Raw genomic sequence first — 57,671 nt, forward strand, 5'->3', positions numbered from 1 at the left:
GCGGGACGGCGGACGCAGCGTCTGGGAAGTAGCGGTCATCAATGGATCCCCTGGGGAAGGCGCCGGCCGCGATGCCGGCAATGGGCATGAATTCCAATACGCCGGCTTCTTGAACGTTCCGCAGCGCAACATGAATCAGCTAGGCGGCCGGTTGCTGACATTCAAGCGGGAGAGACGCGAAGCGACAATAGGCCTGCGCGTTAATGCCGACGGCCGTGACGCAAAAGTCACAACAATCGGAGCAGGGATTCTACGGAGTAGAGCGTAAGTCCGGCAAGGCCGCCGATCAGCGAGCCGTTGAAACGGATGTATTGCAGGTCGCGCCCGATGTTGATTTCGATCAGCGAAATCAACTGCGCCATGTCCCACGCCTTGACCTGATCGGAGATGAAGGTCGAGACGCCGCTCTTCTGGTCGGCGACGAAGCTGCGCAACACCGTCACGAGGCCCTTGTTGATCTCGCCGCGCAGCTCGGCATCGCCGGCGAGCGCCTCGCCCGCGGAAACGAACATGCCGGCGAGATGATGCTGCAGCACCTGCGTCTCGCCGCTCGCGCTGCGCTCGATGAACGAGCGCGTGTTGGCCCAGACGGTGCGCGCGAGATCGGCGAGCTCGGGCCGCGCCAGCAGGTCGCGCTTCAAGCCGTCGATGCGATCGATATAGGCCTTGTCGGTACCGAGCCTGTCGACGAAGCCCAGCACCATGCGGTCGAATTCGCCGCGGAACGGATGCTTGGGATCGCTGCGCACCTCGTTGAAGAAAGCCGTCGCCGACGACACGATCTTGTTCACCAGAAACTTGTCGGCACGGTAGAGATTGAGCAAGGTCGGCAGCTCCGCGCGCACCTTTTCGCGGATCATCGCCATCGTCTCTTTCTGGTTCAGCGTCTCGTGCATCACGCGCAGAAGATCGTCGAACAGGATCTGGTGGCGCCCCTCCGCAACGAAGCCGCGTAGCGTGCCGGCCGCGAGCGGCGCGAGGTCGATCCCCTGAAGCTGCGAGGACATGCGGCGGATGATAAAGGTCATCAGGCCGGAGCTTTCCGTCGCGGAGACCGCCTCCGGCAGCAGACGCAGCGCGAAGCGCGCAAGGTCATCGCTGCGCTTGCGGTCGCGCAGCCAGTCGGCGACGAAGGAGCCGAAGTCGATCTCGTTCAGTTTGGCCTCGACGGGACCGGCTTCGAGAAAATGCACCTGGATGAACTCGCCGAGCTTGTCGGCGATGCGGGCCTGGTTGCTCTGGATGATCGCGGTGTGCGGGATCGGCAGGCCGAGCGGCCGCTTGAACAGCGCGACCACCGCATACCAGTCAGCGAGCCCGCCGATCGTCGCGGCCTCCGCGAAGGCCGCAATGAAGCCGAACACGGGATGCACGGGCAGCAGCCATTTCGCGACGGCGAACAGCAGAAGCGTCGAGGCCAGCACCAGCGTCGCGAGCGCCTTGACGCGGCGCAGCTCGGCCGCACGCTCGGCGTCGCCGGGGGTGTCGAAGGAGAAATTGCTTGAAAGAGTCATCACTGCATCACCCTACTCCGTCATTGCGAGCGAAGCGAAGCAATCCAGAGTCTTTCCACGGAGGCAGACTGGATTGCTTCGCTTCGCTCGCAATGACGGCGGCCAGTGACGGCAGCGCAAAAACAAAAGGCCCGCCGAAGCGGGCCTCAAAATTTCAGTTTGGACTCAGGGCACCAGATCAGGCGGTCTTGTTGTAGACCTTGGCGAAGTTGTCCTGAGCGGACTTCGCACCGTTGGCAGCGAGCTTGCCGAAATAGTCGGCGGTCGCCTTGGCGCGCGAGACGAACACTTCGCCGCGAGCGCGGAGCAGGCTCGACTGGATCTCGACGGCTTCGCTGACCGACTTGGCGGACGCGAGCTTGTCGATGCCCGAGAAGAACGCCTCGGCGTCCTCGTAGATCGCCTGCTGAATGTTGCGGCTGATCTTGCCGGCTTCAGTGACGGACTCGGTCACCGCGTTCTCGACGGCGGCGGTCACGCGCTCGGAGCCAGCGAACACCTCGGCAGCACGGTCCTTGGCGGTGTTGGCAGTCTTCTTGACGAATTCGCGGGCAGCCTCGGGAACTTCCAGGTTCTGGATGTTCTTGAAAGCGTCTTTGAAGCCCTCGAAAGCGGTGTTGGTTTCGGTGGTCATTGGGGTTCTCTCCATCCTCATTGGGTTGAGCTATGGGCTCACCCCGTCCGCATTGGCCCGGGGCACGACCTATATGGCACGGTTAATTGTGCGTCGCAATATGTGTGCTGCACTGCGATATCACGAAATCGTGAACAGCCTTAATGGGAGGCATCCTGATGCCTCCCTAGCCAGCCGGGTTCCGCAGCAAGCCGAGGCGGCGTTCAATGCTGGACGGCGCTTTCTAGTGCTGGACGGCGCCTGGCACCCCATAGGCCTCCATCTGGGCCTGGACCTGCGCGATGTTGTGGCCGAGCACGACGATGTCGTGGGTCTTGCCGTCGATATCCCGGACATGGTCGCGCAGCAGCGCCTCGGCCTTGAAGCCGAGGCTCTCGAACAGCGCGATCGCCGCCTGCTGATCCACCGTCATCTGGACCGAGAGCTTTTCGAGGCCGGCACCGAGCGCGAGGGCAAAGGTCTCCTGCGACAGCGCCCGCCCCACCCCCTTCCCGCGCACATCGAGCGAGACCACCATCCGGATCTCGCCGACATGGGGCGACCAGGAATGCGGATCGCGCACCAGCGTGCCACAGCCGACGACCCTGGCGTCCCTCACGGCAAGGAGGCTCTGAATCGCCCCGCGCTCGATCTCCTTGACCCAGGCCGACAGCACCTTCGGCTCGCTGATGTTGCGCGGCAGGAACAGCAGATCGTGGGTCGGCAGGCCCTTGCCGAAGGCGAGCACCGCGGCTTCGTCCGCAGGCGACATCAGGCGGATCTCGATGTCGCCGGCGTCGGTCTTGACGTGACGCGGATAGGAACGCTGCTCGCTCATGTCGATCTCTTCCCCAGCCAGGAATCCAGTTTCGGCCACAGCCGCTTTACCGCATTGGCACCGGCGACCAGCGAGACGTGACCGCCCTTCAGCATCACCTCTTCCTTGTCCTCCGAGCCGATCTTCGTGATCAGGTGTTTTGCGGCGTCATAGGGCACGATGTGATCGTGCTCGGCGACCGCATGCAGGATCGGCACCTTGATGTCCTCGAGCTTCGCCGCCCGGCCGCCGACCGACATGGCGTCGTTGAACAGCTTGTTGCCCCACATCAGGTCCTTGGTGATGGTGCGGAAATATTCGCCCGCGAGCGGCAGCGTGTCGGTCGCCCAGCGGTCGAACATCCGGTACGACTTCACGAACTCGTCGTTCCAGATGTTCTCCCAGAGCTGGATCTGGCTCACGGTACGCGAAGCCGGGCGCAGCATCTCGAACGAGGACAGGATCATCTCCGGCGGCACGTTGCCGACACTGTCGACCAGGCGGTCGACGTCGAAATAGCGGCGGTCGGAGAAATTCGAGAACAGCTTCATTTCGCGAAAATCGATCGGCGTGGTGAAGCAGATCAGATTCTTCATCGGCCCGTCCTTGTGGATCGAGCCGTAGAGCAGCGACAGCACGCCGCCGAAGCAATAGCCGATGATGGAGACATCCTGCTCGCCGGAATCGGCCTGCACGCGGCGGACGCAATCCGGGATGAAGTCGAGGACGTAATCCTCCATCCGCAGGCTCTTCTCCTCAGGTCGCGGCGCGCTCCAGTCGAGCATGTAGACGTCGTAGCCGCGCCTCAGCAGGAACTCGATGAAACTCTGGCCGGGCACGAGGTCGAGGATGTAGCCGCGGTTAGTGGTCGCCATCACGATCAGCACCGGCACGCGGTAGATCTCGTCCGACATCGGCCGGTAGTGATAGAGGCTCATGGTGCCGCGCGAATGCAGCACGTCCTTCGGCGTCGAGCCGAGCGTGGGTCCGGAGGTCGAGAAATATTCGACGCCCTTGATGCTGCGCTGGATGGCGCGCTGCACCTCGGACTGGATGCGCTCCGGGATAGATGCGAAATCAAGTCCCGTCGCCGCGTTCATTTCTGCTCTCCGTTCTCGGAGGGCGGACGCTTCGTCCGCGGCGGCTTTGGCGCCCCATCGATGCCCTGCGAGATGCCGGAACTCGCCGCCATCTGGCTCAGCATCGATTTCATCTCACCGATCTGGGCTTCGATGGACTGCAGCCGCTCCGCAAGGCCCGTCACCTGCTCGCGGCTCGGCAGGTTCATCGTGACGAGGTATTTCTCCATGAGCTCGCCGAGCTGCTTCTGAGCACCTGCAGCAACTCCGCCCGCACGGTTCATCGCCTGAGAAAATTCGGGCGAAGACATGGCCTGGTTGGCGAAGGAGTTGAACCCCTTCTCCATCTCACCCACCATCTTCTGCCACATGGCGACCGGGTCATTGGTCTTGTCGGTCATCGGCGTCCTCCTGGTACCCGAGAGCTTGGACGCCCTTCTTTTTTCGCCATACGACACCGTTGCGAGGAAGCGGTCAACCGGCAGGTCATCAGGTGCGGCGCACACGGCTTCTTTGCCGCGTGAAACCGTGCGATACAGCATCAGCCAGCAGAGAGGGAACGCATCCGTGACCGCCCATCAGCCGCCCCAGACCATCCGCGCCAACGGCATCGACATCTGCTACGAGATCTTCGGCAACGACAATGCCGAGCCGCTGCTGCTGATCATGGGGCTCGGCGCGCAGATGATCCATTGGGACGATGCGTTCTGCGAGCAGCTCGCCGTGCACGGCTTTCGCGTAATCCGCTTCGACAATCGCGACATCGGCAAGTCAAGCCATCTCAGCGGCGGCAAGCGCCTGACGCCGCTCGAGCTGCTGAAGCTGCGCTTCCTCAAAATTCCCGTGGCCGCGCCCTACAAGCTGATCGACATGGCCAGGGACACGATCGGGCTGATGGATGCGCTCAGCATCAAGTCGGCGCATCTCGTCGGTGCGTCCATGGGTGGCATGATCGCGCAGGAGGCGACGCTGTCGTTTCCCGAGCGCGTGCGCTCGCTGACCTCGATCATGTCGACCACGGGCAATCCGCGCGTGCCGCCGCCGACGCGCGAGGCCGCCGCGATGCTGATGGCGCCGCCGCCGCAGGGTAAGGAAGAGTTCGTCGTTCGCTTCGGCGAGACATGGAAGCTCTTGCGCGGCGGATCGTTTCCGGAAGAGGAGGCGCTCGATCTCGACCGTGCCGAGCGCGTGTTCGCACGCGGGCTCAATCCGGCCGGCGTCGGCCGGCAGCTCCGCGCCGTGCTGGCCTCCGGCAGCCGCAAGGAACGGCTGCGGGGCGTGAAAACGCCGACGCTGGTGATCCACGGCACCGTCGATCCACTGGTCCGTCCCGAAGGCGGCAAGGACACGGCAGAGTCGATCCCCGGCGCAAAGCTGCTGATGATCGAGGGCATGGGCCACGCGCTGCCGATGCGCTTCTGGCCCGACATCATCCGCGCCATCGACAAGCACGCGCATGGCGCGGCGGCGCTAGCGGCGTAGAGCGGCCCTCAAGCCTTCTTTGCGATCCAGATTACGTGACGCGCGCCGCCGCCTCTGCCGGTGGCGCGGACGGCGACCTCGTTGACGTCCAAGCCGGCAGTGCGAAGACGCTTCGTGAAGGCGGGATTGGGTCCCGACGACCAGACCGCGAGCACGCCGCTGGGCCGCAGCGCCGTCTTTGCCGCTTTCAACCCGTTCGCATTGTAGAGCGCGTCATTGCCCTTCCGGGTCAGCCCTTCGGGCCCGTTGTCGACGTCGAGCAGAATGGCGTCGAAGGCAGCGCTCTTCGCCCGGATGACTTCGCCGACGTCGATCTCGCGGATGTTGACACGTGGATCATCGAGGCTGTCGCCAAAAACTTCCGCCATCGGACCGCGCGCCCAGGTGACGACCGCCGGCACCAGCTCGGAGACCACGATCTTCGCCTTGGCGCCCAGCACGGTGAGCGCCGCGCGCAAGGTAAAACCCATGCCGAGGCCGCCGATGAGGACGACGGGTTTTGCGAGCGTCTCGATCTGCTTCGCCGCGAGCGTCGCGAGCGCGGCTTCGGAACCCGACAGGCGATTGTTCATCAGCTCGTTGGTGCCGAGCTTGATCGAAAACTCCTTGCCCCGCCGCATCAGGCGGAGCTCTTCGTCGGAGCCGGGGATCTTGGCGGTGTCGAGTTTTTCCCAGGGAATCATGGGGGAGCTTTAGCACGATTACTTCGTAGCCCGGATGGAGCGAAGCGCAATCCGGGGGTGTTTCTCCTGTGAGAGACTGTCCCGGATTTCGCTGCGCTCCATCCGGGCTACGGCAGGGGCCTGGGCTATCCTCCCGCCCAGACATCCAGCACATACCGGTTCTTCGCGCCCATTTCCTCGATCCAGCGGGCGCCCGTGGCGGCATCGCTGCCGCTCTTCTCGCGATGGATCGCGACCAGCGCTGCCTTCACGTCAGGCTCCATCTTGCCGCCGTCGCCGCAGACATAGATGATCGCGCCCTGCTCGATCAGCGGCCAGACCTTGTCCTTCTGCGCGGCGAGCACGTGCTGGACATAGGTCTTGGGTCCGTCCGCGCGCGAGAACGCGGTGAACAGCTCCGTGACGCCGCTTGCGGCCAGCGCCTTCAGCTCATCCGCGTAGAGGAAATCCTGGTCGGGATGGCGGCAGCCGAAGAACAGCATCGCCGGGCCGAGCGCAGCGCCTTTCGCCTTGCGCGCGGCGCGCTCCTGGAGGAAGCCGCGGAACGGCGCCAGGCCCGTGCCCGGGCCGATCATGATGATCGGCACCGATGGATCATCGGGAAGACGGAAGCCGGCCTTGGTCTCGCGCACCGTGGCGTAGATCGCATCGCCCGAACGCCGGTTGGCGAGATAGTTCGAACAGATGCCTTTGTAGGTGCCACGCCCCGACGCCGCCGGACCTTCGACCACACCGACCGTGACGCTGCAGCGCGCCGGATCGACCGACGGCGAGGACGAGATCGAGTAATAGCGCGGCGCCAGCAGCGAGAGCATTTCCAGGTAGACGTGGAACGGCAATTCGCAGGCTGGATATTCAAGCAGCAGGTCAAACACCGATTTGCGCCTGGCCAGAATCTCGCTGCGATAGCGTTCGAGCGGCTCAGCCTCCTCACCGACGAAGGCCAGCAGCTTCGGCTTGGTGACCGGGCAGCGGGTGTGCTCGGCCATGGTCTGGATCTGCTTGCGCGTCGCCACCTGCTGCAGTTCGACGAACTCGCTGAGGAGGCGTCCGACCGATACCGCATTGCCGACCGGCAATTGCGCGCGGCGGCCCTCGGCGACCTGAAGCCTGATCTGGTCGGCCGGCAGGAAGCCGAAACGGCGGGCAACCGAATCCACCAGCGTCGGATCGTTGCGCGGAACCACGCTCAGATGATCGCCGACGCGGTAGGTGACGTTGGCCGGCAGTTGCACCTCGATATGGCGCGTCGAGCGCTCCGACGGGTTGGCACCGGACTTGTTCTGCAGCTCGTCATTGACCAGCACCTTCATCGCCACAGCGCCGCCCTGCGCGACGATGGTGTTGACGGCGGTCACCGCCACCGGCTCGATCGCATAGAGCGGATCGTCCTCCGCGGTGCGGGTGAAATTCCAGTCGATGCCGAATTCCTTGGTCGCGACCTGGGCCGCCGCCGGGAACCACTTCTGGAACTGGCCGTCGAGATCGCTGCGCGCATCGCCCTCGCCACGCGGATAGACCGCGCGTGCGCCGTGCTTCGACAATTGCTCGTCGATGAAGCGCGGCACCGACTGATAGGTCGCTGCCCAGTCGCTGTTGCCGCAGCCGAACACGGCGTAGCGCACCTTGGCAAAGGTATCCTTCGGCAGATCGTCGCCGAGCCATTTGACGAATTGCGTCGCATTGTCGGGCGGCGCGCCGTTATAGGAGGCGCAGATGATCAGGACGCCGCCCTCCTGCGGCAGCCTGCCGACATATTCGTCGAGCGTTCCAAGGTGCACGGCAAAGCCATTGATCTCCGCGAGGTCGGCCATGCGGGTCGCGAGCTCCTCGGCGGTGCCAAGATTGGAGCCGTAAAGCACCAGCATCGGCGTGTTGTGGCCGGGCCGCGTGGTCGGCTGACGCGGCGCCCTCGGCGCCGCAACCGCAACCGCGATGGGCCCGCCATAGGCACCGCGCTCGCGATCGGCGCGCGGCCGCACCTTGATCTTGAAGCCCTCCGGCTTCATCGTCAGCGTTTCCTTCAGGTGCATCTGGTAGCGCTGGTGATCGATCAGCTTGAGGCGCTGCAGGATCATGCCGAGCGCGAGTGCGGCCTCGTGCATGGCAAAGCCGCGGCCGATGCAGGCGCGCTGGCCGTTGCCGAACGGCTTCCAGGCATTGATCGGCCGCTTTGCTTCAGCCTCCTTGCTGAAATTCTCGGGATCGAAGGCATCGGGGTTCGGCCCCCAGACGCTGGGGTCGCGATGCAGCGCCGTCACCAGAATGGTGGTGAACGTGCCCTTCCGGAGCTTGTACTTGCCGCCGCCGATGGTCTCGTCGTTGAGCGGCGAGATGCCGTAGGCAGGCGCCGGCGGCCACAGCCGCAGTGCCTCCTTCAGGATCTGCGTGATGTAGGTGAGCTGCGTCACCTGCTGGTAGGTCGGCTTGGCATTGACGTCGGGACCGAAGACGCGGTCGACCTCGTCATAGGCCTTCCTGAGAATGTCCGGATGCTTGAGCAGGGCATAGAGCGTGTAGGACAACAGGCCGCTGGTGGTCTCGTGGCCGGCGATCAGGAAGGTGTTGATCTGGTAGCGGATGTTGACGTCGTCGAGCTGTTCGCCGGTCGAGCGGTCGACACCGGTCATCATCGCGGCGAGCATGTCCTTCTTGTCGTCGATCCCTTCCGAACTCTTGCGGCGTTCGGCGATGATCTCGTCGACCATCTTGTTCATGAAGGCGACGTCTTCCGCCAGGGTCTTTCGCCGCTTCTGCATCCAGAGCTGCTCCAACGGCAGGCCCCGCGTCATCATGATGGTTTCGAGCGAGCGCACCAGCGACTCGACGAAGGGATGGTAGTCGCGCCGGTAGAACGAATTGAACCGGTACTCGAAACCGCACAGGCCGATCGTATCAAGCGTCAGCGCGGTCATGTCGTGGACGACGTCGATCTCGTCGTCGGCGTTGAGCCGCTCCCATTTCTGGACGAGCTGCTCGGCGATGTCGACCATGCTCGGGTGATAGGACTGCATGGCGCGGTTGCCGAACGGCTGCAGCAGGATGTTGTGCGCCTTGCTCCAGTTCGGCTCCCTGGTGTCGGCCGTGAACAGGCCGTCGCCGCCGACCGCACGCACGCGCCGCAGCGCGCCGCGCACCGTCTTGTCGAAGCGCTTCTCGTCGGAAAGCTCGTCGACGAGATCGTGGCCGGAGACGACAACGATCGGCGAGCCCATCATGTCGAGCCAGAAGATCGGACCCAGCTCCTTCGCGAGCCGCGTCAGGTGCTGCACGGGCGCGGCCGAGTCCAGCGACAGCATGTTGCCGACCACCGGCTTGGTCGGCGGATGCGGAATCGGATCCAGACGGTTCTTGGTTGACATTGAAAGTGCTTCCCCCCTGATCGCGTCATTCCGGGGCGATGCGCAGCATCGAACCCGGAATCTCGAGATTCCGGGTTCGCCCTTCGGGCGCCCCGGAATGACGTCTCATTTACATCGACGACCGGGTTGTTACCCAAACCGCCTTCTACGCCATTCGATCAGCTTGGCGCTGACCTCTTCCGGCTTCTCCTGCTGTGTCCAATGGCCGCTGTCCTTCACCAGGTACTTCTCGAGATCGGACACCAGCGTCTCCATGCCATCCGCCGCCGACGGCGGCAGCACGGCGTCGTTCTCGGCCATGATCATCAATGAGGGAACGCTGATGTGATGGTCCAGCCCCTTCGAACGCTCCCAGTTGCGGGTGAAATTGCGATACCAGTTGATGCCGCCGGTGAAGCCGGTTGTCGTGAAAGTGTCGACGAACACCTTCTTCTCCTCCGCCGACAGGATCGGCGTGCGCGGATCATGCCTGGAATCGTAGTTCGCAATCATCTGCGGAAACGCCAGGTTGATGCGGGGCGAGGCACCAATGCCCGCGATCGGCTGTTCCTCCGGCGCACCGGGAGGGCGCGCGGCCGGCTTGCGCATGAAGGCATCGAAGGTCTCTTCGACGCGGCTGCCGAAGATCCTGTCCGGCTCGCGCGCGGGGTCCTGGAACTGGACGATATACATCTGGTCGCCGAAGCGTTGGCGGAACAGCGCGATCGGATCCATCGGTGCGCGATCCCAATGCGGGGTGTTGACGCCGACGACACCGGCGACACGCGTCGGATGCCGCAGCGGCATCTGCCAGACGACGAAACCGCCCCAGTCGTGGCCGACGAAAATCGCCTTGTCGATGTTGAGATGATCGAGCAGTCCGACGAGATCGCCGGTCAGATGCTCCATGTCATAGGCTTCGACCGGCTCTGGCCGGTCGGTCGCACCGTAGCCGCGCTGATCGGGCGCGATCACGCGGATACCGGCCTCGCTCAGCGCCTTGATCTGGTGGCGCCAGGAGAAGGCGAGTTCGGGCCAGCCGTGACACAGCACGACCGGCGGTTTGTCCGTGACCGGGCCCGCCTCGTAATAGCCCATGCGGATTCCGTTCGTCTGCGCGAAGTTGAGCGGCGGCATTTCAATCATCATACGGTTCCTGACAAATTTCCTATTCCGCCGCGCCCTTGATGTCCGCTGCCGGCGGCGCGTAGGCCGCCTCGAGTGCAGCGAACTCCCCCGGCAGCATGTCGCACATCACCTGCACATGCGGGATGATGTTGGCGCCGACGATGAAGCCGAAATCGAGCTGGTCGCGATAGCTCTGCACGGTGATGTTGAGCGCCTGCCCGTGCGTCGAGATCGACACCGGGAAGATGTGCAGCAGCTCGGCGCCCGCCGCATAAAGCGTCTGCCGCGGCCCCGGCACGTTGGACACCGTGATGTTCGCCGCCGGCGGCAGCACGTCCGACAAATTGGAGCGGCTGTAGAGCAGCGCCAGGATCTGCACCATGATCGGCGCGCCCAGCATCGAGATGTTGGAGACCTGGGGCATCAAGGCGCGCAGCGGATGCGACATCTCCTTGGACTTGGTCGATTGTGCGATAATCGCTTCCAGCCGCGCCTTGGGATCGTCGATATTGGTCGCGATCGCGCAGATCATGCCGAACACCTGGTTGTTGGCCTCGGTGTTGCCCTCCTCGCGGAGCGAGATCGGCACCGCCGCGGTCAGCGATTTCGCCGGCAGCGTGCCGTATTGCTGGAGGTAGCGCCGGACCACGCCGGAGGCGAGCGCCAGCACGACGTCGTTGAGCTTGCCGCCGGCGAGCTTCGCCAGCGCCTTGGAGCGCGACAGCGAGATCGACACGCCGGCAAAGCTGCGTTCCGACGAGATCGTCTTGTTGAGCATGGTCGGCGGCGACACCATGCTGGCGAGGCTCTCGCGCGACTTCGGATCGGAGACCTTGCCCAGCACCTCGGAGACGCTCTTGACCATGGTCGGGATATTGCCGGCGAAGCGCACCGCGCTTTCGATCTGGTACATCGCGTTGTCGAACAGGATCGAGCCGATGTCGCTCTTGCCGGTGCGCGGCAGTTGCAGGTTCTTCGCCGCCGCCGATGCATCGAGCGGCTGGCTGAACAGCTGCTGATAGGAATCCAGCAGGTTCGCCGCGATGTCGCGCGGCTCCTGGCCGGGCTTCGACCCGCCGGACGGCGGATCGACCTGCCGCGGGATCGGCGAGATGTCGTAGATCATGTTGGTCAGCGCAGCACCGGCGCCGCCGTCGATCGCGGCATGGTGCATCTTGGAATAGAGCCCGACTTCGTTGTCCTTCATGCCTTCGAAGACATAGAACTCCCAGAGCGGGCGCGCGCGGTTCAACAGCTTGGCGTGCATCCAGCCGACGATGCGTTCGAGCGTGGCGCGGTCGCGCGGCTGCGGCAGGCTGGCGCGGAAGATGTGACGGTCGATGTCGAACTGGTCGTCCTCGACCCAGGAGGGATGATCGATATCGAGCGGCGCCTTCTCCAGCCGCGCTTTAAGGATAGGCGCGATGTGCAGGCGCGAGACGATCATCGCCTTGAAGTCTTCGAAGAAGTCGCCCTTGTAGTCGTCGGGCAGGCGAAAGATGGCCATGCTGCCGACATGCATCGGCATTTCCGGCGTTTCCAGATACAAAAACGATGCGTCCAGCGACGACAGCTTCTTACCGTCAGCCATAGTTCCCTCCCGAGGATTTGACGGGCACCTTGGCGGCGCTTCTCGTCAGGCCGATACTGCCTGTTCCGGCGGGGCATATGCAATGGCAAACGGCCCTGCCCGGTCGAACGGCCAGAACTCCCCTTCCGGCTGGGCGAGGCGGTCCGCCACCGCCCACAGCGCGGCAGGGTTAACGCCGAGCCCGATATGGCTCGCCAGATGCACCTCGATGTTCTCGGCGCGGTCGGAGGGACGGAGCAGACAGGTCCGCCAGTTCACGACACCGTCGGCGCGCGAATAGATCGACGTCGCCGGAACCGGCAGATCGCCGGCAATCGCCTCGCGCAGCTCCGAGAGATCCTCGACCCGCTCGCCGGACAGCGCTTCGTAAAGCCGTGTGGCATTGGTCGCCCGCACGTCATTGGCAAACGGACTGCCGAGCGTGACGACATAACGGACCATGTCCGGCGCCTGCAGCGCAAGGTCGCGCGCATAGACACCGCCAAGACTCCAACCGACCAGGCTGACCTTGCGCCCGCTCGCGGCATGGATCTCGGCAAGGCGCGCGCGCAAGGCCTCCCGCATCCGCCCGAAACCGCCGAGATTACGGCCCATCCGCCAGGCCTGCGCCTCATAGCCGAGCTCGCTGAGATAGCGTCGCATCGGCACCATCGAGAGATCGCTGGCGAGAAAGCCCGGCAGCGCCAGCACCGGATGGCCGTCGCCCCTCGGCGCGCGCATCAGGAGCGGCGACAGCATCAGGCTGGCGTTGAATTCGAACAGGCCGCGGGCTTCGGCCAGCAGCAGGCCGAGGCTCGGCGGACGAAGCCGGCGCGTATCCCGCGGCCCGTCCGGCCCGGGCGCCATTATTTCTTCTTGTCGCTACTGCGCGGGCTGCCGAGACCGGCCATGGTGACGAACATGTCCTGAAACCGCTCGGCGATCTTGGGATCGAAGGTGAACCAGCTCTGGAGCAGCGATTCCGGCGAAACCTTCTCGATGTTGCTCAGGATCTGCTGCTGCAGCTTGTCCATCACCGCCGTCTGCATCGGCGCCACGTCGGGCAGACCGAAGAACTGGCGGGCTTCAAGGGGGGTGCAGTCGATTTCGATATTAACTTTCATGTCCCCTCCGGATGAGATTCGAGCGGCCTGTCGGAGTATCGCCGCGACCCGGTGTGCAACGCAAGCGACCTGAGGCGGGTGACCGGCGCCGGCTTCCGCAATCGGCAGGTATAGTCAATCAAATCGCTTTCGTCACAAAAGCGCTTCGCATGACGCCCGCACGGGCCGTCGCAGCCGTGGCCCCGGGGATTTCACCGGTCGAAAGTCGAATATCGGCCGCGGACCTTCGCCCTCAAATTGCCGGTCAGCATTGCTGCACAGCGGTGCAACTTGGCGCGTTCCTTGCTGGAATGGCGCTTGCACGGGTCGAGAACTCTGGGCAACATGGATCGATCAGCCCCGCCGAACAATCAAAAACGACGGCGCGGGCGAGTGGAGAGGGTCAAGAATGTCAGTCGGACGAAGTCTGTTTGCGGCGACGCTCGCCGGTGCGCTTGCGTTGGCGGTCTCGCCGGCGTCGAGCCAGACGCTGCGCTACGCGAACCAGGGTGAGCTGAAATCGCTCGACCCCTACACGCTGAACGAATCGACCACCAGCGCGCATCTCGGCCACGTCTATGAGGGCCTGGTCGCCCGCGACAAAGACCTGAAAATCATCCCGGGGCTCGCCGAGAGCTGGGAGACGCCGGAGCCGACGCGCTGGCGCTTTCACCTGCGCAAGGGCGTGAAATTCCACAATGGCGACCCCTTCACCGCCGATGACGTGGTGTTCTCAGCCGAGCGCGTGCGGGCGAAAGGTTCGAATTTCCAGAGCCGCGTTCCAGCCGACGCCAAGGTGGTCAAGATCGACGATTACACCGTCGATTTCGTCCTGTCCTCGCCCAATCCCATCCTGACGGCGCTGTGGGCGACCTGGTACATCATGGACAAGAAATGGGCAGAGGCGAACGATGCGGTGGCACCGACACCGGCTGCCGCCACGACCCCGAGCTACGCCTCGCTCCATGAAAACGGCACCGGCCCCTTCACGATCGAGAGCCATCAGCCGGGCGTGAAGACCGTCTTCAAGGCTAATCCGAACTGGTGGCGCAAGCCGGAACATAATCTGAAGGAGATCGTCTTCACACCGATCGCAAACCCGGCCACGCGTGTCGCCGCACTGCTGTCGGGCGAGGTCGATGTGATCGAGCCGGTTCCGATCCAGGACATCGAGCGCGTCAAAGCGAGTCCCAACGCCACCGTGCTGACGGGACCTGAGCTCCGCACCATCTTCGTCGGTATGGATCAGGCGCGCGACGAGCTCCTGTACTCCAACATCAAGGGCAAGAACCCGTTCAAGGACATCCGCGTCCGCGAAGCCGTCTACCGGGCAATCGACGTCGACCTGATCAAGAATCGCGTCATGCGCGGGCTCTCCACGCCATCCGCATTGATGGTCGCACCAGAGATCTTTTCGGCAAAGGACTTCACCCGGCCGAAGTTCGATCCCGACGCCGCCAAGAAACTTCTGGTGGACGCCGGCTATGCGGACGGTTTCGAGGTGACGATGGACTGCCCGAACGACCGCTACGTCAATGACGCAGCGATCTGCCAGGCAATCGTCGGTATGCTCGCCCGTATCGGCATCAAGGTGGAGCTGCTGGCGCAGCCCAAGGCCCTGTACTTCGCCAAGGTGCTGAAGCCCGGCGGCTACAAGACCTCGCTGTTCATGCTGGGCTGGACCCCGGATACGCTCGACTCCCAGAACGTGCTCCACGACATCATGGGCTGCCGGGACGATCCCAAGGATCCCAACCGCGGCGAAGCCAATCTCGCAGGCTATTGCAACAAGCAGTTCGACGAGCTCGCCGACAAGGTTCTCCTCGAGTCCGATGCGGCCAAGCGCGATCTCCTGATCAAGCAGGCTTTCGAGGTCTCGATGAAGGACTGGGCCTATGTCCCGCTGCACCAGCAGGCGCTCGCCTGGGGCGTTTCGAAAAAGGTGAAACTGACCCAGCGCGCGGACAACCAGGTGCTGCTCTACTGGGCGACCAAACAGGACGAGTAGGTGTCGACAAGTTGTGGAGTCCCGGAAGCCATCGCTTTCAAGATCTGGCTTCCGGGACTTGCTGTTTCGGGTTAACGCGATGATGCGTGCTGCTGAAGAGATGTGAAAGGAACAGATGCTCGCTTTCACACTGCGCCGGGCCATCCAGGCCATCGGCGTCATGATCGCCGTCGGGATCATTTCGTTCTCGATGTTCCGCTTTGCCGGCGATCCCGTGAACCAGATGGTCGGGATGGATACGTCGGGCTCCGAGCGCGCCGCGATCCGCAAGTCCCTCGGCCTCGACGATCCCGTGATCGTGCAGTTCGGCCGCTATATCGGCAATGCTGCCCAGTTCAAGTTCGGCGTGTCCTACCAGTTCCGCTTGCCGGTCACCAACCTGCTGATGGAGCGGATGCCCGCGACGCTGGAACTCGCGATCTGCGCCACCATCTTCGCAATGGTCAGCGGCATCCTGATGGGGGTCTATTCGGCGCTTCGCCGCGACAGCTGGCTCGCACATGTCTTCCAGGCCGTCTCGCTGATCGGCATCTCGCTGCCGACCTTCCTGATCGGCGTTCTCATGATCTACCTGTTCTCGGTGACGCTCGGCTGGCTGCCCTCGTTCGGCCGCGGCGACGTCGTGCATATCGGCTGGTGGACGACGGGCCTTCTGACGTTGTCCGGCCTAAAGGCGCTGATCATGCCTGCGATCACGCTCGGCCTGTTCCAGATGACCTTGATCATGCGGCTGGTCCGCGCCGAAATGCTCGAGGTCATGCGCACCGACTACATCCGCTTCGCGCGTGCACGCGGCCTGACCACGCGCGCCATCCATTTCGGTCACGCGCTGCGCAACACGCTGGTTCCTGTGATCACCGTCGCCGGCCTGCAATTTGGCTCGGTCATTGCTTTCGCGATCATCACCGAGACCGTGTTTCAGTGGCCGGGCATGGGGCTCCTGTTCGTGCAGGCCGTTCAGAACGTCGATATCCCGATCATGGCGGCCTACCTGATGATGGTCTCCCTGATCTTCGTCACCATCAATCTCGTGGTTGATATCCTCTACACCATCGTCGATCCGCGACTGCGATCGACGGTCAGCCGGGCGCATTGAGATGAGCGAGGCCGTCGTTCCGCACAGTGCCGAGAAGCGCGCCGCCACCGCACCCGGCTGGTTCAGGCGCGCGCTCGACAGCGACCTGTTCTACTCGTTCCGCCGCTCCAAGGTCACCATGATCGCGGCGGGTGTGACGCTGCTGTTCTTCCTGGTCGCGATCTTTGCCTCGGTGCTGTCGGTGCAAAATCCGTTCGATCCGGCGCAGCTCCAGCTGATGAATTCGCGCATCTCGCCGCTCTGGACCGCCGACGGCCAGAGTCCGTTCCTGCTTGGTACCGACGAGCAGGGCCGCGACGTGCTGTCCGCGATTCTCTACGGGCTGCGCATCTCGCTTCTGGTCGGCGTGCTCGGCGTGGTCCTCTCCGGCGCGCTCGGCATCCTGCTCGGGCTGACGGCCGGCTATTTCGGCGGCGCCGTCGACGGCCTGATCATGCGCATCGCCGACGTGCAGCTTTCCTTCCCGGCCATCCTGATCGCGCTGCTGGTCAACGGCATCGCCAAATCGGTCTTCGGCAACAAGCTCGACGAGATGAGCATGCTGGCGGTCCTGGTCTTCGCGATCGGCCTGAGTTTCTGGGTCCAGTATGCGCGCACGGTGCGCGGCTCGGTCCTGGTCGAGAAGAACAAGGATTATGTCGCAGCCGCGCAGTTGATCGGCCTGCCCGCCCCCGTGATCATGCTGCGCCACGTGCTGCCGAACACCACGGGGCCGATCCTCGTAATCGCCACCATCAACCTCGCGCTCGCCATCATCACCGAGGCAACCCTGTCGTTCCTCGGCTCGGGCATGCCCGAGACCATGCCGTCGCTCGGCACGCTGATCCGCATCGGCAACGGTTATCTGTTCGCTGGCGAATGGTGGATCGTCGCATTCCCCGGCATCGCACTTGCCGCGCTGATCCTGTCCATCAACCTGCTGGGCGACTGGCTGCGTGACGCGCTCAACCCGAAACTTCGATGAGTATGCGTCGCCCATGACCGAACCCGTTCTTTCCGTCCGCAACCTCCAGGTCGAGTTCGCCTCCCGCCGCGGCACGCTGCGCGCCATCGACGGCGTCTCCTTCGACATCGCCAAGGGCGAGGTGCTGGGCGTGGTCGGCGAATCCGGCGCCGGCAAGTCCGTCACCGGGCTCTCGGTGATCGGCCTGATCGATCCGCCGGGGCGTATCGCCGGCGGCGAGATTCGCCTTGCCGGCCTGCGCATCGACAATCTGCCGCCGGAGGAGATGCGCCGCATCCGCGGCAAGCGCATCGGCATGATCTTCCAGGATCCCCTCACCTCGCTCAATCCGCTGTACAAGGTCGGCGACCAGATCGTGGAGACGATCCGGACCCACCTGAACCTGTCCGAGACGGCCGCGCGCCGCCGCGCCATCGACCTGCTCGCCGAGGTCGGCATTCCCGCACCGGAAAAACGCATCGACGGCTACCCACACGAATTCTCCGGCGGCATGCGCCAGCGCGTCGTCATTGCGCTCGCGATCTGCGCCGAGCCGGAGCTGATCATCGCGGACGAGCCGACCACCGCGCTCGACGTCTCGGTGCAGGCGCAGATCATCTCGCTGATCAAGCGACTCGGGCGCGACCACGGCACCGCCGTGATGCTGGTGACTCACGATATGGGCGTGATCGCCGAGACCTCCGACCGCGTCGCGGTGATGTATGCCGGCCGCGTCGCCGAGATCGGCCCGGTGCAAGACGTCGTCAGGAACCCGCTGCACCCCTACGCCAAGGGCCTGATGGGTGCGATTCCGACGCTTGCCGGCGACGACAAGCGCCTCGTGCAGATTCCCGGCTCGATGCCGCGGCTGTCGGCGATCCCGCGCGGCTGCTCGTTCAATCCGCGCTGCGCGTCCGCCTTCGACCGCTGCCGGGTCGAGCGGCCGGAGCCGCTGTCGCGCGGCACGCAGTCTGTCGCCTGCCATCTCTACGACACCGTGCCGACGGAGAGCGCGGCATGAGCACGCCCTTCGTCCAGGCCACAAACCTGCGCCGCGTCTTCGACGTCTCGAAACCCTGGCTCAACCGCGTGCTGGAGGGCGGACAGCTCGAATATCTCAAGGCTGTCGATCACGTCACCTTCGACATCAAGAAGGGCGAGACTTTTGCGCTGGTCGGCGAGTCCGGCTCGGGCAAGACCACCGTAGCGCGGATGGTAGTGGGCCTGCTGCCGCCGAGCTCGGGCGACGTGCTGATCGACGGCGTCTCGATGACCGACCCGCGGCAGGCTCCCGCCCGGCGCAAGCTGCGCCGCCGCATCCAGATGATCTTCCAGGATCCCTATGCGAGCCTGAACCCGCGCTTCCGCGTCGATGCCATCATCTCCGAGCCGATCCGCGCCTTCGACCTGATCCAGGGCGAGCGCGACATCCAGGCCCGCGTCGGCGAGCTGCTCAGCCTGGTCGGCTTGCATCCCGACGACCGGTTTAAATTCCCGCACGAGTTCTCCGGCGGCCAGCGCCAGCGTATCGCGATCGCTCGGGCGCTCGCCTCCGACGCCGAGTTCATCGTCTGCGACGAGCCGACCTCCGCGCTCGACGTCTCCGTGCAGGCGCAGATCCTCAACCTGATGCGGGACCTCCAGGACAAGTTCGGCCTGACCTACATGTTCATCAGCCACAACCTCGCCGTGGTCCGTCACATGGCGAGCCGCGTCGGTGTGATGTATCTCGGCCGTATCGTCGAGATCGCGGAGGGGCGCGAGCTGTTTGCACGCCCGCGCATGCCCTACACCAAGATGCTGCTGGGTGCCGTGCCTGACCTCGCCATGAGCGGCCGCCAGCGCATTCCGGTGAAGGGCGAGATCCCAAACCCGATCAATCCGCCCCCCGGCTGCGCCTTCAACCCGCGCTGCCCGCTGGCGTTCGATCTCTGCCGCAAGGAGACCCCGGAACTGATCGACGGGGTTGCCTGCCACGCGGTGAACACCGCGCCGGTCCCAGCGTGACGCGCGCGTGCCATGCGGCCTGCGCATTTGGCATCCCAGCATCGGCTGTGATCAATTGCGCGCCGCAAATGAGGTAGTCCATGGCCAGTAACGTCAATCCCGATCCCTTCACCACGCGCCCCGAAATCGAGGGCACGTTCGGTGTCGTCGCCACCACGCACTGGATCGCGACCGCCGTCGGCATGGCCATTCTGGAAAAGGGCGGCAACGCCTTCGATGCCGGTGTCGCCACCGCCTTCACGCTCCAGGTGGTCGAGCCGCATCTGAACGGCCCCGGCGGCGACGTGCCGATCATCGTCCACGACGTCAAGCGCGGCCGCACCGAGGTGATCTGCGGCCAGGGCCCGGCCCCGGCGCGCGCCACCATCGCGCATTACAAGAGCGAAGGCCTCGACATGGTGCCCGGCACCGGCCTGCTCGCAGCCTGTGTTCCCGGCACTTTCGAATCGTGGATGATGCTGCTGCGCGACTACGGCACGATGCGCGTGCGCGACGTGCTGGAGCCCGCGATCTCCTATGCACGCGACGGCTACCCGCTGGTCGAGCGCGCCTGCGCCACGATCCAGACCGTCGAGCAATTGTTCCGCAAGCACTGGCCGACCTCGGCCGCGGTCTATCTTCCGAACGGCGAAGTGCCCAAGCCCGGCACGATGTTCACCAACAAGACGCTGGCGGCGACCTACACCCGGATCCTGAACGAGGCCGAGAGCGGCGGCGGAGGCCGCGACGCCGAGATCGAGCGTGCGCGGAAATCCTGGTCGCAGGGCTTCGTTGCCGAAGCCATCGACAAGTTCTGCCGGACGCAAGAGGTCATGGATGTCAGCGGCTCGCCGCATCGCGGCGTGCTCGCGGCCGATGACATGGCGCGCTGGCAGCCGACGGTCGAGGCGCCGCTCACCTACGACTACGGCCGCTACACCGTCTGCAAGGCGGGCGTCTGGAGCCAGGGTCCGGTGACGCTGCAGCAACTCGCGCTGTTGAAGGGCTTTGCGCTCGACGGGCTCGACCCGACCGGGCCGGAGTTCATCCATCTCCAGATAGAATGCGCAAAGCTCGCCTTCGCCGACCGCGAGAAGTTCTACGGCGATCCGAAATTCAGCGAGATCCCGATCGGGACGCTGCTGTCGGATGCCTATAATGACGAGCGTCGCAAGCTGATCTCGGAGAAGGCGTCGCTCGACTTCATACCCGGCTCGATCGAAGGCTTTGGCGGCGTGGTCAAGCTGCGCCGCGCGGAAGGACAGCGGGAGGCGGTCGGCGCGCTCGGCGCTGGCGAGCCGACAGTGGGACGCTTCGGTGAAGTGCGTGGCGACACCGTGCATTTCGACATCATCGACAAGGCCGGCAACATGGTGTCCTCGACGCCGTCGGGCGGCTGGCTGCAATCCTCGCCGATCATTCCGGAGCTCGGCTTCTGCCTCGGCAGCCGCGCCCAGATGTTCTGGCTGGAGGAAGACCACCCCGGAGCACTCGCGCCGGGCAAGCGGCCGCGTACCACGCTGTCGCCGACCATGGCGCTGCGCGACGGCGAGCCGTATCTCGCCTGGGGCTCGCCCGGCGGCGATCAGCAGGACCAGTGGATCACGCAGTTCTTCCTGCGCCACGTCCATTGCAATCTCAATCTCCAGGAAGCCATCGACGCGCCGGCCTGGCACTCCGAGCATTTCCCGATCTCGTTCTGGCCGCGCACTGCTCGGCCGGGCGTGCTCGTGGTCGAGAACCGCGTGCCGAAGGCGACGATCGAGAATCTGCGCGAACGCGGACACATCGTCGAAGTCGGGCCCGACTGGTCCGAAGGCCGCCTCACCGCGGCCTCGCGGGTCGGCGTGCGCCGGCGCGCGGCCGCCAATCCGCGCGGCATGCAGGGCTACGCCGTAGGACGCTGAAGGCAGCACATGACCTGGTCGATCATCGCGCGAGACCCAGCCACCGGCCAGTTCGGCATCGCGGTTGCGACCCGTTTCTTCGCCGTCGGCGCGCGCGTGCCCTATATCGCGGCCGGCCTCGGCGCCATCGCAACCCAGGCCTTCGTCAATCCCTATTACGGCATCGACGGCGTCAAGCTGCTGCGCGAGGGCCTGAACTCCCACGATGTTCTCGCCACCCTGCTCGCGACCGACGACGGCCGCGAGAGCCGGCAGATCCACATCATGGACGCCAGCGGCGAGATCGCCGCGCATACCGGGCGCGACTGCATCGACTGGTGCGGCCACATCGCCGGCAGCGGCTTTTCGATCGCCGGCAACATGCTCGCAGGCGCCGACGTGCTCGACGAGACCGCAAAGACCTACATCGCCAACGACAGCCTGCCCTTTCCGCGCCGCCTGCTCGCGGCGATGCGCGCGGGCGAAGCCGCCGGCGGCGACAAGCGTGGCAAGCAATCCGCCGCGCTGCTGATCCACGGCGAGGAAGAATGGCCGGCGCTGGACATCCGTGCCGACGATCATCCCGACCCGCTCGGCGAGCTCGAACGGCTCGAGCGCGTCAGCCAGGAACTCTGGGTTCACTTCCGCCCCTCCATGCCGACGCGGCAGAACCCGGCCGGCAATACCGATCGCAGCGTCATCGAGGCCACCATCGCCGCGGCACGGGCAAGACAGGCATGAGCGCGAGTCCTCTCATCGAGATCAAGGACCTGCGCATCCGCTTCCACGGCGACGACGGCCGCATCACCCACGCGGTCGACAGCGTCGATCTCAGCGTCGCCAATGGCGCCACGCTCGGCCTCGTCGGCGAGTCCGGCTGCGGCAAGAGCGTGACCTCGCTGGCCATCATGGGCCTCCTGCCGAAGCAGAGCGCGGAAATATCCGGCGCGATCCGCTTCGACGGCTTCGACCTGCTGCAGACGCCCGACCAGACCCTGCGGGACCTGCGCGGCAACCGGCTCGCGATGATCTTCCAGGAGCCGATGACCTCGCTCAATCCGAGCTTCACCATCGGCGACCAGATCATCGAGACCATTTTGCGTCATCGCGGCGGCTCCCGCCGCAGCGCGCGCGAGCGGGCGATCGAACTCCTGCGTCGCGTCCACATCCCCTCGCCCGAACGACGCATCGACGAATATCCGCACAAGCTCTCCGGCGGCATGCGCCAGCGCGTCATGATCGCGATGGCGCTGGCCTGCGATCCGCGGCTGCTGATCGCGGACGAGCCGACCACCGCACTCGACGTCACCCTGCAGGCGCAGATTCTGGAGCTGATGCGGGAATTGAAGGCGGCGAGCGGCGCCGCGATCATCCTGATCACCCACGACCTCGGCGTGGTCGCCGAAGTCTGCGACGAGGTCGCGGTGATGTATGCCGGCGAGATCGTCGAGCGCGCGCCGGTCGACGAACTGTTCTCAGCGCCGCAGCACCCCTACACCGTCGGCCTGCTCGGCTCGATCCCGCGGCTCGACCATCGTGCCGAGCAGCTCGCGACCATCGAAGGCATGGTGCCGAACATGGCGCAGCCGCCCGCCGGCTGCCGCTTCGCCGCGCGCTGCCCGTTCGTGCTGGACGCCTGCACCAAGGCGCCGCCGCCGCTGGTCGAAGTCAGCCCCGGCCACCTCTCGCGCTGCATCCGCGCGCCGCTCGAACTTTTGGTGTCGTGATGGCGCTGCTTTCTTCCCTCTTGCCCCGGGCGCAGCGCAGCACAAGCGCAGCGCAGTGGTGCGCTGCTGAACCGGGGCCCATGCAGCGGCAGTCTGGGTCCCGGTTCAGCGTCGCAACACACTGGACGATGCTTCGCATCGCCAGGCGCGTTGCGCCGCGCCCGGGACACGAGACCGGATGTCGCGGGGAGTGCGAACGATGACCGCGCTCCTCGAGGTCGAAGGCCTGGTCAAGCATTTCGTTGCCGAGCGCTCGCTGTTCGGCCGGGCGTTGGCGCATGTCAAGGCGGTCGATGGTGTTTCCTTCTCGCTCGAAGCCGGCAAGACGCTGGCGCTGGTCGGCGAATCCGGCTGCGGCAAATCCACCGTCAGCCGCCTGATCCTGCGACTGATCGAGCCGGATGCGGGCACGATACGCTTCGACGGCCGCGATCTGCTCTCGCTCGATGCCGACGCGCTGCGCAAATTCCGCCGCGAGGCGCAGATCATCTTCCAGGATCCCTACGCCTCGCTCAATCCGCGCATGACGGTCGGCCAGATCCTGACCGAGCCGCTGGCGCTGCACGATCTCGTCCCGCCCGCGCAGCGGCGCGAGCGGGTTGCGGAAATCCTGCGGCTGGTCGGACTGGAGCCGCGGCTGGAGCGGCGCTATCCGCACGAATTCTCCGGCGGCCAGCGCCAGCGCATCGCCATTGCCCGCGCGCTCGCGGTCGAGCCGAAGCTGATCATCTGCGACGAGCCGGTCTCGGCGCTCGACGTCTCGATCCGCTCGCAGATCCTCAATCTGCTGCGCGAACTGCAGGACCGGCTGGGCCTCGCCTATATCTTCGTCTCGCACGACCTCGCCGTGGTCAAGCACATCGCCGACCATGTCGCCGTGATGAATCTCGGCCAGATCGTCGAGACGGCGGAGGCCGACGAGCTGTTCGCCGCGCCACGCCATCCCTATAGCCGCGCGCTGCTGTCCGCGATCCCCGTGCCTAAACCGCGGGCAAAGCGCAGCCGCATTGTGCTGCAGGGGGAGATCCCGAGCGCGCTCAATCCGCCCTCCGGATGCCGCTTCCACACCCGCTGCCCCTATGTGATCGAGCGCTGCCGCAGTGAAATGCCGCAGCTCGTGCCGGATGGCATCGGACATGCAACGGCTTGCCACCGAACGTCGGAACTGCCGTCCTCCGCGGCGATCGTCCCGTCCGACGGCGGTTTCTCGCCGGTCCTTGAAAAATTGGTCGCCGCCTTCAGCGGCGGCCCGGAAGCAGCGCGCGGCAGCGGGGTTAATTCCTTAGTTGGTTCCTTGGGGACCGATCCCGCGTAGCCGCACAACAGAGGTTGAGAGCGATGAGTTTCATGCGTTTGGCGATCCTGGCGTCGGCCCTGCTGACGTCGCTCGCGGGCACAGCCCAAACCCAAGTTCAGGCCCAGACCACCCTGCGCATCGGCATCGCCGAGGACCCTGACATCCTCGATCCCAGCATCGGCCGCACCTATGTCGGCCGCATCGTGTTCTCCGCCTTCTGCGACAAGCTGTTCGACATCGACGAGAAGCTCAACATCGTGCCGCAGCTCGCACTGTCCCACGAGACCTCGGCCGACGGCAAGGAGATGACGATCAAGCTGCGGCCGGGCGTCAAATTCCACGACGGCGAGCCGCTGGACGCGGAAGCCGCAAAATTCTCGCTCGAGCGTCACATGACGCTGCCGACCTCATTCCGCAAATCCGAGCTTGCCAGCGTCGACCATGTCGAGGTGGTCGATCCCCTCACCATCAAGCTGGTGCTCAAGACCCCCTACTCGCCGCTGATCGCCCAGCTCACCGACCGCTCCGGCATGATGGTGTCGCCGAAGGCGGCGAAGGAAGCCGGCGACAAGTTCGGCCTGCATCCGGTCTGCGCCGGCCCCTACAAATTCGTCGAGCGCGTCCAGCAGGACCGCATGGTGTTCGAGAAGTTCGCCGACTACTGGAACAAGGACAACATCCATATCGACCGCGTCGTGTTCCTGCCGATCGTCGATGCCACCGTGCGCCTCGCCAACCTCAAGTCCGGCGGGCTCGACCTGATCGAGCGCGTGCTCGCCACCGACATCAAGGACGTCCGCGCCGATTCCCGCCTCGTGCTGTCCACGGCGCCGGAGCTCGGCTATCTCGGGCTGACCGTCAATGTCGGCAACGACAAGAACAAGGGACCGCTGAGCCAGTCGGCGAAGGTGCGCCAGGCGCTCGACCTGTCGATCGATCGCGAGGCCCTCAACCAGGTCGTCTTCAACGGCGAGTTCACGCCCGGCAATCAGTGGGTCAGCCCGAAGCATCCCTACTACCAGAAGGCCTTCCCGGTCCGCGGCCGTGATATCGCCAAGGCCAAGGCGCTGCTGAAGGAAGCCGGCGTCACCACGCCCGTGACCGTCGACTACATGATCCCCAAGGGCGCGGAGAACGAAGCCGTCGCCCAGGTCGTCCAGTCGATGGCCGCGGAAGCCGGCTTCGACATCAAGATCCGCTCCGTCGAATTCGCGACCACCTTCAAGCAGGCCCAGGCCGGCGAGTTCCAGATCTTCCAGATCAACTGGAGCGGCCGCATCGATCCCGACGGCAATTCCTACATCTTCATGCGCAGCAAGGCGCCGCAGAACGACGGCGTCTACTCGAACCCCGAGGCCGACAAGCTGATGGAAGACGGACGCATGACGTCCAATGTCGAGGAGCGCAAGGCGATCTACGAGAAGCTGACCAAGATCCTGCTCGACGATCTGCCCATCATCTACATCTATCACCGCACGCTCCTGATCGCGCACACCAAGAAGCTCGAGGGCTACCGGCAGATGCCCGACGGCCTCGTGCGCGTGGTCGGGCTGAAGTTCAAGTGACCGTGGCGGCGCCGGGGACGCGATCCGAACCATGCTGAACTTCCTCGCCCGCCGGATCGCGCAGATCGTGCCGACACTGTTCTTCGTGTCGCTGCTGATCTTCTCGCTGCAGCAATTGCTGCCGGGCGATCCCGCATTGGTGATGGCCGGCGAGGAACGGGACCCCGCCGCAATCGAGCAGATCCGCAAACTATACAAGCTCGATCAGCCGATCCCCGTGCAATATGCCTATTGGATCAAGGGCGTGCTGTCGGGCAATTTCGGCGAGTCGCTGCGCAACAAGATGCCGGTGCGCGAGCTGATCGCGCAGAAGCTGCCGGTGACGCTTCAGCTCGGCTCGATGGCAATCCTGATCGCGTTCTTCATCGGCATCCCCGCCGGCATCGTCTCCGCGGTGAAGAAGGGCACGGCCTGGGACTATGGCGCCAATCTGTTCGCGCTCTGGGGCATCTCGACGCCGAACTTCTGGCTCGGGATTTTGCTGATCTTCCTGTTCTCGATCGAGCTCGGCTGGCTGCCGGCTTCCGGCTATGTGCCGCTCACCGAGAACTGGCGCGCGAGCCTTGCCGCCACCATCATGCCGGCCTTCGTGCTCGGCAATGCGATCTCCGCGATCCTGATGCGACATACCCGCAGCGCGATGCTCCAGGTGCTGGAAAGCGATTATGTCCGCACCGCGCGCGCGAAGGGCCTGTCCGAGCGCTCGGTCATTCTCAAGCACGCCATGCGCAACGCGCTGACGCCGATCATCACGCTCGGCGCGCTCGAGCTCGGCACGCTGCTCTCGGGCGCGGTGCTGACAGAGCAGATCTTCTCCATTCCCGGCTTCGGCAAGCTGATCGTAGACGCCGTGTTCAACCGCGACTACGCGGTCGTGCAGGGCGTGGTGCTGGTAACGGCGACGGTCTACATCACGCTGAACCTCGTGGCCGACGTCGCCTATGTCCTCGTCAATCCGCGGCTGAGGGGCTAGGCGATGACCGACGCAGCGCTGCCCGCCAGCCCCGCCACGCAAGCCTACGAGCTCGACAGCCCGGCCCGCCGTGCCCGCCGGCGCCTGTTCAAGCGCAAGGCCGCGGTGTTCGGGCTCATCGTGATCACGGCCTTCATCCTGCTCGCAGCCCTTGCACCGCTGGTCGTGCCCTACGATCCCATCGCGACGAGCTGGAGCCTGGTGCGCAAACCGCCCACCGCGGCACACTGGTTCGGCACCGACGATCTCGGCCGCGACATCCTGAGCCGCGTGATTTACGGCGCACGCGCCTCCCTGCTCGCCGGCCTGATCTCGGTCGCAATCGCGCTCGGCGTCGGCGTTCCCCTCGGCCTGCTCGCCGGCTATCGCGGCGGATTTGTCGACGCGCTGATCAGCCGGATCACCGATGCGATGCTGGCCTGCCCGTTCCTGATCCTCGCGATTGCGCTCGCTGCGTTCCTCGGCCCGAGCCTCGGCAACGCCATGATCGCGATCGGCATCTCCGCAACGCCGATCTTCATCCGCCTGACCCGCGGGCAAGTGCTGAGCGTCAAGGCCGAGGACTATGTCGAGGCCGCCCGCGCACTCGGCAACCCCGACTGGCGGATCGCGTTCTCGCACATTTTGCCGAACATCCTGCCGGCGCTGCTGGTGCAGGCAACGCTGTCCATCGCCGCCGCCATCATCGCTGAAGCGGCGCTGTCGTTCCTCGGCCTCGGCCAGCAACCGCCGGCGCCGTCCTGGGGCAGCATGCTCAACGCAGCGCAGCGCTTCCTGACCCAGGCGCCGTGGATGGCGATCTGGCCGGGGCTCGCCATCTTCCTCGTGGTGCTCTCGCTGAACCTCCTCGGTGACGGCCTGCGCGACGCGCTCGACCCGCGCCAGCGCTAGAAGTTCCTCATGGTGAGGAGCGGGCCCTTGGCGCGCGTCTCGAACCATGAAGGCCCGGCTGTCGCCCGCGGCCATCCTTCGAGACGCGGCCTGGCGGCCGCTCCTCAGGATGAGGAGTTAAATCACCGTCTCCCGCAGCACGCGGCGGCAATCCATCTCGTATTCGAGATCGACCACGGGCGGCCGGGCAAAGTGCCAGGTCAGGCCGGAGCGCAGCGCGCCGCGGCGGACCAGCTCGTCGACCAGCGCATGGTGGAAGTCGTGCACGGAATAGGCCTGCACACCGGTCGTGTCCTTCCAGCCGAAGCCGAACGCCGTCATCCGGTTCTCCATCTGCGACGTCGTGGTGAAGCGCACCTTCTCGCGCAAGCCCTCCGGGCTGAGATCGCGGTAGCGCACAGTGCGCTCGACATAGGTGCCGCTCCCCTCGCGCGCCTCGGCGCCGCCGGCGATCACGAAGGACGGCGCTTTCGACGTCGTCGGGCGCGTGAACGAGAACGCATAGAACGACGGCTCGGACGGCGGATCGATCTCGGGACAGACATTGCTGCGCGCCACCGGATTGGTGGTGCCGTCGAAAATACCCCATTCGGACAGCGTCTTCACATAATGCAGGTTGAACGCGCGAAAGCCTTCCTCGCTGAAGGCCGCCGGTGAGCGCAGCTCGCAGGCACAGAACGCCGCCAGCGGACGCCCCGCTGCCTGGATGTATTTCGCGGCCAGCGCAAATCCTTCGGCGAGCGGCACCAGGCGATCGAACCGGACGCGCTCGATCTCAAAACCGTCGTCGGCAGCGGCGCCGGCCGAATACTGAAACACGGATGGAATGAAGCGGTAATTGCCGGCGGCGAAGTGACTGACCATGTCGAAACCCCTATTCCAGTTGCATGCGAATGCCCTTGGCGCCGTTGAGCAGGCGCTTCAGGTGAAAACCCGCGAGGGAATCGTCGGCGTGCTGGCCGACCAGTGCGGCGAAGGCCGGCATCGCCGCGGCATCGCCGGTTTCCATCTTGGCGAAAGCCTCGGAATAGAGCGCCGTCTCCGGCGCTTTGAACTTTTCCGGGAGCAGCGGCTCGAATGCCCGCAGCGGCTCGCTGCGTCCGCGCAGCATCAGCTCACCCACGGGACGGCCCTGAAAATTCTCCGCCGCCTTGGCCACGCTGGCGCTGACGCAGATGCGCGTGCTCAGCGGCTTGTTGGCGGCTTCCAGCCGCGCCGCGATGTTGATGGAATCGCCATAGGCGGTGTAGTCGAAGAAGCGGTTGCCGCCGAAATTTCCGACCAGCGCGGGACCTGCGTGGACACCGATGCGGGTGGCGCCGAAGTTCACGCCTCTGGCCTTCTGGCGTGCGCAAAAATCCTGCGCCCAGGCGTCGAGATCATGGGCGCAGGCGACCGCGCGCGTCGCATAGTCCGGTTGATCGCCGGGCGCATTGAACAGCACCTGGATCGCGTCGCCGATGATCTTGGCGACCGTCCCTTCATGCGTGAAAACGACTTCGGTCATCCCGCCGACATATTCGTTGAGAAGCTCGCCCAGCGTCTCGGGCGGCGCGCTCTCGATCAGCGACGTGAAACCGGTGATATCGGTGAAGATGGTCGCGACGTCGCGCCACTGCACCTGGATGCCCTCACCCTCGCCGCTAGCGGCCAGGCGCCTCGCAAGCTCGGGCGAAAAGTGACGCGACAACGCGGCATGGGCGCGCTCCGCCTCGATCTGGCGGCGCCGCACCTCGCGCAGCATTTCGATGTGGCGAATGGTCTTCTGGATCGTGGCTTCCAGATCCACGAAGTCGATCGGCTTGGTCAGGAAGTCGAACGCGCCGCGGTTCATCGCCGTGCGGATGTTGCTCATGTCGCCATAGGCCGAAACGATGATCGTCGACTTCTTGTCCTCGGCCTCCTGCAGCTTCTGCAGCAGCGACAGCCCATCCATGCGCGGCATGTTGATGTCCGAGACCACCATGTCGACATGCGGATTCTGTTCGAGCGATTGCAGCGCCTCCAGGCCGTCGCGCGCGAACATGATGTCGATCAGCCCGTCGCGGATCTGCCTGCGAAACTTCTGCAGGATCAGAGGCTCGAGATCCGGCTCGTCGTCGACGAAGAGGATGGTCGCAGTCATGCGGCTTGCTCGAGCCTCGTGTCGATCTGCTGCCGCAGCAGCGAAAAGTCGATCGGCTTGGTCAGGAGCCCGGTGGCGCCGCGCTCCATCGCCTTGCGATGCGTCTCGGCATCGCCATAGGCCGTGATCATGATGACCGGAACGTCCGGATACTCGGCGCGCACCTTCGGCAGCATGTCGAGCCCGCTCATCCCGGGCATGTTGATGTCCGACAGGATCAGGATCAACGAGGGGTCGCGCACCTCGGCGGCGAGCTTCAGCGCATCGGGCGCGGAGGGCGCGAATTCCATCTGGAAACGGCCGGCGCGCAGGTCGCGGCGAAACTGCTGCCGGAACAGCGCCTCGACATCGGGCTCGTCGTCGACGACCAGGATATAAACGTTCACGTCTTGCCTCCGGAAGTGCCGCCTGCCGCCATCACGCGCGGCAGGGTTATGATGAACTCGGTGAATGCACCGGGCGCGGTGTTCACGTCGATCGTGCCGCCGTGCTGCTTCACGACGATATCGTGGCTCATGGACAGGCCGAGGCCGGTGCCCTCGCCGGCCGGCTTGGTGGTGAAGAAGGGATTGAACATCTTCTCCTTCACCTCGGGCGGAATGCCGGTGCCGTTGTCGCGGATCCGGATCTCGACAGCGTTGCCGAGGTTCTTTGTCGACGCGCGCAAGGTGGGTTCGAAAGCCTTTTCGCCAGTCTCCTTGCGCCTCGCGGTCGCATAGAAGCCATTGGAGACCAGATTGAGGACGACGCGGGTGATCTCCTGCGCATAGATGTCGGCCATGCCGGCGGCGGGGTCAAAGTCGCGTTCGAGCGTGACGTTGAAGGCGGGCCTTTCGGCACGCGCGCCGTGATAGGCCAGATTGAGGCTCTCCTCCACGACCGCGTTGATATCGCTGGGGCGATGCTCGCCGGAGCCCTCGCGCGAATGCAGCAGCATGTTCCTGACGATGGAATCGGCGCGCTTGCCGTGCTGCACCACCTTTTCCAGGTTGCCCTTGAGCATGCCGGTCAGCTCGTCGACCTCCTCCCTCGTCTTGCCGTCGAGCGCAGCCGTCTCCAGCGTCTCGTTGAGCTCGTCGATCAGTTCCGTCGACACCGAGGAGAAATTGTTGACGAAGTTGAGAGGGTTCTTGATCTCATGGGCGATGCCCGCCGTGAGCTGGCCGAGGGAGGCGAGCTTCTCGGTCTGGACCAGGCGATCCTGCGCGGCGCGCAGATCGTTCAGCGATTGCCGCAGCTCCGCGGTCCGCTGCTCGACCTTGTTCTCGAGGTCGGCGTAGGATTCCTGCAGCCGCCCGCCCATGTGGTTGAACTGGTCCGCAAGCTCCTCGAGCTCGTCGCCGGTCTTGATCGAGATGCGCTGGGCGAAATCGCCGCCGCCGATCCGCTCGGCGCCGCTGCGCAGCGCCTGGATCGGGCCGACCATGCGGCGCGCCAGGAATATCCCGGCGAGCACGGCGAAGACCGAGGCCGCCAGCAGCACGAGCGCAAGCCGTTCCAGCGCGGCATAGAGCGCCGCATAGGCCTCCTCGACCGGCAGCTCGACGAACATGGTCCAATGCAGCGGCGCGATCGGAGCCGACGCGGTCAGCACCTTCTGCCCCTGGATGTTGCGCGCTTCGGGAAGCGCGTCGGGCAGCGTGCCGCCGCCCGTCAGCGCAGCGCGAACCTGCGCCAGATGAGACATGTCGGTGTTGCGCAGGACCAGGCTGATATCGGGATGCGCGATCAGCCGCCCCTCCGGGCCGACCACATAGGCGTGCCCGTGCTTGCCGACCTTGATCTGGGACACGACGTCCCAGATCAGCTTGAGGTTCACCTCGGCGATGCTGACCCCGGCGTCCTTGCGCGCTCCGGCCTGCGCCAGCGTCATGTAGGGCTCGGATTCCCTGCGGAAGTAGACCGGTCCGTAAAACACCTTGTGCGCGACCGCCTCGGTGAATTTTGGATCGTCCGACAGGTCGATCCCGCTGTCGATCGCGTCCATCGCGAGCCGGGACACCCGCAAGCGCTCCCGGCCGGTCGCATCGACCTGGGCGAGTTCGGTGATCGCGGGCACCTGGCGCAGCAGGCGCAGCGCATCGAACCGGCGCTCCTCGATCGAGCCCGCCGACCACGGCAGCTGCGTGGTCCAGCCGAGCTGGTTTTCGATCTCCTTGATGAACTGGCCGATCTTGGCCGCCGCTGCCTCGGCCTGCTCGTGCTGGACCCGGATCAGCGAAGCCTTGTGCTCGCGATAGTAAAAGAAGACCTCGAACAGGCCGTTGGCCAGCAGCGCGATGGCGACGACGGCCACGAACAGCCCGACATATTTGGTGAACAGCCGGAGCCTGATCCCCCGCCCCGCTGCATCTAGCACGACGCCATCCGCGGACGCGTGCGGCAACGTCCTGGCCTGCGGGGTGTCGGGGTGGAGGGAGAGAGTCATCCCGCCAAACCTAGCAAGAAGGCCGGACCTTGTCTCTTGCCGGCGCGGGAACGGTCAATTCAGGCCTAACGGCACCTCTGGCCCCATGTCCGAACGAAAAAGGGCGGCAACGGATGGACCGCTGCCGCCCTCTGGTTCGCTTGCGTGCGGCCTCAGGTCGGCCGCAGCGCCTTGGAGCCGAGGTCGAGCTCCTTGACCTGCTTGTTCCGCTCGGAATCGGCCGCAGCGCGGTGGTCGGTTGCCAGCACCACGTACACGGCGGGCAGCACGAACAGCGTGAACAGCGTGCCGATCGACATGCCGGCGACGACGACCAGACCGATCGAGAAGCGGCTGGCCGCGCCCGCGCCGGTCGCGGTCAGCAGCGGGATCAGGCCGGTCACCATCGCTGCCGTGGTCATCAGGATCGGCCGCAGACGAATGCGGGCCGACATCTCGATGGCCGAACGGCGATCGAGCCGCTCGTTGACCTGGAGCTCGTTGGCGAACTCCACCATCAGGATGCCGTGCTTGGTGATCAGGCCGACCAGGGTGAGCAGACCGACCTGGGTGTAGATGTTCATGGTCGCCGCGCCGAAGAACAGCGGGATCAGCGCACCGACGATCGCCATCGGCACCGAGATCATGATCACGAACGGGTCACGCAAGCTCTCGAATTGCGCCGCCAGCACCAGGAAGATGATGATCAGCGCGAAACCGAAGGTGATGGCGAGCTGATTGCCTTCCTGCACGTACTGACGGGAGTCCGCGAGATAGTCGTGGCTGAAGCCGGCCGGCAGCTTCTTGGCCTCGCCCTCGAGGAAGTCCACCGCCGCGCCGACGGTCACGCCGGGCATCGGCACGGCCGAGAAGGTGGCCGAATTGAGCTGATTGTAGTGCGTCAGCGAATTCGGGTCGGTCCTGGTCTTGATCGAGACCACCGTCGACAGCGGGAGCTGCTGGCCGGTGTTGGTGGTCACATAGTAACCGCCGAGTGACTCCGGTGACAGTCTGTCGGCGCGCGGCACCTGCGGGATCACCTGATAGGACCGGCCTTCGAGATTGAAGCGGTTGATGTAGTTGCCGCCGAGCAGGACCGCGAGCGTAGCGCCGAGGTTCTGCATGTTGACGCCGAGATCCTGCGCCTTGCTACGGTCGATCGTGACCTCAACGCTCGGCTGGTTGTAGGCAAGGTCGCTGTCGGAGACGATGAACATGCCGCTCTTGCGCGCAGCGTCCTTCAGCCTCTCCATCTGCTCAAAGACGGTCTGGTAGCCCGCAGTGGAGTTAATGACCATCTGCACCGGCAGACCGCCCGGACCACCCGGCAACGGCGGCAGGTTGAATGCAAAGGCCTGCACGCCCTCGATCTTGGAGAGCTCGCCCTGCACCAGCGGCTTCAGCGCGATCGACGAGCGCTTGCGGTCTTCCCAGGGCTTGAGCAGCATGCCGGCGATGCCGCCCTGCGGGCCGTTGATGCCGTTCAGGACGAAGCGCAGATCGGTCTCGGGGAACTTCTGGAATTCCTTGTCGAGCTTGTCGCCATAGAAATCGACGTAGTCGATGTTGGCGTATTTCGGCGCCTTGGTCACCGCGAACACGATACCCTGGTCCTCTTCCGGCGCCAGCTCTTTCGAGGTGTGCATGTAGAGGAAGCCGACGAGGCCGAGAATCGTGATCGCGAACAGGCCCGTGATCGCCTTGTAGTCGAGCGAGCGGTCGAGCTTGCGGCCGTACCAGCGCGTCAGCGCGCCGAACACCCGGTTCACGAGCTTGGCGAAGCGGCCCTCTTCGGTGTTCTTGAGCAGCACCGAGCACATCATCGGCGACAGCGTCAGCGCGATCACGCCCGACACGATCACAGAGCCCGCGAGCGTGAAGGCGAACTCGCGGAACAGCGAGCCGGTGAGACCACCGAGGAAACCGATCGGGGCGTACACGGCTGCGAGCGTGATGGTCATCGAGACGACGGGGCCGACGATCTCGCGCGCACCTTCCATCGCCGCCTGGACTGGTGTCTTCCCTTCTTCCAGATGGCGGTGGATGTTCTCCACCACGACGATGGCGTCGTCGACCACGAGGCCGATCGCGAGCACCATCGCAAGCAAGGTCAGCAGATTGAAGCTGAAGCCCAGCGCCAGCATCAAGGTGCAGACGCCGATCATCGACAGTGGGATGGTCACGACCGGGATGATGACCGAGCGAAGCGAAGCCAGGAACAGGAAGATGACCACGATCACGATGATCACGGCTTCGCCTAGCGTCTTCTCCACCTCGTCGATCGACGATTGGATGAACTTGGTCGAGTCGTAGGCGACTTTCATCTTCATCGAGGGCGGCAGATTGCGCTCGAGTTCCGGGAACAGCGCCCGCACGCCCTTGACCAGCGTGAGCGGATTGCCCTGCGGCGTCGCATTCACGCCGATGAAGATCGCATGCTCGCCGTTGAAGGCGACGCTCGCGTCGGTGCTTTGCGCGGCAAGCTCTACTGTCGCGATATCCTCCATCCGGACGAAGCCACCATCCTTGGCCTTGACGATCATCTTCCTGAACTGGTTGACGTCGGTGAGGCTGGTGTTGGTCGAGATGTTGGAAACGATCAGATAGCCCTTGGTCTGCCCCGCCGCCGACTGGAAGTTGTTGGCCTGAATGGCCGCGGCGACGTCCGCCGGCGACACGTTGCGGCCGGCCATCTTCATGGGATCAAGCCACAGCCGCATCGCGAAGGTCTGCCCGCCGAGGATGTCGGCCGAGGCGACACCGTCGACGGTCGACAGCACCGGCTGCACCACGCGCGTCAGATAGTCCGAGATCGCCGAGCCCGACAGCTCCTCGGAGGAGAAGCCGAGATACATCACGGCCGTGGTCTGGCCCGTGGTCTTGGTGACAATCGGGTCGTTGGATTCCTTCGGGATCAGGTACTTGACCGAGTTGGTCTTCGCCAGCACCTCGGTGAGCGCCTGGTTCGGGTCGAAGTTCAGCTTGATGTAGACCTGGATCGTCGAGGTGCCGAGCACCGATGACGAGGTCATGTAGTCCACGCCTTCGGCGGAGGCGACCGCCTGCTCGATCGGCGTGGTGATGAAGCCCTGGATCAGGTCTGCGGATGCGCCGGGATAGACGGTCGTGATGTTGATGACCGTGTTCGACAGCTTCGGATATTGCCGGATCGGCAGCACCATCGCTGCGCGCAGGCCGATCAGCAGGATCAGCAGGCTGACGACGACCGACAGAACCGGGCGCTTGATGAAAATATCGGTAAAGGCCATCGCGGCGATCTCGATTTCTTTGTCTTCAGAAAAGTGATCCGGCCGGGCCGGATCACTTAGATGGTTTGGATCAGTAACGCGGCGGCTGCGCCGGAATCTGCGGCGCCGGGTCGGTCGAAATCGACACCGCCGCGCCCGATTGCAGCTTGAGCTGGCCGACGGCAACGACCTTGTCGCCCGCCTTCACGCCCTTGATGATCTCGACGCGACCATTCACGCGATTACCCGTCTGCACGAACGTGCGCACCGCCGAGAGGCTGGTCTTGCCGTCCTCTTCCTTCTTCTCGGCGATCACGAACACGGAGTCGCCGTACAGCGTGTAGTCGACCGCCGTCTCCGGGACGGTGATCACGGCCGGCTTGTCCGGCAGCACCACCGTGGTGGTGACGAACATGCCGGGCTTCAGGATCTTCTCGGGATTGGCGATCGTCGCCTGCACGCGAATATTGCGGGTGTCGGTGGCGATCTGCGGCTCGATCGTGGTGACCTTGCCCTCGAAGATACGGCCCGGATAGGCGTCAACCTTGAGCCGGACCGTCTGGCCGACCTTGAGGTTGGCGGAATCCTTTTCCGTCACGGTGAAATTGGCCCACAATTGCGACAGATCGGTCAGCGACACGATCGCCGTGCCTGCCGTCAGATACTGACCAACCTCGACCTTGCGGACGCCGAGATCGCCGGAGAACGGTGCACGCACCAGCTTCTGCGAGATCAGCGCCTCGGTCTTGGCGATGCCGGCCTGCGCCTGGTCGTAGGCGGCCTGCGCGGTATCGACGGTCGCCTGCGGACCGAACTGGCGCGAGGCCAGCTGCTTGGCGCGGTCGAGCGAGAGCTGCGCGACGGTCGCCTGTGCCTTGTAGTTGGCGAGATCGCCCTGATCCGGCGCGTCGAACAGCTGCACCAGCGGCATGCCGGCTTCGACATGCGCGCCCGGCTCGAACTTGATCTCGGTGACGCGGCCGTTGACGTCGGCGCTGACGTCGACCTGGTGCACGGCGACGAGGCCGCCGACTGCGGTCAGCAGGTTCGGCACCACTTCCGACTTCGCCTCGGCGGCGCTGACTGCGGTCGGCGGCGGCTTGTTGTTGGCGAAGAACTGCTTGATCATCTGGCCGCGGAAATAATTGAACCAGACGAGGCCACCGACGAGCGCGCCAAGAAGCGTCCCGATGATGATGAACCACAGCACCGGCCGGACCGGCCGCTTGGGAGCCTTGTTGTCGATCGGTTCGCCCGAAATCTTGTGTTCGGCTACGATGTTCATTGTCATGCGCTTTCTGCAATCGCCGCCTTGCCCACACCCGCGGCCAGATCGTGGCCCAGATGCGAAGCAATTGCGGCGTCGTTAAGTCCGATACCCCTCAGGAGAAACTCACAGAGCTGCCGCTCCAGGTCGTTCGCCTTGCCGTAAGCAAGACAGGGCGTGGCCGGCAGTCTGGTCAGCGCCGCGGTCATCACCGCATGATGCGCGAACCAGAAAAGGTTGAGTGGATCGCCAGTGAAGGGCCGCGCGTCCCCGGCGGCCACCGCACGCTCGAGCGAGGCGACGAAGACCGCCCCGATCAGCTTCTCGATTTTGGCATATAGCAGACGGGCGAATTCGCCGTCATCCAAATGGCTGGTGGCCATCAGTCGCAGGCGCTGCGCCTCTTCCTGGTCGGGACCATCAGCGATGTGGAGGAAGTGCTGGACCATGCCGCGGATCAGCTCGGCCAGAGCCGCCGTCGACGGCTCCCGCTCGAGCAGCTCCATCAAGGCCGGGTCCGCCTCGCACTCGTCGGTCAGGATCTCGGCATACAGCGCCGCCTTGGACGGGAAGTGCTTGAACAGCAGCGCTTCGGAAATGGCAGCGGCGGCAGCCACGCTCTTCGTCGTGGTGCCGTTATAGCCGTGTCTGGAAAAGCAGCGTTTCGCGGCACCGAGGATCAATTGACGCCTCAGGTCGCTCGTCATACGCAATGAGCTCATGCTAGTGAGTAAGCACTCACCCACGCAAAAGTCAAGCAATATGCTGCATCGCAACCAGAATGCGTTGTAATTTCAGTGGAAATTGGCCGCGCCTGCACGGCCCGCGAGCAGGCTCACGCCCTTTAAGGTCAGACGGCGGACCGGCCTAGATCGGCTGAAAGCCGAGGTCGCCGCGGATTCGGCTGACGATGTAGGTCCCGTCCCGGGTGGGCAGGATCCGCTCCAGGCTGGCGCTGTCGATCTTCACATTGGCAAAGCGCGGCCCGGCCGAGACGTCATGGACGGCCTTCGCAAAGGCCTCCACCTCGGCCATGGTCGAGATCGACTGGCTGTCCTTGATGCCGCAGGCCCTGGCGACGCCGACGAGATCGGCGGCAGCGGAGGTGTGACTGGTCTGGCCGCCGGTCTCGCCATAGGCCTCGTTGTCCAGCACCACGATAGAAAGGTTCGACGGCTTCTGCAGACCGATGGTGGCAAGGCTGCCCATCCCCATCAGCATCTCTCCGTCGCCGGTGATGACCAGCACCGGCAGCGTCGGTTGCGCCAGCGCGAGACCGAGACCGATCATCGCAGCGCCGCCCATGCCGCCCCAGAGATAGAAGTTACGGGCGTGGTCGCCGGCGGCGCACATGTCGTTGGTGGAGGCACCCAAGCCTCCGATCGCCACGATGTCCTTGCGGTTCGCCAGCAGCGCGGAGACCACCTGACGGCGGTCGAGAAGATTGGCCTTGCTCATTTGGTGAAAACCTTGGCGCCGATCAGGCGCTGCGACAGCAGGACGGCGGTGGGCGTGAGCGCGTTGTAGGCCTGGGCTGCGGCGGCCTCCAGCACGGCAGGTACCTCGGCCGCGTTCGAGGCGCGCAGCACCTGGACGCCCGACAGCTCGAACACGCCTTGCGTGGTCGAGCCCATCGGCACCTGCCACGGATTGAACTCGCCCCACTCGCCGCGCATGGTCACGAGGGTGAGGAACGGAAAGCGCAGGATCGGGATCAGCGACAGCATGTTGATGCAATTGCCGACGCCGCTCGATTGCATCAGCAGCACGCCGCGCTGTCCGCCGGTCCAGGCGCCGGCGAGCAACGCCACGCCCTCCTCCTCCGTCGTCAGCGGAATGCCGCGCATCGTGGAGGAGCCCAGCACGCGCTGGATCAGCCTCGAATGGCCGGCGTCAGGCACGTAAGGCACCTGCCGGACGTCGAAGCGTTGCAATGTCGCGAAGATATCGTCGGGCCATAGAGTCTTTGACTCCGGCGCGGTCGTGTCGGCAGCGTCAGCGCGGGCGTGCATTTTCCTGTCCGGTCGGCTTGCAAATCACGGCATGACTGTAGACGGTGACCGGAGCCGTTCGAAAGAGCGAAAACAGCATAACGGTCTCAACCGGCGAGTATGGCGGATGAACGCAAGTGCGAAAGAACTGGCGGCGAATTTCGACCTGGAGAAATTGACGGCGGAATTCTACGACGATCCCTATCCGACCTATCGTGCACTGCGGGAGAACGAGCCGGTCAAGCGCCTGCGCAACGGCACAATGTTCCTGACCCGCTATGACGACCTCGTCACCACCTACAAGAACACCAAGTCGTTCAGCTCGGACAAGAAGCGCGAGTTCGCACCGAAATACGGCAACACCCCACTCTACGAGCACCACACCACCAGCCTCGTCTTCAACGACCCGCCCGCGCACACCCGCGTGCGGCGCCTGATCATGGGCGCGCTGTCGCCGCGCGCGATCGCCGGCATGGAGCCCGATATCGTCAAGCTGGTGGATGGCCTGCTCGACGCCATCGCCGCCAAGGGCGATTGCGAGCTGATCGAGGACTTTGCCGCCTCGATCCCGATCGAGGTGATCGGCAATCTGCTCGACGTGCCCCACGAGGAGCGCGGGCCGCTGCGCGACTGGTCGCTGGCGATCCTCGGCGCGCTCGAGCCTGTCGTATCGCCGGAGGTCGCCACGCGCGGCAACAAGGCAGTGACGGATTTTCTCAGCTACCTGCAGACGCTGGTTGCGCGCCGGCGCGAGAGGCCAGGCAATCCCGAGCGCGACGTGCTGACGCGCCTGATCCAGGGCGAGGAGAATGGCGAGCGGCTGACCGAGAAGGAGCTGCTGCACAATTGCATCTTCCTGCTCAATGCCGGCCACGAGACCACGACCAATTTGATCGGCAACGGCCTCGTCGCGCTGCATCGGAACCCCGATCAGAAGCAGCGGCTGATCGGCAACCCTGACCTGATCAAGACCGCGGTCGAGGAGATGCTGCGCTACGAAAGCTCGAACCAGCTCGGCAATCGCATGACCACCGAGAAAGTCGAGCTCGGCGGCGTCATGCTCGAGGCCGGCACATCGGTGACGCTGTGTATCGGTGCCGCCAACCGCGACCCCGCGCAGTTCCCGGACCCTGAAAGCTTCGACGTCGCGCGCACGCCGAACCGGCATCTTGCATTTGCCACCGGCGCGCATCAGTGCGCCGGCATGGCGCTGGCGCGGCTGGAGGGCGCGATTGCGATCTCGCGCTTCCTGGCGCGCTTCCCGAATTATGCCGTCAGCGGCCCGCCGGTGCGGGGCGGACGGGTGCGGTTCCGCGGGTTTTTGAGCGTGCCCTGCGCGATCGGGTGAGGGCCAACAACAAAAAAGTCGAAAACAACCCCATGCACAGTAGAGGCTGGGTCGACCAACGACACCTTGTGGTTCCGTAGAACCATCTGACGTTTCGAGTAAATCGGGCCGCGCCGCGCATTGGCGCATGAAGGCTTCCGGGGAGGCAGACTGATACCCAAATCAAGCTGCAGGCCGCCGGTGCCGTCGGTTGACGCCGGTGCGCCGCAATGGAGTGACGACAGATGAGCTCCCCGGTCATTGACTTCATCGCAACGGAAGCGCGCTTTGGCGCCCATAATTACGCGCCGATTGGGGTCGTCCTGTCGCGCGGCGAAGGTGTCTGGGTCTGGGATACCGAGGACAACCGTTATCTCGATTGCCTTTCCGCCTATTCCGCGGTCAGCCAGGGCCACTGCCACCCCAAGATCCTGGCGGCAATGGTGGAACAGGCACACAGGCTGACGCTCACCTCGCGCGCCTTCCACAACGACCAGCTCGCCTTGTTCTACGAGGAGATCGCGGCGTTGACCGGCTCCCACAAGGTGCTGCCGATGAACAGCGGCGCCGAAGCGGTCGAAAGCGCGATCAAGTCGGTGCGCAAATGGGGCTATGAGGTGAAGGGCGTGCCGGACGGCCAGGCCGAGATCATCGTCTGCGCCGGTAATTTCCACGGACGCACGCTGGGCATCGTCGGCTTCTCAACGGACGCCGAGACACGCGGACACTTTGGACCGTTCGCGCCGGGCTTCAGGATCATCCCGTTTGGCGATGCCGCCGCTCTCGAAGAGGCGATCACGCCGAACACGGTCGCCTTTCTGGTCGAGCCGATCCAGGGCGAAGCCGGCGTCATCATTCCTCCGGCCGGCTATTTTGCCAAGGTGCGCGAGCTCTGCACCACCAACAACGTCATGCTGGTGCTCGACGAGATCCAGACCGGGCTCGGCCGCACCGGCAAACTGCTCGCCGAACAGCACGAGGGCATCGAGGCTGATGTGACGCTGCTCGGCAAGGCCTTGTCCGGCGGCTTCTATCCCGTATCGGCCGTGCTTTCGAACAACGACGTGCTCGGGACATTGCGACCCGGCCAACATGGCTCGACCTTCGGCGGCAACCCGCTGGCCTGTGCGGTTGCGCGCGCAGCGATGCGCGTGCTGGTCGAGGAAGGCATGATCGAGAACGCGGCCAGGCAGGGCGCGCGCTTTCTGGAAGGCTTGAGAGACATTCGTGCCAACACGATCCGCGAGGTGCGCGGGCGCGGCCTGATGCTGGCGGTCGAGCTGCATCCCGAGGCCGGTCGCGCTCGCCGCTACTGCGAGGCGCTCCAGGGTAAGGGCATCCTCGCCAAGGACACCCATGAGCAAACGATCCGCATCGCTCCGCCGCTAGTGATCACCAGTGATCAGGTCGACTGGGCGCTGGAGCGGCTCGCCACCACCCTGACGCAGGATTTCTCTTGAGAGTGCCTGCATCGGAAGATCGCTCCGCCGGGCATCATTGGCGTTTGTGATCGCTTGAGGCTGCTCTATCTCATTCGAACCAACGGGGTTGCGTCGCTGGAAGCGAGTTGTACTGCTGGAAGTCAGAAGACAACTCGAGATCGGCCAGATGATCCCAGTATTCTGCTTCTGCGAGCAGCTTCCATTTGTTCATGCTGTTGTACGCGGCCTGTTGGCGGCACAGTGAGCTCATCGCACGCAAGCGTCGCACTTTCTCCACTGCGGACCTCCCTTCGCACTTGCTTGTCTGCAAGCGCCTTTGTGTTGTCACAGCTTCGCAGATCGAATCGACGAGCAATAGTCCGGTGTTTGACGGTGAATCTATGATAGCGCAATCGTCTGACTTTTAAGTCGCGCCCCTCGGCCGAGGTCCCCAGCCTATCGCGCCGATCACAACAATGGCCCCGACGATTGCACGTCGGGGCCATTCGAGATCAACAGGCATGGGTACATCCGCCGCGCCTGCTTTTCGTTGATGCCACTGATCACCCCATCCAATCTGGCACAGCGTATGAGGAGGCTGCGGCATCGAGATGATGATATTCTGCCCGGGAACTGAAACCGTCCACCTCATCATTGGTGGTACTCCGACCGGCCAGCTGCTTCGCCAGCTAGAGGGGTCTGTCGGCCGCAAGGCGGTCGACCCCGCCCCGGACCAGTTCTGCAGGAGGCACGCTGCAACAGGTCGCAAGTCCGCAGGGCGGGCGCGCTTATGGTAACTAAACCACCGTCTTGTGCCGTGCGATGCAGGTGCGCAGCACCTCGTCCATCGGCTTGCCCCACCAGTCGTTGGAGAAGATTTCGATCTCGGAATAGCCGGCAAAGCCCTGCGCTTCGACGGCGGCGCGCGCGGATTTGATGTCGATGACGCCGTCGCCCATCATGCCGCGATCGTTGAGGATGTCCCTGGTCGGCACCAGCCAGTCGCAGACGTGGAACGCGAGCAGGCGATCCTTGCCGGCACGGGCGATCTGGCCCATCAACTCCGGGTCCCACCAGATGTGATAGACGTCGAGCGCGACGCCGAGCATGCCGCTGCGGCCGGCGTCGAGCCGGTCGCAGATGTCGAGCGCCTGCTTCGTGGTGTTCACGCAGGCCCGGTCGGCCGCATAGGCTGGATGCAGCGGCTCGATCGCCAGCGGCAGCTTCGCCTGCTTCGCATAGTCGAGCATGTCGGCGAGGGCTTCCTCGACCTGCCCACGCGCGGCCACGATATCTTTCGACGCCTCGCTGCCGGGCCGCGAATATTGCGGCAGGCCGCCGACGACGAGGACGATGCAGGGCGCACCGAGCGCCTTGGCTTCATCGACGCAGCGGCGGTTGTCGTCGCGCACCTCACCCCGGCGCGAAGCGTCCGAGGTGAACATGCCGCCGCGGCAATAGCCTGAGAGATCAAGGCCGGCATCGCGGACTGCGCGCGCGGCGCGATCGAGACCGACGGCCGCGACCTGGTCGCGCCAGGGATCGATGGCGCGAATGCCGTGCTTGGCGCAGGCGTCGATGATCTGAACGAGGTCACCCTGCTTGCGGACGGTCGCCGTGTTCAGCGACAGCCAGCGATGGTCGGACGAGAAATCGCGCATCAGGATTCCAGTCCGTGCGAGGCCAGCACGGTCTGCATCCGTCGCGTCGCCAGCTCGGGATTAGCGAGCAGCCCGGCCTGATCGGCAAGGCGGAACAGCTCGGCCAGATGCAGCATCGAGCGCGCGCTCTCCTGTCCCCCGACCATGGTGAAATGGTCCTGATGGCCGTTGAGATACGCCATGAAGACGACGCCGGTCTTGTAGAAGCGCGTCGGTGCCTTGAAGATATGGCGCGACAGCGGCACCGTCGGCCCCAGCACATCGTGGAAGCCGGCCTCGTCGCCGGCCGCCAGCCGCGACAGCGCGTAGGATGCCGCCGGCGCGATGGCATCGAAGATGCCGAGCAGCGCATGCGAAAAGCCCTGCTCGTCTCCGGCGATCAGCTCCGCATAGTTGAAATCGTCGCCGGTATACATCTTGATGCGCTTGTCCAGGCGGCGGCGCATGTCGATCTCGCGCTGCTTGTCGAGCAGCGAGACCTTGACGCCGTCGACCTTGGCGGCGTTGTTGTTGATGATGGCCACCGCGATGTCCATCGCCCTGTCGAGATCCTTGGTCCCCCAATATCCGGTCAGGGCGGGATCGAACATGTCGCCGAGCCAGTGGATGATCACGGGTTCGCGGACCTGCGACAGCACACGGTTATAGACCTTGGCGTAATCATCGGCGCTGCGCCCGAGTTTTGCCAGCGCGCGCGAGGCCATCAGGATGATGCGGCCGCCGACCTTCTCGACCGCCGAGAGCTGCTCCTCATAGGCGCGGATCACGTCGTCGAGGCTCCTCGCATCCTCGACCGCGAGGTGATCGGTGCCGGCGCCGGAGAACACCAGCGCGTTGCGGCGCTTGGCGGCGCCGACCGAGCGCGTGATCAGTTCCAGCGAGGTCGGCCAGTCCAGCCCCATGCCGCGCTGCGCGGTGTCCATGGCTTCGGCGACGCCGAGGCCGAGGTCCCAGACATGCTCACGGAAGGCGATGGTCTTGTCCCAGTCGACGGCCACCGACAGCCAGGGATCGTTGTCGGCGAAGGGATCGGCCACCGCGTGCACGGCCGAGAAGGCGATGCGGTTCAACGGTCCTTCGAGCTTTGCGGGAAACGTGCGCGAGGCCGCGAGCCGATAGGTCTCGATCGAGCGATCGGCCTTCGGCAGCTTGAGCGACAATGACGACATCGGCTGGACGGGCTTGTTCATGATTTCAGACCTCTCCCCGTCATTGCGAGGAGCCACCCGGTCCGGCCTTCGGCCGGCCGGATGATAAACTCAGCGACGAAGCAATCCAGACTGTCGCCGCGGAAGGACTCTGGATTGCTTCGCTCCGCTCGCAATGACGGCTTGGTAGACATTGGGACTCTATCTAATCGATTTCAGGCCTTGATCGGGGCGACGTCGATCCAGCGCCGCTCCTTCCAGCTCTTCAGCGCGCATTCGGCGAGCTGCACGCCCTTGGCGCCTTCGAGCAGCGTGAACTTGTAGGGCGCATCCTCGTAGACGTGGCGGATGAACATCTCCCACTGCTCCTTGAAGCCGTTGTCGTAGGTGACGTTGTCGGGCAGCTTCTGCCAGTCGCCGTAGAAATCGTGCAGCCGCTTCTCGTCGGGGTTCCACACCGGCCTCGGGGTCGCCTGCCGCGCCTGGATCATGCAGTCGGTGAGGCCCGCGACCGCCGAGCCGTGAGTGCCGTCGACCTGGAAGGTGACGAGGTCGTCGCGATAGACGCGCGTCACCCAGGACATGTTGATGTGGGCGATGACGCCTCCCTCGAGTTGGAAGGTCGCGTAGGCGGAATCATCCGCCGTCGCCTTGTACTTCTTGCCCTGCTCGTCAAAGCGCTCGGGAATGTCGGTGTTGCCGATACAGACCACGCTCTGGACGTTGCCGAACAGGTTGTCGAGCACGTAGCGCCAGTGGCAGACCATATCCAGGATGATGCCGCCGCCGTCCTCGTCGCGGTAGTTCCAGGACGGCCGCTGCGCCTCCTGCCAGCCGCCTTCGAACACCCAATAGCCGAACTCGCCGCGCACCGAGAGGATGCGGCCGAAGAAGCCGGAGTCGCGCAGGAAGGCGATCTTCTTCAGGCCGGGCAGGAACAGCTTGTCCTGCACCGTGCCGTGCTTGACGCCCTTGGCATTGGCGAGCTTGACGACTTCAAGCGCCTCTTCAAAGTTCGTCGCGATCGGCTTCTCGCAATAGACGTGCTTGCCGGCATTGATGGCCTGGGTCAGAAGCCCCGGACGCGCCTGCGTGGTCGCGGCGTCGAAGAACATGGTGTCGTTCTTGTCGGCGAGCGCGGCGTCGAGGTCGGTGGTCCAGCGCGTGATGTTGTAGCGCTTGGCGAGCGCCTCGACCTTCTCGGCGCTGCGGCCGACCAGGATCGGATCGGGCATGATGCGGTCGCCGTTCTTCAGGCGGACGCCGCCCTGGTCGCGAATCGCGACGATCGAACGGATCAGATGCTGGTTGAGCCCCATGCGGCCGGTGACGCCGTTCATGATGAGGCCGAGGCGTTGCGTGGTCATGCTAATTGCTCCTGAAGTGATCTTGGCTGTTCGAGCGGACGGAGCACCGACCAGTCCGGATGGACCGACGTCGCAAAGCCCGCAGCATGAAGCGATCCCGTCAGGAGATCGCCGTCGTGAATGGAGAGCCGGATGCCCTGCCCGGCATCGGCATAGAGATCGGGATGCGCGGCCGCGAAGGCCTCAGCTTCAGCGGCCGGCGTTTCGCCGAAGCCGTCGACATAGTGATGGCCGTTGCGTTCGGCGTGGGTGACACCGATGAAGGCACCGAGCGCGAGGTCCTGCTGCACGGCAAGGCCGGCCTGGCAGGTGAGGTCCTCACCGGTCACGAAGAACCGCGCGCCGTCTGCGCTCCACTTCGCCGCGCGCGTGGCGTTGACGATGGACTTGTAGAGCCCCTTGCATGATTTCGAGGAGATGCCGCAATAGCCGAGCGCCCGCGCCGCCGGGAACGCATCGTAGGAATCGTCGGCCTCGTCGATGATGAAGCCGTGCACGGCCAGCGACCCCAGCGGCGATTGCCGCGTGATGTCGCGCGGCATCGGCTGTTCGACATAGAGCAGCCGCGAGGCGATCGGCCGCAAGGCGGAGTCACGATCGAGCCGGTCCATCAGCGCCTGCAGGGCGGCGAGGTCAGCGTACTGCTCGTTGGCATCAAGCGTCACCTTGTAGTCGCGCCCGAGCGAATCGAGCTCCTTGCCGATCCGCGTCAGCCGCGCCGCATCGGCCGCGGGATCGCCCGACAGCTTCAGCTTGAAGTAACTCGCACCGGCATTCTCACGCGCGTCGGCGACACCGCCCTCGCCTTCGACGATATCATCGAGGCCGACAGTGTGCCTGATGGCAACGCGCGGCAGCGGCTTGCGGCCGGCGAGAAATGCGGTGAGGTCCGCATCCTTCAGATCAGCCGACAGCCGCGCATCGATCCCGGCGATATTCTTGGCCATCCCGTCGAAGAAGCTGGTCCCGGCGGTACGCAGCAAGGCATCGAGGATCGCCTTGTCGATCTCCGCGGGGCCATAGGCCGCGGCAAGCGCCGGAATGTTCTTCTTGGCGCAGGTCGCGATCTGGGCCCCGATGCACGAGGCATGCAGATCGAATGCCGTCAAAAATCCGGTCCGCGCCAGATAGAGCCCGCGGGCGATCTCCAGCGAGCGGCGCAGTTCGTCGACCGTCTGCGCCGGCGACAGCTCCGGTCGCTTGTCGAACCATTTCGGCACCAGCAATTCGGCGCTGGCGCCGACTGCAACGCCCCTGCCCTCGACCTCGATCTCAGCACGCACGAACAGCTGCGGCGTCGCGTTGATCGTGATTGCGCCGAAGCGGAACGGCCGCGCAAAGTGCGTCGGTCGTTCGAAGAAGGCGATGTCTCGCAGCTTCAGACGCGGCGCCATGGTCTTAGTCCAATGCACCTTGCGAGAAGAAATGCTTGCGGATGCGTTGCACGAGCTCGGTGAAGACGGGGTCGGCCATCACGTCGAGCGAGCGCGGGCGCGGCAGCGGCACGTCGTAGATCGCGGCGATCGCGCCGGGCCGCTCGGTCATGACCAGCACGCGGTCGGCGAGGAAGACGGCTTCCGGAATCGAATGCGTGATCAGCAGCACCGTCTTCTTCGTTTCGCGCTGGATCCGCATCAGCTCGACGTTCATGCGCTCGCGCGTGAGCGCATCGAGCGCGCCGAACGGCTCGTCCATCAGCATGATCCGGGGATCGTGCACCAGTGCGCGGCAGATCGAGGCGCGCTGCTGCATGCCGCCGGAGAGCTGCCAGGGCAGCTTCTTCTCGAACCCTTCGAGCCCGACCAGCTTCAGCAGCGATCTGGCGCGATCCAGATATTTCTGCCGCGGCAGCCGCTTCATGTCGATCGGCAGCATCACGTTGTTGAGGATGTTCCGCCACGGCAGCAGCAGCGCATTCTGGAACACGATGCCGACATTGCCATGCGGCTTCGTCACCTTCTCGCCCTCGACCAGGACCTCGCCCGTGGTCGGCGGCAGCAGTCCCGAGATCAGCTTGAGCAGCGTGGACTTGCCACAGCCGCTTGGTCCGACCACGACGAAGAACTCGCCGTCATTGATGTGGAAATCGAGGGGACGCAGCGACGGCACATCGCCGTCGCGCGTCCGGTAGGTCTTCGACACGCCAGACAGCTTGATGCCCGACGCATCGCCGGCAGCCCGGTCGCTCACCAGTCTCAGATGCGCGGCCGGCTGCACGGTTTCACTCACGATTGGCGCAGGTTTCACGAGCCACTCTTCGGCAGATAGTCGTTGGTGTAGAAGGCCTTCGGGTTCTCCTTGGCCTTGGCATCGAGCCCGCCATATTCGACCATCAAGTTGACCGAGTCCGTCATGTTCTGGTCGGTGACCTGGAACGGCCGCTTGCTCTTGGTTTCCGCGGTTCGGTAGAGCGGAATGGTCAGCTCAAAGCCCTGCGTCAGCGTGTCGATCTTGCCGCCCTTGGGGTTGGCGTCGAGGATCGACTGCGCCGCCGCCTTCGGCTCCTTCTCCGCGGCTTCGACCGCCTTGGTCGTCGCCGACATGAAGCGGCGGACGAGATCGGCATTGGCCTTCACATAGTCAGAGTTGGCGATGATGCCGGACGAAACCATGTTGATGCCGTAGTCGGCGAACTTGATCGGGAACACGTCCTTGCCGGTGGCGTCCTTGATCTTCATCGACTGGTCCATGACGTAGCCGAGCAAGAGGTCAGCCTGGCCGTTGATGACGGCGTTGAGCTTGGTCTGACCGTCGCCGGCAACCGTCTGGAAGTCGCTTTCCTTGAGGCCCGTCTTCTTCAGGAACAGCGGCCAGATCTGGGTCATGGAATCGGCCGGCGTAATCGCCACCGTCTTGCCCTTGATGTCCTCGGGCTTCCTGATGTTCTTGTCGACGAAGCCCATGGCGGACATCGGGCTGGTCTGCAGCAGCACGCCGGTCGCAACCACGGGCGCGCCCTTGATCGCGGCGCGCATCATGGTGGGCACGTCGACATAGCCGAAATCGGCGGTCTTGGCGGCGACGGCCTGCGTGGTCGCGGCCGAGCCGCGGCCTTCCTGGATCTCAAGGTCGATGCCTTCGGCGGCATAGATGCCCTTGGCCTTGCCGTAATAGAACGGCGCGTGCTCGCCATAGACGTACCAGTTCAGCATCAGCACGACCTTGTCGGCCGCCTTTGCCGGCGACACCGCAAACGCCATCAGCGCCAAAGATGCAGCCCCAATCCACCGCTTCATCGTCACTCTCCCTTTGTCGTTATGTTTCGGCCGTTAATGGCCGTTGCTTCACTTATTGTTTGAGCATGATCTGATCGGAAAACCGCGACACACTTTTCCGGATCATGCTCTAAGAGGCAAAAATCACGTCTTCACGCTGGCTGACATGCCAGGGAATGATCAGCTTCTCGATGCGGTCCACGATCCAGAACAGGATCACGCCGAGCAGCGCGAGGATCACAAGGGCTGCGAACATGGTCGGCAGGTCGAACGTGCCGATCGAGCGCTGCATGACGTAGCCGATGCCGGAATTGGAGCCGACGAACTCGCCGACGACGGCGCCGACCACGGCGAGCGTCACGGAGACCTTGAGGCCGGAGAAGATCGCCGGCAGCGCGTGCGGCAGGTTCACCGCGCGGAACACCTGGAAGCGGCTGCCCTGCATGGCGCGGGCGAGATCGACCATATCGGGGTCAACGGATTTGAAGCCCTGCACGGCGGAGACCACGACCGGGAAGAAGCCGAGCAGGAATGCCGAAATCACCTTCGGAATGATGCCGAAGCCGAACCAGACCACGAACAGCGGCGCGATCGCGATCTTCGGCACGGACTGCGAGAACACCAGCAGCGGATAGACGTAGCTCTCCACCGTCTTGGAGCCCGCAATCAGCATCGCGACGGGAATGCCGAACAGCGCCGACAGCAGGAAGCCGCAGACGGTCGCATAGGTGGTCGGCCAGGACTGGCGCAGCAGCTCCGGCCATTCAGTGCGGAGAACCGCGACGACATCGGCCGGCGACGGGATCTGGTAGGCGGGAATCCTGAACACCCGGATCGCGAGATCCCAGGCGACGACGATGAAGACGAGAAACAAAAACGGCCGAACCCAGGCCGCATTCAGCATCTTGGACACCGCACTCTGCGGCTTCGGCTCGGCCAATTTTCACTCCCGGCATTCTTCTTCATTATGGGGAGAAATTAACCCGTTGGATAAATACTGTCCAGTGGTTTCCCTGTGACGTTTTGCGCGGGGGTTCCGGAAGGTGAGCGTGAAAGCCGCGTGGCAGGATGGTTGCGCCCCATCCTCGGTGTCATTCCCCGCGAAAGCGGGGAATCCAGTACGCCGCGGCCTCTCCGTATCCCACCGGCGCCTCTGGAATACTGGATTGCCCGCCTTCGCGGGCAATGACAGCGGAGTGTTTGACTACACCGTCTGCGCCACTGCAGCCCGTGACTTCGGCGCCTTCGCAATTTCGAACAGTGCGGTCGACCGCCCCGTCAGCGCGGCGAGCACGAGGCCCGCCATATGGGCCAGACGCTCGTCCTTGGCGTCCTTGGCCAAGAGGTCGCGGCCGAAGATCACGCTCAGCGTTGCCGAGTTTGAGAGATAGAAGAAGCTGAGCGCGGCGATCGAGATGTAGAGCTGCACCGGGTCGACCGCGACCTGGAAATCGCCGCTCTCGACGCCGCGCCGCACCACGGTGCGGATCATCTCGACGAAGGGCGAGTGCATCGACTTGACCTTGGTCGATTTCTTCAGGTGCTTTGCGCGCGCGAGGTTCTCGGTCTGCAGCAGCGACAGGAATTCCGGGTTGCGGAGAAAATAGGTCCAGGTGAACTCGATCAGCCGGCGGATCGCCTCGGGCGGATCGAGGTGCTCGAGATCGAGTCCCCGCTCCTCGCTGCGGATCTTGTCATAGGCGCCTTCGAGCACCGCGAGGTACAGCTCGTCCTTGTTGCCGACGTGATAGTACAGCATGCGCTTGTTGGCGCCGGCCTTGGCCGCGATGCGGTCGACGCGCGCGCCGGCGAGGCCGTGGGCGGAGAATTCCTGCTTGGCGGCTTCCAGAATGCGCAGCCGCATCCCCTCGGGGTCGCGCTGCCATTTCAGAGTTCGCTTTGCCTTCGCCAAACGGGTGCTCGCTGGGTGGTTACAGGACGCGTGTAACACGCGCACGCTGGTTTGAGAACGATCTCGTGCCCCGGACGGAGCGCAGCGCTTCTTCAGCGATGCGCTGCAGAGCCGGGGCCCATCTCTCCAAGTGGGAGATCGCCGCCCTCTGGGTCCCGGCTCTGCGCAGCAGCGCTGCGCGCTGCAGCGCGTCCGGGACACGGGAGCGCATTGGACGACAGAATCAATCCACCGGCTTCGGCGAGCGCTCCAGCAGCACGGTCTGGATACCGCAAGTGCCGTTGCGCACGGTCATGATCCGGGTGCCCGGCTTGCGGCCGTTGCGGACTTCGGTGACGTCGAGGCCGGCGGCGATCAGGCGGGCGCGGGTGGCGTCGATGTCGGCGACGCGCCAGCTCAGGCCCCAGAGCCGGTCATGGTTGGCATCGCCGCCCGCCACGGGCCGGCGCACCACCTCGACGATGAGATCGCCGCAGCGGAAGAACATCAGCTGGCCCCAGTCATGGTGCGAGCGGTCGAGCGCGAGGTCGAGCCCGAGCCGCGCGCCGTAGAGCGCGGCGGCGCGGTCGGAATCCTCGGTGGTGATCACGACATGATCGAGCCCGTCGATCGGCGCGATATCGGTCGCCGCCGACTTCGGCCGCTCCTCGGCCAGCTCGAGGAAGAACATGCGGACGCCGCGCGTGAGCTCGGTCGCGGCTCGCGTGCGCTTCCAGTGCAGGGCCGCACCGCTCGCATCGTCGCAGCTCTCGACTTCGGCCACGGGATCGGGCTTCAGCGCCACCCGGTCCAGCCGCCGGTGCATCTTGCCCATGTCTGCGACACGAAAGCACAGGCTGGCGAGCACGCCCTCCTGGTCGTCGAGCAGCGCACGCATGCGGTCCGCGGTCGCGGTGAAGCCGCTCGGCGCCATCAATTCGATGGTCATGTTCTCGAGGGTGAACAGCACCCGATCGGCGCCCTCGCCGGAATTCTGCCAGGACGGCGCGCGGGCGAGCAGCGTCTGATAGGCCGCCTTGGCCGCACCGATATCCCTGACCAGAACGACGATGTGATCGAGGCCGGTGATCATGTTTATCCCTTTTGATCGGCCTGGAACCATGGTCCGGACAACGGCATTTGTCCGGGCTTGGCATGGGCCTGACATGGTCGTATTCCGGCCTTATGCCGACCTCAAGCGTCCGGGGGCAGTTTTGCGAATAATTTCAGCGTCCCAGACGCGGAACCGGTGTTAGAGTAAGCCCGCCGGCAGGGACCATCACGCGCATCACGGACAAGCAATGCAGGCTCTCTTTATCGGACAGACCTATATCGACGTCGTCTTCATCACCGACCACATGCCGACCGGCGACGAAAAGCACGTGGCGACGGACTATGCGGTGTCCTTCGGCGGCAACGCGGTCACGGCGGCGTTCTGCTGCGCCAAGCTCGGCATCGTGCCCGACCTGATCGCCACAGCAGCGAATGACTGGCTGGGGCGCATGTTCCAGGACATGTGCGCGAAATACGCGATCTCGCTGCATGCGCGGAAGGTGAACCAGTCCTCACTGTCCTTCATCATGCCCAAGGACGGCAAGCGCGCCATCGTCCGCTGCCGCGACGATTCCCACATCCATCCCTTCCCGATCCTCAATCTCGGCAATTGCCGCGCGCTGCATATCGACGGCCATCAGCCGGACGCCGCGATGCATTACGCCAAGGTGTGCCGCGAAGCCGGCATCCTGACCTCGCTCGACGGCGGCGGCCTGCGCACCAACACGCATGAGCTCTTGGAATTCATCGACGTCGCGATCGTCGCCGAGCGCCTGTGCGAGCAGATGGATCTGACGCCGGAGCAGATGCTCGACTACCTCAAGGGCCGCGGCTGCAAGATCGGCGGCGTCACCATGGGCGAGAAGGGCCTGCTCTGGTACAACGAAACCGGTGCGGTCGAGATCATGCCGGCGATGCCGATCCCGCGCGAGCGCGTGATCGACACCAACGGCGCCGGCGACGTCTTCCACGGCGCCTATGTCTATTCCTACCTCGCGCATCCCGGCAAAAGCTGGCGCGAGCATTTTGATTTTGCCCGGGCCGCCTCGACCTTCAAGATCCAGCGCCTCGGCAACGAGGCCGGCCTGCCGACGCTCGTGGACATCGCCAAGGTCAGGCACGAGTTCGAGGTTCGCGTCTAGCTTTCGCAAGGATAAGTCATGGGGCGGGTCTTCGTCGCCGGCAGCATCAACATGGATGTGGTGGCGACGGCCGATCGTCACCCCAAGGTCGGCGAGACCGTCGCGGGCAAGCAGGTGCTGTATTTTCCGGGCGGCAAGGGCGCGAACCAGGCGGTCGCGGCAGCGCGGCTGGGTGCAAGGACCACGCTGATCGGCCGGTTGGGGAAGGATGCGTTCGGGGCCGAGCTGCGAGCGTTCCTCGGCGCGCAGGGCATCGATCTCGGCTCGGTGCGCGAGGCCGACACGCACAGCGGCACCGCCATCATCACGGTCGCGGCGGCCGACAACACCATCGTCGTCATCCCCGGCAGCAATGCGTTGGTCAGCGCGGAAGACGTCGCGGAGGTTCCGCTGGCGAAGGGCGACGTCGCCGTCAGCCAGTTCGAGATCCCGCTGCCGACCATTGCGGCTTTCTTTGCGCGGGCGCGTGGCGCGGGCAGCACGACGTTGCTCAACCCGGCTCCGGCGCAGAAGATGTCCGGCGAGCTGCTCGCGCTGGTCGATATTCTGGTGCTGAACGAAACCGAGCTTGGTTTTCTTGCGGGGGTGGAACTGTCCGAAGATGATAGCGCGACGCGGATCATCGACGTCGCGCGAAAACTTCAGGCGCGCCAGGATCAGACCATCTGCGTCACGCTCGGCAAGCGCGGCGTGCTCGCGCTCGCTGCCAGCGAGGAGCTTGCGGTGCCCGGCCGCGAGGTGAAGGCGGTGGACACGACAGGCGCAGGCGATTGTTTTGTCGGCGCGCTCGCATCGCAGCTGGCCAAGGGCGTCGCCTTGCGCGCAGCCCTCGCCTTCGCCAACGCCGCCGCCGCGATCAGCGTGCAGCGGATGGGCGCCGGGCCGTCGATGCCGACGGCCGCGGAAGTTAAGGCCGTCCTCAGCGCTGGCTGATCACGCCAGCGCGCTCTTCAGGTCAAAGCTCTCGTCGGCGGCCTGCTCCGGCGTGATCGAGCGGTCCATGGCCTGCAGCCTCCGGCCGAACATGTGGTCGCCGGCGCGGTTGACCGACTCGATGCCGAGCAATTTGTCGCCGTGATAGCAGAACGCCGAGAATGCCTTCTTCGCGGGATCGCCGCGCAGCACGACGCGGTCGTACCCGGTGGTGAGTCCCGCCATCTGCAGCTTGTCGTCGCCCTGGTCGCTCCAGAACCAGGGATGACCGTCATAGGGTTTCCTGTCGCCGGTGAGACGCGCGGCGAGGCAGCGGGCGTGATCGGTGGCGTTCTGCACCGATTCCAGCCGCAGCGATCCGCCGAAGCGGGGGCTCGCGAACAGCGCGCAATCGCCGATCGCCGAAATATTCGGATCGGCCGTCGACAGATATTCGTCGACGACGATGCCGGCAGCAACAGGCAGCCCCGCCTCGGCCGCAAGCTCGATGTTCGGCAGCACGCCGACGCCGACCACGACGAGGTCGGCGGGCAGATGCCTTCCGTCGCTCAAGGACACGCCGGTGACCTTGCCGCCTTCGGCTTCAATGGATGTTGCTTGTACACCGAGGTGAATGCGGATGCCGGCCTCGCGATGCCGCGCCTGGAAATACTCCGAGACCTCCGCCGTCACCGCGCGCGCCATCACGCGCGGGGCGAGTTCGAGCACGTCGACCTCGAGGCCCTTGATGCGCGCGGTCGCCGCGAATTCCAGGCCGATGAAGCCGGCGCCGATCACCACGACGTGGCTCTTCGACGGCATGAGCTTCCGCAGCGCCTCGCTGTCGTCGAGGATGCGCAAATATTTCACGTCGGGCAGGTTCGCATTCGGCAGATCAAGCAAGCGGTTGCGCGCGCCCGTCGCCAGCACGAGATGGCCGTAAGGCAGCGTCTCGCCGGAGGCGAGAAGCACTTTTCGTCCCGCGCGGTCGATCGAGACGGCGCGCCCCGAGATCAGCTCGATCTTCTGGTCCTGGTAGAATTTTTCGGGGCGGAACATCAGGCTTTCCGGCCCGGCCGAGCCCTTGATGTAGGCCTTGGACAGCGGCGGCCGCTGATAGGGCAGATGCGCCTCGTCATTGATCAGGCAGATGCGATCGGAAAAACCCGCCTGCCGCAGGGATGCCGCGACCTGGTAGCCGCCATGGCCGGCACCGACGATGATCACCGGACCATCCGTCATTGCACAGCCCATTTCCGCAAGACACGAGCGTAACCCATGTCGTCTCCTCACTCGCTGATTTTGATTGCTGACCTACGAGGAGCCGGCGCTCGTGTCCGTCCCTAGGCGAAGGCGGGCCCATTTGAGCCGAACATGCCGCGCGACGCAAGGGCGTACGCGGGGATTGTCACCCCTCGCCTTCTGCGATTTAGTTGCAGCAACCAACCTCTTGCCGGGGATATTCCAGATGCCAGCTCCCGCCTCACAACCCGACGATCCCGCGCTGCTGCGGATTGACGGCCCGATCGCGACCATCACGCTCAACCGCCCTGCCGCCTTCAACTCGATCAACCTTGCGATCGCGCAGAAGCTCGAGCAGCTCGCGGCCACTATCGAAGGCGACGACGCCGTCAGGGTCGTCGTGATCGAGGGCGAAGGCCGCGCCTTCTCGGCCGGCGGCGATCTGCAGACGATCGGCGCCGCGGCTGAGGCCAACACCGTGACGCCGGTCGTCGGCGAGCTGCTCAAGCACTATCATGCCTTCATCGAGATCATCAGGCGCATGCCAAAGATCTCGCTGTCGAGCGTGCACGGTTCGGCCGCTGGCGCGGGCATGGGCCTCGCCTTCGTCACCGATCTCTGCATCGCCGCTGATGACGCCAAGTTCACGCCAGCTTACGCCAAGATCGGCGTGTCGCCGGACGGCGGCTCCACGGTCGGCATCGTCGGCACGGTCGGCTCCCGCCGCGCGCTGCAGATCTTCCTGTCCGAGGACAATTTTACCGCCCGGCAGGCCCATGAATGGGGCCTCGTCGCCAAGACCGTTCCCGCGACCGAGCTGAAGGCGGCGACGCGGCAGCTCGCCGAACGGCTGGCGCAAAACCCGCCCGCCGCCATCGCCGGCACCAAGTCGCTGGTCTATGCGGCCGCCACCACGCCGGTGAAGCAGCAGCTCGATGCCGAGGAGCACAAGATCATCATGGCGATGAACACGGAGGAGTTTCGTGTGGCCGTGAAGAAATTCACGAGCAAGTCGAAGTGACGCCCGCGCGCAATTTCTACGGCCTCCGCCATGGCGCGACCGACTGGAACCGGCAGGGGCTGTTCCAGGGCCGCACGGACAATCCGCTGAACGAGGACGGGCTCAAGCAGGCGCACGAGGCCGCGGAGATGTTGCGCGGGGTCGGCATCAGCCGCATCGTCGCAAGCCCGCTGGTGCGGGCGCTGAAAACGGCCGAGATCATCGCGGACGCGATCGCCGTGCCGCTGACGATCGACGACGGCATCATCGAGTTCGATTTCGGCAGTTTCGAGGGCCTGCCCGTCCGCGACCTCATGATCCAGCACGGCGTCAAATCGGCGACGGGCCTGGTCTCGATCCTGCCCGCCGACGGCGAGAGCTGGGACGCCATGACGGAACGCTCGCTGGCTTGCGTCTCCAAATGGCTCGACCGTCATCCCGACGATGATCTGCTGTTCGTCTGCCACGACGCGGTGATGCAGGGCATGGCGAACGCGCTGTGCGGCAGCTATTTCAAGAACAGCCACGGCACGCCGTTCCGCTACGTCCACGACGGAGCCGAATGGCGTATCGAGCAAGTCGTCATTGCGGACAGATATAGCCCGTCCCCGCCGGCGACTTGAAGCAGCCGACCGATTCCGGCAGCACGTGCCGCGGCAGCCACAGCACCACGCTCGGGAAGTAGATTGCGAACGCGATGGTGGTGAAGAACACCACATAGATCGGCAGCGCCGCGCGTAGCGCCTTGGCGAAACTGATGCCGACGAATTTCGACGCCATCAGTAGCACGAGGCCGTAAGGCGGCGTGATCAGGCCGAAGGCGAGTGTCGCGATCAGCACGACCCCCATGTGCACGCCGTTGATGTCACCGGCTTCGGTCAGCGCATTCACCAGCGGCATGAAGATGATGATGGTCGGCACCGGCTCGATGAAATCGCCGACCACCGTGAACAGCAGCACCATCAGCAGCATGATCAGATGCGGATCGTTGCCGGCGATGGAGGTGATCGACTCGGCGATGTAGGTCGCGCCGCGCAGATAGGCGAGCATCCAGCCGAAGGCGTTGGCGGCGCCGATCGTGATCAGCGGCAGCGAGAAGATCAGGCCGGCAAGACAGAAATCGTAAGGAATCTTCCTGAAATGGCCGCGGTTGAGCGCGGGGATCACGACGATGACGATCCAGGCCACGGCGACGACGCCGGCTTCGGTCGGCGTGAACCAGCCGGTGAGGATGCCTCCTAACAGGATGACCGGGATCATCAGCGGCAGGGCGGCATCGCCGGCCGCGAACACGATCTGCCGCAGCGGCGCGCGCGGCTTGCGCAGGCCGGAGGGGCCGAAGAAGTAGCAGTAGATCATCAGGCCGAAGCCGATCATCAGGCCCGGCACCACGCCCGCCATGAACAGGCCGGCGATCGAGACATTGCCGACGGCGCCATAGACCACCGCCGTGATGCTCGGCGGCACCAGCGCGGCGATGGTCGAGGCGGAGGCGATGATGGCGGCGATGAAGGCGGGCTCATAGCCCTCGCGCTTCATCGGACCACCCAGC

General features: G+C 64.8%; 52 protein-coding genes (2 of these 52 cut by a window edge). 19 read left to right on the forward strand and 33 right to left on the reverse strand.

Annotated elements, in window-relative coordinates; translation table 11 throughout:
• The 6 genes from VGR99_RS03985 to VGR99_RS04010 all read right to left on the reverse strand — a co-directional run.
• Positions 1-39, reverse strand: partial view of an alpha/beta hydrolase gene (locus tag VGR99_RS03985; RefSeq protein WP_326897001.1) — the beginning only. Its footprint begins 732 nt before the window's first position; only the first 39 of its 771 coding nucleotides appear in the window; the start codon lies at positions 37-39; the stop codon falls past the left edge of the window.
• A gap of 188 nt (positions 40-227) precedes the next feature.
• Complete coding sequence (locus tag VGR99_RS03990) at positions 228-1,514, reverse strand: DUF445 domain-containing protein (RefSeq protein WP_326897002.1); 1,287 nt, start codon at positions 1,512-1,514, stop codon at positions 228-230.
• A 178-nt stretch (positions 1,515-1,692) separates the two neighbouring features.
• Positions 1,693-2,148 (reverse strand): phasin, encoded by a 456-nt coding sequence (locus tag VGR99_RS03995; protein WP_212343595.1) that lies wholly within the window; start codon positions 2,146-2,148, stop codon positions 1,693-1,695.
• 223 nt (positions 2,149-2,371) lie between these two features.
• A complete protein-coding gene (locus VGR99_RS04000; RefSeq protein WP_326897003.1) occupies positions 2,372-2,965 on the reverse strand; it encodes a GNAT family N-acetyltransferase in 594 nt (197 codons plus the stop codon).
• Positions 2,962-4,044: a PHA/PHB synthase family protein gene (locus VGR99_RS04005; RefSeq protein WP_326897004.1), complete on the reverse strand. Its 1,083-nt coding sequence runs from the start codon at positions 4,042-4,044 to the stop codon at positions 2,962-2,964. Before VGR99_RS04005 ends, VGR99_RS04000 begins: the two co-directional genes overlap by 4 nt.
• Positions 4,041-4,424, reverse strand: a complete 384-nt coding sequence (locus tag VGR99_RS04010; protein ID WP_326897211.1) for a hypothetical protein — start codon at positions 4,422-4,424, stop codon at positions 4,041-4,043. The genes VGR99_RS04005 and VGR99_RS04010 overlap by 4 nt, the downstream gene beginning before the upstream one ends.
• 166 nt (positions 4,425-4,590) lie before the next feature.
• Between VGR99_RS04010 and VGR99_RS04015 the strand changes: the two genes are divergently transcribed.
• Positions 4,591-5,505 carry an alpha/beta hydrolase gene (locus VGR99_RS04015; RefSeq protein ID WP_326897005.1) on the forward strand — a complete coding sequence of 305 codons (915 nt, stop codon included), beginning with the start codon at positions 4,591-4,593 and terminating at the stop codon, positions 5,503-5,505.
• An 8-nt stretch (positions 5,506-5,513) separates the two neighbouring features.
• Here VGR99_RS04015 and VGR99_RS04020 read toward each other — a convergent pair whose 3' ends face one another.
• From VGR99_RS04020 to VGR99_RS04045, 6 genes are all read right to left on the reverse strand, one after another.
• Complete coding sequence (locus VGR99_RS04020) at positions 5,514-6,188, reverse strand: spermidine synthase (protein ID WP_326897006.1); 675 nt, start codon at positions 6,186-6,188, stop codon at positions 5,514-5,516.
• Positions 6,189-6,313: 125 nt separating this feature from the next.
• Positions 6,314-9,550, reverse strand: coding sequence for a bifunctional cytochrome P450/NADPH--P450 reductase (locus VGR99_RS04025; protein ID WP_326897007.1), 3,237 nt, complete (start codon positions 9,548-9,550; stop codon positions 6,314-6,316).
• 129 nt (positions 9,551-9,679) lie between these two features.
• Positions 9,680-10,675: an alpha/beta hydrolase gene (locus VGR99_RS04030; protein WP_326897212.1), complete on the reverse strand. Its 996-nt coding sequence runs from the start codon at positions 10,673-10,675 to the stop codon at positions 9,680-9,682.
• 22 nt (positions 10,676-10,697) lie between these two features.
• Positions 10,698-12,248 (reverse strand): wax ester/triacylglycerol synthase family O-acyltransferase, encoded by a 1,551-nt coding sequence (locus tag VGR99_RS04035; protein ID WP_326897008.1) that lies wholly within the window; start codon positions 12,246-12,248, stop codon positions 10,698-10,700.
• A 45-nt stretch (positions 12,249-12,293) separates the two neighbouring features.
• Positions 12,294-13,094 carry an alpha/beta hydrolase gene (locus VGR99_RS04040; RefSeq protein WP_326897009.1) on the reverse strand — a complete coding sequence of 267 codons (801 nt, stop codon included), beginning with the start codon at positions 13,092-13,094 and terminating at the stop codon, positions 12,294-12,296.
• Positions 13,094-13,351: a DUF6489 family protein gene (locus VGR99_RS04045; protein ID WP_326897010.1), complete on the reverse strand. Its 258-nt coding sequence runs from the start codon at positions 13,349-13,351 to the stop codon at positions 13,094-13,096. The genes VGR99_RS04040 and VGR99_RS04045 overlap by 1 nt, the downstream gene beginning before the upstream one ends.
• Before the next feature lie 388 nt (positions 13,352-13,739).
• Here VGR99_RS04045 and VGR99_RS04050 point away from each other — a divergent pair, with 388 nt between their 5' ends.
• From VGR99_RS04050 to VGR99_RS04105, 12 genes are all read left to right on the forward strand, one after another.
• Entirely contained in the window at positions 13,740-15,338 is a 1,599-nt protein-coding gene (locus tag VGR99_RS04050) for an ABC transporter substrate-binding protein (RefSeq protein WP_326897011.1), read from the forward strand.
• Positions 15,339-15,453: 115 nt separating this feature from the next.
• On the forward strand, positions 15,454-16,434 hold the full coding sequence (locus tag VGR99_RS04055; protein ID WP_326897012.1) for an ABC transporter permease: 981 nt from the start codon (positions 15,454-15,456) through the stop codon (positions 16,432-16,434).
• 1 nt (position 16,435) lies between these two features.
• Complete coding sequence (locus VGR99_RS04060; RefSeq protein ID WP_326897013.1) at positions 16,436-17,398, forward strand: ABC transporter permease; 963 nt, start codon at positions 16,436-16,438, stop codon at positions 17,396-17,398.
• Positions 17,399-17,411: 13 nt separating this feature from the next.
• Positions 17,412-18,398 (forward strand): ABC transporter ATP-binding protein, encoded by a 987-nt coding sequence (locus VGR99_RS04065; protein ID WP_326897014.1) that lies wholly within the window; start codon positions 17,412-17,414, stop codon positions 18,396-18,398.
• A complete protein-coding gene (locus VGR99_RS04070; protein WP_326897015.1) occupies positions 18,395-19,384 on the forward strand; it encodes an oligopeptide/dipeptide ABC transporter ATP-binding protein in 990 nt (329 codons plus the stop codon). The genes VGR99_RS04065 and VGR99_RS04070 overlap by 4 nt, the downstream gene beginning before the upstream one ends.
• 80 nt (positions 19,385-19,464) lie before the next feature.
• Positions 19,465-21,270, forward strand: coding sequence for a gamma-glutamyltransferase family protein (locus VGR99_RS04075; RefSeq protein ID WP_326897016.1), 1,806 nt, complete (start codon positions 19,465-19,467; stop codon positions 21,268-21,270).
• 9 nt (positions 21,271-21,279) lie between these two features.
• Positions 21,280-21,990 (forward strand): DUF1028 domain-containing protein, encoded by a 711-nt coding sequence (locus VGR99_RS04080; protein ID WP_326897017.1) that lies wholly within the window; start codon positions 21,280-21,282, stop codon positions 21,988-21,990.
• Entirely contained in the window at positions 21,987-22,976 is a 990-nt protein-coding gene (locus VGR99_RS04085) for an ABC transporter ATP-binding protein (RefSeq protein ID WP_326897018.1), read from the forward strand. Before VGR99_RS04080 ends, VGR99_RS04085 begins: the two co-directional genes overlap by 4 nt.
• Positions 22,977-23,175: 199 nt before the next feature.
• The gene (locus VGR99_RS04090; protein ID WP_326897019.1) at positions 23,176-24,291 is read left to right on the forward strand and encodes a dipeptide ABC transporter ATP-binding protein; all 1,116 of its coding nucleotides are present in this window, start codon (positions 23,176-23,178) and stop codon (positions 24,289-24,291) included.
• A gap of 23 nt (positions 24,292-24,314) precedes the next feature.
• Complete coding sequence (locus VGR99_RS04095) at positions 24,315-25,838, forward strand: ABC transporter substrate-binding protein (RefSeq protein ID WP_326897020.1); 1,524 nt, start codon at positions 24,315-24,317, stop codon at positions 25,836-25,838.
• Positions 25,839-25,869: 31 nt separating this feature from the next.
• The gene (locus tag VGR99_RS04100) at positions 25,870-26,811 is read left to right on the forward strand and encodes an ABC transporter permease (protein ID WP_326897021.1); all 942 of its coding nucleotides are present in this window, start codon (positions 25,870-25,872) and stop codon (positions 26,809-26,811) included.
• A 3-nt stretch (positions 26,812-26,814) separates the two neighbouring features.
• Positions 26,815-27,702, forward strand: coding sequence for an ABC transporter permease (locus VGR99_RS04105; protein WP_326897022.1), 888 nt, complete (start codon positions 26,815-26,817; stop codon positions 27,700-27,702).
• A gap of 117 nt (positions 27,703-27,819) precedes the next feature.
• Here the strand turns inward: VGR99_RS04105 and cnbZ are convergent, their stop codons facing one another.
• From cnbZ to VGR99_RS04150, 9 genes are all read right to left on the reverse strand, one after another.
• Positions 27,820-28,566 (reverse strand): 2-amino-5-chloromuconate deaminase CnbZ, encoded by a 747-nt coding sequence (gene cnbZ, locus VGR99_RS04110; RefSeq protein ID WP_326897023.1) that lies wholly within the window; start codon positions 28,564-28,566, stop codon positions 27,820-27,822.
• A gap of 10 nt (positions 28,567-28,576) precedes the next feature.
• Positions 28,577-29,827, reverse strand: a complete 1,251-nt coding sequence (locus VGR99_RS04115; protein WP_326897024.1) for an adenylate/guanylate cyclase domain-containing protein — start codon at positions 29,825-29,827, stop codon at positions 28,577-28,579.
• Positions 29,824-30,213, reverse strand: a complete 390-nt coding sequence (locus tag VGR99_RS04120) for a response regulator (protein ID WP_326897025.1) — start codon at positions 30,211-30,213, stop codon at positions 29,824-29,826. Before VGR99_RS04120 ends, VGR99_RS04115 begins: the two co-directional genes overlap by 4 nt.
• Positions 30,210-32,255: a sensor histidine kinase gene (locus VGR99_RS04125; protein ID WP_326897026.1), complete on the reverse strand. Its 2,046-nt coding sequence runs from the start codon at positions 32,253-32,255 to the stop codon at positions 30,210-30,212. Before VGR99_RS04125 ends, VGR99_RS04120 begins: the two co-directional genes overlap by 4 nt.
• 152 nt (positions 32,256-32,407) lie before the next feature.
• Positions 32,408-35,503 (reverse strand): MexW/MexI family multidrug efflux RND transporter permease subunit, encoded by a 3,096-nt coding sequence (locus VGR99_RS04130; RefSeq protein ID WP_326897027.1) that lies wholly within the window; start codon positions 35,501-35,503, stop codon positions 32,408-32,410.
• 70 nt (positions 35,504-35,573) lie between these two features.
• On the reverse strand, positions 35,574-36,767 hold the full coding sequence (locus VGR99_RS04135; protein WP_326897213.1) for an efflux RND transporter periplasmic adaptor subunit: 1,194 nt from the start codon (positions 36,765-36,767) through the stop codon (positions 35,574-35,576).
• Between the two features lie 2 nt (positions 36,768-36,769).
• Positions 36,770-37,456, reverse strand: a complete 687-nt coding sequence (locus tag VGR99_RS04140) for a TetR/AcrR family transcriptional regulator (RefSeq protein WP_326897028.1) — start codon at positions 37,454-37,456, stop codon at positions 36,770-36,772.
• Positions 37,457-37,616: 160 nt separating this feature from the next.
• Complete coding sequence (locus tag VGR99_RS04145; protein WP_326897029.1) at positions 37,617-38,207, reverse strand: thiamine pyrophosphate-dependent enzyme; 591 nt, start codon at positions 38,205-38,207, stop codon at positions 37,617-37,619.
• Positions 38,204-38,761 carry a phosphonopyruvate decarboxylase gene (locus VGR99_RS04150; protein ID WP_326897030.1) on the reverse strand — a complete coding sequence of 186 codons (558 nt, stop codon included), beginning with the start codon at positions 38,759-38,761 and terminating at the stop codon, positions 38,204-38,206. The genes VGR99_RS04145 and VGR99_RS04150 overlap by 4 nt, the downstream gene beginning before the upstream one ends.
• Before the next feature lie 106 nt (positions 38,762-38,867).
• Between VGR99_RS04150 and VGR99_RS04155 the strand changes: the two genes are divergently transcribed.
• Positions 38,868-40,088 carry a cytochrome P450 gene (locus VGR99_RS04155; protein WP_326897031.1) on the forward strand — a complete coding sequence of 407 codons (1,221 nt, stop codon included), beginning with the start codon at positions 38,868-38,870 and terminating at the stop codon, positions 40,086-40,088.
• A gap of 224 nt (positions 40,089-40,312) precedes the next feature.
• Entirely contained in the window at positions 40,313-41,527 is a 1,215-nt protein-coding gene (gene rocD / locus VGR99_RS04160) for an ornithine--oxo-acid transaminase (RefSeq protein WP_326897032.1), read from the forward strand.
• A gap of 70 nt (positions 41,528-41,597) precedes the next feature.
• Here rocD and VGR99_RS04165 read toward each other — a convergent pair whose 3' ends face one another.
• The 10 genes from VGR99_RS04165 to VGR99_RS04210 all read right to left on the reverse strand — a co-directional run bounded on the left by VGR99_RS04165 (position 41,598) and on the right by VGR99_RS04210 (position 51,863).
• The gene (locus VGR99_RS04165; RefSeq protein WP_326897033.1) at positions 41,598-41,786 is read right to left on the reverse strand and encodes a hypothetical protein; all 189 of its coding nucleotides are present in this window, start codon (positions 41,784-41,786) and stop codon (positions 41,598-41,600) included.
• 499 nt (positions 41,787-42,285) lie between these two features.
• Positions 42,286-43,149 (reverse strand): sugar phosphate isomerase/epimerase family protein, encoded by an 864-nt coding sequence (locus VGR99_RS04170; protein WP_326897034.1) that lies wholly within the window; start codon positions 43,147-43,149, stop codon positions 42,286-42,288.
• Positions 43,149-44,339 carry a dihydrodipicolinate synthase family protein gene (locus VGR99_RS04175; RefSeq protein WP_326897035.1) on the reverse strand — a complete coding sequence of 397 codons (1,191 nt, stop codon included), beginning with the start codon at positions 44,337-44,339 and terminating at the stop codon, positions 43,149-43,151. Before VGR99_RS04175 ends, VGR99_RS04170 begins: the two co-directional genes overlap by 1 nt.
• A 173-nt stretch (positions 44,340-44,512) precedes the next feature.
• Positions 44,513-45,664, reverse strand: a complete 1,152-nt coding sequence (locus VGR99_RS04180) for a Gfo/Idh/MocA family oxidoreductase (protein WP_326897036.1) — start codon at positions 45,662-45,664, stop codon at positions 44,513-44,515.
• Positions 45,661-47,058, reverse strand: coding sequence for a hypothetical protein (locus tag VGR99_RS04185; RefSeq protein ID WP_326897037.1), 1,398 nt, complete (start codon positions 47,056-47,058; stop codon positions 45,661-45,663). Before VGR99_RS04185 ends, VGR99_RS04180 begins: the two co-directional genes overlap by 4 nt.
• A gap of 4 nt (positions 47,059-47,062) precedes the next feature.
• Complete coding sequence (locus VGR99_RS04190; protein WP_326897038.1) at positions 47,063-47,911, reverse strand: ABC transporter ATP-binding protein; 849 nt, start codon at positions 47,909-47,911, stop codon at positions 47,063-47,065.
• Positions 47,908-48,900, reverse strand: a complete 993-nt coding sequence (locus tag VGR99_RS04195) for an ABC transporter substrate-binding protein (protein WP_326897039.1) — start codon at positions 48,898-48,900, stop codon at positions 47,908-47,910. The genes VGR99_RS04190 and VGR99_RS04195 overlap by 4 nt, the downstream gene beginning before the upstream one ends.
• Positions 48,901-49,009: 109 nt before the next feature.
• On the reverse strand, positions 49,010-49,819 hold the full coding sequence (locus VGR99_RS04200; RefSeq protein WP_326897040.1) for an ABC transporter permease: 810 nt from the start codon (positions 49,817-49,819) through the stop codon (positions 49,010-49,012).
• A gap of 264 nt (positions 49,820-50,083) precedes the next feature.
• The gene (locus VGR99_RS04205; RefSeq protein ID WP_326897041.1) at positions 50,084-50,791 is read right to left on the reverse strand and encodes a TetR/AcrR family transcriptional regulator; all 708 of its coding nucleotides are present in this window, start codon (positions 50,789-50,791) and stop codon (positions 50,084-50,086) included.
• A 223-nt stretch (positions 50,792-51,014) separates the two neighbouring features.
• Positions 51,015-51,863, reverse strand: a complete 849-nt coding sequence (locus VGR99_RS04210; RefSeq protein WP_326897042.1) for a VOC family protein — start codon at positions 51,861-51,863, stop codon at positions 51,015-51,017.
• A 208-nt stretch (positions 51,864-52,071) separates the two neighbouring features.
• Here VGR99_RS04210 and VGR99_RS04215 point away from each other — a divergent pair, with 208 nt between their 5' ends.
• Positions 52,072-52,965 (forward strand): sugar kinase, encoded by an 894-nt coding sequence (locus tag VGR99_RS04215; protein WP_326897043.1) that lies wholly within the window; start codon positions 52,072-52,074, stop codon positions 52,963-52,965.
• A gap of 18 nt (positions 52,966-52,983) precedes the next feature.
• A complete protein-coding gene (gene rbsK, locus VGR99_RS04220) occupies positions 52,984-53,898 on the forward strand; it encodes a ribokinase (protein ID WP_326897044.1) in 915 nt (304 codons plus the stop codon).
• Here the strand turns inward: rbsK and VGR99_RS04225 are convergent, their stop codons facing one another.
• Entirely contained in the window at positions 53,899-55,119 is a 1,221-nt protein-coding gene (locus VGR99_RS04225; protein ID WP_326897045.1) for an NAD(P)/FAD-dependent oxidoreductase, read from the reverse strand.
• 226 nt (positions 55,120-55,345) lie between these two features.
• On the opposite strand from VGR99_RS04225, the gene VGR99_RS04230 reads away from it, so the two are divergent.
• Both VGR99_RS04230 and VGR99_RS04235 read left to right on the forward strand, forming a co-directional pair.
• A complete protein-coding gene (locus VGR99_RS04230; protein ID WP_326897046.1) occupies positions 55,346-56,140 on the forward strand; it encodes an enoyl-CoA hydratase/isomerase family protein in 795 nt (264 codons plus the stop codon).
• Positions 56,137-56,742, forward strand: coding sequence for a histidine phosphatase family protein (locus tag VGR99_RS04235; protein ID WP_326897047.1), 606 nt, complete (start codon positions 56,137-56,139; stop codon positions 56,740-56,742). Before VGR99_RS04230 ends, VGR99_RS04235 begins: the two co-directional genes overlap by 4 nt.
• Here VGR99_RS04235 and VGR99_RS04240 read toward each other — a convergent pair.
• A protein-coding gene (locus VGR99_RS04240; RefSeq protein ID WP_326897048.1) for a TRAP transporter large permease crosses the window boundary here: on the reverse strand, positions 56,702-57,671 show its 3' portion. 371 nt of this gene lie beyond the right edge of the window; the window shows 970 of its 1,341 coding nt (coding positions 372-1,341); its start codon lies off the right edge, out of view; it ends in the stop codon at positions 56,702-56,704. The genes VGR99_RS04235 and VGR99_RS04240 overlap by 41 nt on opposite strands.

This window comes from Bradyrhizobium sp. (assembly GCF_035935975.1).
In the GTDB taxonomy this organism is placed as follows: Bacteria; Pseudomonadota; Alphaproteobacteria; order Rhizobiales; family Xanthobacteraceae; genus Bradyrhizobium.

Excerpts from the sequence above, each read along its gene's own strand:
- VGR99_RS03995 (WP_212343595.1), bottom strand. The coding sequence starts at position 2,148 with ATGACCACCGAAACCAACACCGCTTTCGAGGGCTTCAAAGACGCTTTC.
- VGR99_RS04230 (WP_326897046.1), top strand. The coding sequence starts at position 55,346 with ATGCCAGCTCCCGCCTCACAACCCGACGATCCCGCGCTGCTGCGGATT.
- VGR99_RS04125 (WP_326897026.1), bottom strand. The coding sequence starts at position 32,255 with ATGACTCTCTCCCTCCACCCCGACACCCCGCAGGCCAGGACGTTGCCG.
- VGR99_RS04075 (WP_326897016.1), top strand. The coding sequence starts at position 19,465 with ATGGCCAGTAACGTCAATCCCGATCCCTTCACCACGCGCCCCGAAATC.
- VGR99_RS04085 (WP_326897018.1), top strand. The coding sequence starts at position 21,987 with ATGAGCGCGAGTCCTCTCATCGAGATCAAGGACCTGCGCATCCGCTTC.
- VGR99_RS03990 (WP_326897002.1), bottom strand. The coding sequence starts at position 1,514 with ATGACTCTTTCAAGCAATTTCTCCTTCGACACCCCCGGCGACGCCGAG.
- VGR99_RS04040 (WP_326897009.1), bottom strand. The coding sequence starts at position 13,094 with ATGGCGCCCGGGCCGGACGGGCCGCGGGATACGCGCCGGCTTCGTCCG.
- VGR99_RS04130 (WP_326897027.1), bottom strand. The coding sequence starts at position 35,503 with ATGGCCTTTACCGATATTTTCATCAAGCGCCCGGTTCTGTCGGTCGTC.
- VGR99_RS04005 (WP_326897004.1), bottom strand. The coding sequence starts at position 4,044 with ATGAACGCGGCGACGGGACTTGATTTCGCATCTATCCCGGAGCGCATC.
- VGR99_RS04155 (WP_326897031.1), top strand. The coding sequence starts at position 38,868 with ATGAACGCAAGTGCGAAAGAACTGGCGGCGAATTTCGACCTGGAGAAA.
- rocD (WP_326897032.1), top strand. The coding sequence starts at position 40,313 with ATGAGCTCCCCGGTCATTGACTTCATCGCAACGGAAGCGCGCTTTGGC.
- VGR99_RS04170 (WP_326897034.1), bottom strand. The coding sequence starts at position 43,149 with ATGCGCGATTTCTCGTCCGACCATCGCTGGCTGTCGCTGAACACGGCG.
- VGR99_RS04090 (WP_326897019.1), top strand. The coding sequence starts at position 23,176 with ATGACCGCGCTCCTCGAGGTCGAAGGCCTGGTCAAGCATTTCGTTGCC.
- VGR99_RS04145 (WP_326897029.1), bottom strand. The coding sequence starts at position 38,207 with ATGAGCAAGGCCAATCTTCTCGACCGCCGTCAGGTGGTCTCCGCGCTG.
- rbsK (WP_326897044.1), top strand. The coding sequence starts at position 52,984 with ATGGGGCGGGTCTTCGTCGCCGGCAGCATCAACATGGATGTGGTGGCG.
- VGR99_RS04060 (WP_326897013.1), top strand. The coding sequence starts at position 16,436 with ATGAGCGAGGCCGTCGTTCCGCACAGTGCCGAGAAGCGCGCCGCCACC.
- VGR99_RS04045 (WP_326897010.1), bottom strand. The coding sequence starts at position 13,351 with ATGAAAGTTAATATCGAAATCGACTGCACCCCCCTTGAAGCCCGCCAG.
- VGR99_RS04195 (WP_326897039.1), bottom strand. The coding sequence starts at position 48,900 with ATGAAGCGGTGGATTGGGGCTGCATCTTTGGCGCTGATGGCGTTTGCG.
- VGR99_RS04150 (WP_326897030.1), bottom strand. The coding sequence starts at position 38,761 with ATGCACGCCCGCGCTGACGCTGCCGACACGACCGCGCCGGAGTCAAAG.
- VGR99_RS04180 (WP_326897036.1), bottom strand. The coding sequence starts at position 45,664 with ATGACCACGCAACGCCTCGGCCTCATCATGAACGGCGTCACCGGCCGC.
- VGR99_RS04100 (WP_326897021.1), top strand. The coding sequence starts at position 25,870 with ATGCTGAACTTCCTCGCCCGCCGGATCGCGCAGATCGTGCCGACACTG.
- VGR99_RS04065 (WP_326897014.1), top strand. The coding sequence starts at position 17,412 with ATGACCGAACCCGTTCTTTCCGTCCGCAACCTCCAGGTCGAGTTCGCC.
- VGR99_RS04055 (WP_326897012.1), top strand. The coding sequence starts at position 15,454 with ATGCTCGCTTTCACACTGCGCCGGGCCATCCAGGCCATCGGCGTCATG.
- VGR99_RS04025 (WP_326897007.1), bottom strand. The coding sequence starts at position 9,550 with ATGTCAACCAAGAACCGTCTGGATCCGATTCCGCATCCGCCGACCAAG.
- VGR99_RS04210 (WP_326897042.1), bottom strand. The coding sequence starts at position 51,863 with ATGATCACCGGCCTCGATCACATCGTCGTTCTGGTCAGGGATATCGGT.
- VGR99_RS04035 (WP_326897008.1), bottom strand. The coding sequence starts at position 12,248 with ATGGCTGACGGTAAGAAGCTGTCGTCGCTGGACGCATCGTTTTTGTAT.
- VGR99_RS04105 (WP_326897022.1), top strand. The coding sequence starts at position 26,815 with ATGACCGACGCAGCGCTGCCCGCCAGCCCCGCCACGCAAGCCTACGAG.
- VGR99_RS04010 (WP_326897211.1), bottom strand. The coding sequence starts at position 4,424 with ATGACCGACAAGACCAATGACCCGGTCGCCATGTGGCAGAAGATGGTG.
- VGR99_RS04000 (WP_326897003.1), bottom strand. The coding sequence starts at position 2,965 with ATGAGCGAGCAGCGTTCCTATCCGCGTCACGTCAAGACCGACGCCGGC.
- VGR99_RS04225 (WP_326897045.1), bottom strand. The coding sequence starts at position 55,119 with ATGACGGATGGTCCGGTGATCATCGTCGGTGCCGGCCATGGCGGCTAC.
- VGR99_RS04095 (WP_326897020.1), top strand. The coding sequence starts at position 24,315 with ATGAGTTTCATGCGTTTGGCGATCCTGGCGTCGGCCCTGCTGACGTCG.
- cnbZ (WP_326897023.1), bottom strand. The coding sequence starts at position 28,566 with ATGGTCAGTCACTTCGCCGCCGGCAATTACCGCTTCATTCCATCCGTG.
- VGR99_RS04080 (WP_326897017.1), top strand. The coding sequence starts at position 21,280 with ATGACCTGGTCGATCATCGCGCGAGACCCAGCCACCGGCCAGTTCGGC.
- VGR99_RS04175 (WP_326897035.1), bottom strand. The coding sequence starts at position 44,339 with ATGAACAAGCCCGTCCAGCCGATGTCGTCATTGTCGCTCAAGCTGCCG.
- VGR99_RS04215 (WP_326897043.1), top strand. The coding sequence starts at position 52,072 with ATGCAGGCTCTCTTTATCGGACAGACCTATATCGACGTCGTCTTCATC.
- VGR99_RS04050 (WP_326897011.1), top strand. The coding sequence starts at position 13,740 with ATGTCAGTCGGACGAAGTCTGTTTGCGGCGACGCTCGCCGGTGCGCTT.
- VGR99_RS04185 (WP_326897037.1), bottom strand. The coding sequence starts at position 47,058 with ATGGCGCCGCGTCTGAAGCTGCGAGACATCGCCTTCTTCGAACGACCG.
- VGR99_RS04070 (WP_326897015.1), top strand. The coding sequence starts at position 18,395 with ATGAGCACGCCCTTCGTCCAGGCCACAAACCTGCGCCGCGTCTTCGAC.
- VGR99_RS04030 (WP_326897212.1), bottom strand. The coding sequence starts at position 10,675 with ATGATTGAAATGCCGCCGCTCAACTTCGCGCAGACGAACGGAATCCGC.
- VGR99_RS04020 (WP_326897006.1), bottom strand. The coding sequence starts at position 6,188 with ATGATTCCCTGGGAAAAACTCGACACCGCCAAGATCCCCGGCTCCGAC.
- VGR99_RS04115 (WP_326897024.1), bottom strand. The coding sequence starts at position 29,827 with ATGACTGCGACCATCCTCTTCGTCGACGACGAGCCGGATCTCGAGCCT.
- VGR99_RS04140 (WP_326897028.1), bottom strand. The coding sequence starts at position 37,456 with ATGACGAGCGACCTGAGGCGTCAATTGATCCTCGGTGCCGCGAAACGC.
- VGR99_RS04135 (WP_326897213.1), bottom strand. The coding sequence starts at position 36,767 with ATGAACATCGTAGCCGAACACAAGATTTCGGGCGAACCGATCGACAAC.